Here is a 57,671-nt window from a genome sequence, read left to right on the forward strand (position 1 = left end):
AAAGTTTTACCTGCAAATGTATCACCTTTAAAAGTTTTCTTCACATCCGCAAGTTTTTCTTCAAAGTTAGAAACTGCCTTCTCTGCTTCAGCCTTACGTCCTGTAGCTTCTCCTATGGTTTTTATACGTTCAAGAGAATTCATATCTCCCTCTGGAATAACAAGTACTGGAGCTATTTTGCTGAATTTATCAAAATCTGCCTCATCATATGTAATGATAAGATCTGGTTCTAAATTCATGACATCTTCCGGTTCCCACTTTTCAATTTTTGTAGAAGCTTTAAGAGTATCATAAAAAGGCATACTTTCTTGTTCCCAAGCATTATATCCAACCAAATTTAATCCTAAAGTAATAACATCTCCAACATACCAATTAGCAATAACACGCTTCGGATTAGCAGGAACTTCAATATCCCCTTTCACAGTAGATATAGTACGAACTGTTGCTTCTTCGTTCTCTGCATTTTTAGATGAAGAGCAGCCAGCAAAAATCATAGTAGTCATAAGTATTGCACAAAATAATGACAAGAATTTTTTCATTTTATCCATCTCCCTTATAAATATCTTATATTAATCAAATAGCACTAACCACTGAGTTATATACGAATGTAAGACTAGTCTAACTTTTTAAAGCGTAGCATTTACAAATTCTCCTGTCAACATCTCAAAAAGTCCCTTTTCAGAAGTCATCTTCTATTAAAATAAGAGTAACTTATTGTTTTATAACAACTAAATGAAAACACTTCTCATTATTTCGGATTGCAATTTAAATAAAATGGATTATATTCTTATTGAAAACCTTTCTCAAATGATGCTATAATATTGTTACTTTAAATCAAAAAAGAGAGGGGTAAAAATTTTGTGGTTGAATATAATGATTCTTCTTGGAGTGCTTTAGCAGATAAATATAATTTTGTTAAAAGGTCTTATGGTAATGGACAGATTTATGATTTTCCTCCTCATTGGTCAAATGGATGGATTGCAGAAATAAATGCTGCTAAAGGATTATTTGTTTCAAGTGCTTGGTTTACCCCAAGCGAACAGGTAGTACATACAATAAATTCAAATAAACCTTTTATGATTATCTTTTGTATTGACTGTGGAGAAATAGTTTATTCATATCAAGGAAAAAAGAGACAAGCTCTTCCTCCAATCACTAATTTAATTGTTAACCCTCAAAAACAATTTACTTTTACTTTCTCTAAAGACGTACACTATTGTTTTACCAGTGTTTTAATTTTTGATGACTTTATAAAACCTTTTCTCAAAGATCGCACCCATGCACCTAAAATCAGTGTTCAGGATGCAAAGCATTGGAAAACTCAACATTACAATACTCCTGATATAATGCTTATTTTAGAACAGATTAGATGGGCTGTAAGAAATACAGATATGCCTTCACTTGCTTTTGAGGGGATGACTTTGCATCTTTTATCTGCAATCTCTAGAAACTTTCCTGATATACCTAAAAGAAGAAGCAGCCGCCGCCACTATGTTACTTGGGAAAATGAGCAGAAGATTTATCAAGTTAAAAATAAGATTGATGAAAATATTTTAAATCTTCCAGATACAATTGAACTATGCAGAATAGCTGGAATGAGCGAAAGTAAACTTCGGGAATCTTTTAAAAACCATTATGGAATTCCTCTTTATAAATATATTCGAATAGAAACCATGAAAAGAGCCATGCAGCTCCTATCTGCTGACCATCTAAGTATTCGTGCCATATCGGAACTATGCGGCTACAAAAATCCAGCCAAATTTGCTGCTGCCTTTAAAGATGTCCATGGAATTACTCCTAGTGATTTTAGGAAATCTTTTAACTTATAAAAAAATTAAGATACTTATGGCATATAAGTATCTTAATTTCTTTACTAATTTTCTAGTAATTTATCCATAATATAATCTAACTGTACACTGGATGAGTAAATATCAATATCAAAAAATAGTGTAAAATCAACAGGTATAACATGTCCTTCCTTAACAGCTGGAATTGATTTCCAAACTGAATTATTCTCTAGTTTCCCAACCTCTCCACTAAATATTATATAGTCTCCAGCGTAATCCTTAATTGATTCAAGAGAAATCTCTCTATGTTGATCTTTTCCTATAATTTCATTCTGTATAACATCCAGTGCTTTAAATCCTAATTGACTGTAAATTAGGTCGCCTCCACGTCCCCATTTATCACCATACACCCAAATACCTCCATTTTGGCTGCCTTCAAAAATACTGAATTTCTTATCCATAATTCCTTTGGAAACTAATTGTTTCTTTGCAGCATTTATCTTTTCTTTAAAATCAGATAGCACCTTTGATGCCTCTTCCTTTTTATTAAGAACTTCTCCTAAAAAGGTTATTCTCTCCTCCATGCTAAGGTCGGTGAAAGGAATATAAATTGTAGGGGCAATTTTAGAAAACTCGTCAATCTTTTCTTCACTTATAACAAGAATAAGATCTGGATCATATTGCATTATTTCTTCTGGTTCAAATTTTTCCCATACTGGTAAGCCTTCTACTTCTTTTTCATAAGCACTACCCTCTGCATTATAAGTAGCTACTGGTTTAACTCCTAATGCCAAAATGTCACCCATTCCATAAGTAATAACAATTCTTTTTGGATTAGCAGGAACCTCAACATCTCCTCTTACAGTACTTACAGTACGAACAGCTTCCTCTTTAGTAGTATCCTTATATGAAGAACAACCAGCTAAAATTAAAGTAGTCATAAATACTGTACAAAATAATGACAATAATTTTTTCATTTTATACCTCTCCTTATAAACATCTTATTTTTAAACTAAATAACGCCTGAGCAGCACTATACGAAAATGTAAGACTAGTCTAACTTTTAAAAGCGTAGCATTTACAAATTCTCCTGTCAACATCTCAGAAACCCCTTTTCAGAAGTCATTTTCTCGTAAAATAAGAGTAATTTATTGTTTTATAACAGTTAAATGAAAATACTTCTCATCATTATGGATTATAATTTAAATAAAATAGATTATATTTCGATTGAAAAAATATACCTAGCAGTACATACTTCTATGTTCCTTTTATAGAATATCTAACTACCGATAAATAAAATTAAGCAAGCATTAGGACAACATCTGATAATACTTGCTTTTATTATTATTTCTTTTACTTTGACAGAAAATGTCTATAGTTTTGTGTGAATTTAATAAATAATAAAGGTATTTACTCACGGTTATATGCTGAACAAGTTGCTTCATTGTAGAAATTGTTATAGTAGCTTACAAATTACATTATAAAATATATATTATAGAGATATAAAGCCTCTGATTTTTTTATCAGAGGCTTTATATACTGTTTAAATACTCTATTCTAAAATTCAGAGAAAGGTAAAATTAAGTCTTTAGCTCGTAAACTATAATATTGAAGATTATTTTTAACATAAGTCGTTAATAATTTCAAAGCTGTTTCCTTATCATATCCTTCCACATGATTTGTAACCTTTATTAGTAATCCTTCGAAGAATATTAAAATATTTCTACTTAATTCATCGACATCATCTTTTTTTATATAACCATCATCAACACAATAATTAAGTATAGTGATATCACGGTCTATAACACAATCTTTATCAAGCATAGTAGACAATAAATCAGGCAATTTTTCAAATTCATCTTGAAAGAGTTCATAGTATTGAGTCATTGTATGATGAATACTGGGATGATATTGTTCTAAAAATATAGATTTAAATATTTTAGGTTCATTAAAAGCATGTATGCTAAAACATTTCCAAATTTCGTAGTAATTTCTTAAAGATGAATAAGTTTCAGATACATAATTTGGCAAGTCGTGTATGTAGTTATTATAGTATTTCATGCTAGCGAAAAAGATTATATGGTTTAGATTATTAAAATATTTGTAAGAAGTTGATACGTTGTATCCAGTAAGTTTGGCTACTTTTCTTGCAGTAACATTTTCTATTCCTTCATCATCAATTATTTTTTGTGTGGCATCAATAAATGAAATCATCATTTCTTTTCTTTCACTTGCAGACTTAGTCATATATATTAACTCCTTTGTCCATTTTTCATATATAAAAATTATTATAGCATAGCAATACATTGGTTTGAAGTAGTTAATAAGGAATATAAAAGATAAAAGCATATAGATTCTGAATTTTTAATTAATAAAATTACTAAACAAAAACCTACATCAAGAAAACTTTTATAGATGAAAGTTTAACTATTACAATTTATAATAGTTAATATTTGTTAATTGAATAACTGGAATTTCGTAAACGTGTTTACAAAATATATGGAGGGATATACAATTATTGTACAAATATTAAAAATATTTAGAAAATAGTATAAAGAGGTGTGTTAATGTGAGACTTGAAATAGGAAATTTCAATGTTAGAGACATAATATTTGGAGAAAAGACAGAATTTTCTGACGGTATTTTGATAATAAATAAACAGGAGGCATTAAGTTTTATTAAAGAAGATAAGCACATTACAGATGCAGATTTGTTTATAGTAAAACCAGGAGATAAAGTTAGACTTGTTCCAGTTAAAGAAGCTATAGAACCAAGAATTAAGTTAAATGGAGAACCATTATTCCCAGGATATACTGGTGAACTAACCAAAGCTGGAGAAGGTAGAAGCCATGCACTAAAGGGATGCTCTGTATTAGTAGTTGGTAAGCATTGGGGAGGATTCCAAGATGGACTTATTGATATGAGTGGTGAAGGAGCAAAATATACGTATTATTCACAGCTTAAAAATATAGTATTGGTTGCTGATACTGATGAGGAGTTTGAAAAGAGGGAGCAACAGAAGAAAAACAGAGCCTTAAGGGAAGCAGGTCATAAGTTAGCTGAATTTATAGGAAAGTGTGTTAAAGATTTAGAGGCAGAAGAAGTGGAAATATATGAATTAGATCCAGTATGTAATCGAGATAGTGAAGTAGAAAAACTCCCTAAGATAGTATTTGTAATGCAACCACAATCGCAAATGGAAGAATTAGGATACAACACACTTTTATATGGTTGGGATATGAATAGAATGGTTCCAACTTTTATGCATCCAAATGAAGTTTTAGATGGGGCTGTAGTTTCAGGTAGTTTCATGCCTTGTTCATCAAAATGGAGCACTTATGAATTTCAAAATAATCCTACAATTAAAAGATTGTATAAAGAACATGGAAAAACAATAAACTTCTTAGGAATAATTATGTCAAATCTAAACGTAGCATTAGAGCAAAAAAATCGTTCTGCCCTATTTGTAGCTCAGATTGCAAAATCATTAGGAGCTGATGGAGCTATTGTTGCTGAAGAGGGGTATGGAAATCCAGATGCAGATTTTACAGCTTGTATTGTGGCATTAGAGAATGTCGGAGTAAAAGTAGTTGGGTTAACTAATGAGTGTACAGGAAGAGATGGACAATCTCAACCATTAGTTTCAATGGACGAAAAGGCTGACGCAATAGTTTCTTGTGGAAACGTTTCAGAAATTATAAAGCTTCCTCCTATGGATACTGTAATAGGTGAATTACAAGCTTTAGGAAGAGATGGTTTATCAGGAGGATGGGCAAATGATGAATTATTAGGACCATCAGTAAGGGAAGATGGCTCTATAATAATGGAAAATAATTCTATGTTCTGCGGAGATCAAGTATGCGGATGGTCTCCAAAGACAATGAAAGAGTTTTAAGGAGGGAAAGAAATGAAGAAGGCTATTATATATATAAATCAGTTTTTTGGACAAATAGGTGGAGAAGATAAGGCAGATTTTGAACCCGTAGTAAAAGAAGGGTTGATTGGACCAGCCATGGAATTAAATAAACATTTAGATGCTGAACTAACCCATACTATAATTTGCGGTGATAATTTTATAGGTTCTAATAAGGATGAAGCTGTAAAAAGAATTATTAGTGAGTTAGAAAATATACCCTTTGATATTTTCTTTGCGGGACCTGCTTTTCAGGCTGGAAGATATGGAGTAGCCTGTGGAGAAATATGCAAGGCTGTTAAAGAACACTTTAATGTACCAGTTATAACATCAATGCATGTGGAAAATCCAGGTGTAGAAATGTTTAAGAAGGACATGTACGTCTTTATGGGAGGTCATAGCGCTGCAAAAATGAGAGAAGACATAAAGAATATGGCTAAGTTTGGTAATAAGATATTAAATGGACATGAAAACATTGGAGCAGATGAAGAGGGATATTACTCAAGAGGTATAAGACATCAAGTTTGGAGAGAAGATGGTAAAACTGGAGCAGATAGGGCAGTAGATATGATTATTGCTAAAGTCAACGGAACACCATTTATAACTGAACTTCCTATACCAAAAACAGATAGAGTGCCAGTAGCTCCACCTATAAAAGATTTGAAGGGAGCAACAATTGCTCTTATGACTACTGGTGGTATTGTACCTGTAGACAACCCGGATAGAATTCAATCAGCTTCAGCTACAAGATGGGGAAGATATAACATCTCTGGAGTAGATGATTTATTGACAGGAGTTTATAAAACTATTCATGCAGGATTTGATCCAGCAGCTGCAGATGCTGATCCGGATGTAATTGCTCCAGTTGATGTATTAAGAGAATATGAGAAAGAAGGCAAATTTAAAAAGTTACATGACTATTTTTATGCAACCGTAGGAACAGGGACAACTCAAGCAGAAGCTAAAAGAATGGCTAACGAAATCCTAGTTTATCTTCAAAATGAAGGTATAGACGGAGTTATAATGGTTTCTACGTGAGGAACTTGTACACGTTGCGGTGCAACTATGGTAAAAGCAATTGAAAAAGCTGGTATTCCAATTGTACAAATGGCTAATTTAATACCAGTAGCTAAAACTGCTGGTGCTAATAAAATTGTATCAACTATATCTATACCTTACCCATTAGGGGATCCTTCAACAACGAAAGAAGAACAGTGGAATCTTCGATATCATAGAGTAGGAGTAGCACTAGATGCATTAACAGCCCATACAGAAGAGCCAACAGTATTTAAAGTCAAGTATTAAATTTTAGTTTAAGTAATTTATGATTTTAAATGAAATGGAGGCATATTATAATGGGGAATACAAAGCTAGATATAAAGACTAATAAAATCAAAAGTAGTAATTCAGTATTTTATATATCTCTAATAGCAACTTTTTTAATAGTTATTTGGGGAATCATTGATAAAAGTGGTTTTGAAAATATATCTAATAAAGCACTAGAATTCTTAACTGATAAATTTGGGTGGGCTTATTTAATATCAATGTTCATATTTGTAGTATTTGCATTAATGTTGGCTTTTAGTAAATTTGGTAAAATTAGATTAGGAAGTGATGACTCAAAGCCGGAGTATAGTACTATATCGTGGTTTGCTATGTTATTTGGAGCAGGAATGGGAATAGGTTTAGTATTTTGGGGGATTGCTGAACCAATAGCACATTTTGCATCTCCAATGGGGAATATAGAGCCAGGAAGTGTAGAAGCTGCTAATTTCGCTATAAAATCCTCTTTTATGCATTGGGGATTCCATCCTTGGGCTAACTACAGTATTATTGGTCTTGCTTTAGCTTATTTTCAGTTTAGAAAGAACAAACCTGGCTTAATAAGCAGTATATTTATTCCTCTTTTAGGTGAGGAAAGAGTTGCAGGTCCAATTGGAAAAACTATTGACATATTAGCAGTATTTGCTACAGTAGCAGGAGTAGCTACATCTTTAGGATTAGGAACATTACAAATTAATAGTGGGTTAGGCTATTTGTTTAATATACCAGAAACACAAATGGTTCAATTAATAATAATATCTGTAATTACTGTAATATTTATATGGACAGCTGTTAGTGGTATAGAGAAAGGTATAAGTGCAATCTCTAATATAAATTTAGTATTAGCTTTTGGAATACTTATTTTATCTTTCTTAATTGGTCCTAGCATTAAGATGATTAATGCATTAATAGGTGGAACAGGAGCATATTTGGGAGACTTTGTAAATGGCAGCTTATATATTGAAGCCTTTGGTGATAACAAATGGTTAAAAAGCTGGAGAATTTTCTATTGGGCATGGTGGATAGCTTGGGCACCATTTGTAGGAATTTTTATTGCAAGAATTTCAAAGGGAAGAACAATAAGAGAATTCATAATTGGAGTTATTGCAGCACCTAGTATAGCTTCATTAATATGGTTTTCTATCTTTGGTACACTAGGAATCGACTTAGGAATAACAGGAAAGATAGGGATAGATGCTTTGAAAAATATTGCTGCAGTACCAGAAACAGCATTTTTCAAGATTATATATAATTATCCTCTAGGTGCAGTTATTTCTATAATCACAGTTGTATTACTAGGAACATTTTTTATAACATCAGCAAACTCAGCAACCTTTGTGCTTGGGATGTTAACATCTGAAGGAGACTTGAATCCTTCAAACTTTAAAAAAATACTATGGGGTATAGTTCAGGCTTTATTGGCAACAGTATTACTTTTAGCAGGTGGGTTATCTTCTTTGCAAACAGCCTCTGTTGCAGCGGCATTTCCCTTTATATTTGTAATGTTATTAAGTTGTGTTTCCTTGTGGAAGGCATTGAAATCAGAAGAATTGTAAATGACATTAAAGCCTATTATTCAGAAATAAAAGAGAGAAAAAGTAGAAAAATAAGGCCCATTCTTGACAAATAAATTTGGCAGCAGTAAAATAAACACCATATCAATAGTTGAGCATGTAAACTATTGATATGGTGTTTGTATTTTGATGATATTTAAGCAAATACTCATTCTATACAGAGGATATATTTAAAAATAATTATTGTAGAAGGTGAAAGGTATGGTAAAAAGTAATAAATGGATTATGATAAAAGGAGCTAGAGAGAATAATCTAAAAAATATAGATGTTAAATTTCCTAGGAATAAAGTCACTGTAGTAACGGGAGTTTCTGGTTCCGGAAAATCTTCATTAATGTTTAACATATTTTGTGAAGAAGGAGAAAGAAAATTTATAAGTGCTACTGGAAAAGCTCCAGATAAGGTCAGACGTCCTGATTATGATAATATCTATGGATTAGCACCAATTATAAGTGTTAGCCAGAATAACTATAACAATAATCCTAGATCTACCGTAGGAACATACAGTGAGATATATACTTACTTACGTCTACTATATACAGCTATTGGTGAAATGAAATGCCCTAACTGCCATAAAAATATTGAATTAGCTAAAATGCGCACTCTACCTGTCTCCATAAGTGATGATGATATTTATAATGATCAGATGTATTTATGTCCAGAATGTAGATATCCAATAGAAAATATTACAATGGCTCATTTTTCTTTTAATACTACTGCTGGAGCCTGTGAAAGATGTATGGGTTTAGGTGAAGTTGTTGATCCAATTTATGATAAAGTAGTTGATCATAACCTTTCAATAAAGGAAGGTGGAATTAAAGTTTGGAAAAAAGGTTTTGTTTGGCATTTTGGACCATTACTGGTTAGAGCCGCAAAATATTATAATCTTCCATTGGAAACGGAAGATCTTGATAGACCAATTGGTGAGTTAGATGAAATGGTGAAACATCTTATTTTATTTGGTACAGATGACCCTAAAATTCGAGAATTATGTCCAGGTAAACCTGCCCCTACTAATATGAAAGATGGAAGATATGAAGGGGCTATTAACAGCTTAATGAGAAGGTATGAAGAAGAAGCACAGGAAGATGGAACAACAGAGGATATTTCAATATTTTTCAAATCAATAACTTGTCCAGAATGTAAAGGAACTAGGTTAAAAAAATCTAATTTAGAAGTAATGGTAAACAATACTCCTATACATTATGTTTTTAATAAATCCATTGAAGAACTTGTAAAATGGATAAATAGCTTAAAAGCATCTATTCCTAATGAATATTTAGAAATTGCAAAAATAATCTTATCTGATTTAGAAGAAAGATGTGAAAGTTTATGTAATGTGGGACTAGGTTATTTATCCTTAGATCGTGGATTTTCTAGCTTATCAGGAGGAGAAGCCCAAAGAATGAGACTAGCTTCTTTATTGAATGCTGATTTATCAGGAATGATCTGCGTTTTAGATGAGCCAACTTCTGGATTACATCCTAAAGATACTGATAAGTTAGTTAATTCAATAAAACAATTATGTGAGTTAGGAAATACGGTTATTGTAATTGAACATGATTTAGATGTAATAAAGGAAGCGGACTATATTGTAGATATTGGTCCTGAAGCTGGAAGTGATGGAGGTTATTTAGTATTTGAAGGTACTACTTATGATTTCTTAAAATGTGAAGAGTCTATAACTGCTAAATGGTTAAAGAATGATAAAAAAGAGTTAAAAACACAGTGTAGAGAAGGAGATAAACAATTAATCATTAAAAATGCTACTGCAAATAACCTAAAAAATATTAGTGCTGTTATTCCACTAAATACAATTACTGTTATAGCAGGGGTATCTGGTTCTGGTAAATCTACCTTAATTTTTAATGAGTTACTAAATTCTTTAAATACAGATTTGAAATGTGAAAGTGAAAAACTAGAAGGTACAGAGTATATAAATAGACTTGTAGTTGTAGATCAAAAAGCTATGGGCAAGGTTTCACGTTCTAACGCAGCTACTTATACAAAGGTCTTTGATGATATAAGAGATTTTTTTAAAGAAGAAGCAAAAAAACAGGGAAAAAATATTAGAGCATCAGACTTTTCATTTAATGTGACAGGTGGTAGATGTAGCACTTGTAAAGGTAAGGGAAAAATAAAAATTCAAATGCATTTTATGCCAACTCAATTCATTACCTGTTCTTCTTGTAAAGGTAAAAGATATAATGAAACGATTTTAGGAGTAAAATACAAAGGGTATAATATTGCTGACGTTTTAGAGATGACTGTTAAGGAAGCAAGGAATCTTTTTTATGATATTCCCAAGATAAAAGTAAAACTTGATTGCTTATATAATATTGGATTAGGATATCTAAAGCTTGGACAGCCAGCGGATACTCTGTCAGGTGGAGAAGGTCAAAGAATAAAACTTGCTTCTGAGTTAAATTTAAGTAAAAATAAAAATACATTATATATTCTTGACGAACCTTCAAGAGGATTACATGAAGATGATACAAGAAAATTAATGAATATATTAAATCAGTTAGTTGAAAAAGGTAATAGTGTTATTATGATTGAGCATAATTTAAGTATTATTAGAGAAGCTGACTGGATTATTGAACTTGGACCAGAAGGTGGATATAAAGGTGGGTTTTTAATTTCAACAGGAACACCCCAATCCATAAGAAAAAATTCGAAATCTATTTTAAGAGAATATTTATGAATATTGAACAGCTACGAAAGGAATAATAGATATGACGATTAAAGAAGAGTTTAAAAAAGAATATATTGAGTTTCAGTGCAAGATTGTTTCCCATCACAATAATTTTAATGTAGAGGGAATTTCTTCAGCCCAATATAATATTATTGATTGTTTAGAAAAAGAGGGTCCTAAAACTACCCGTGATTTAGCAGAAATTCTAAATATTACAGTGTCTGCAGTTTCAAAATTAAACAAAAAGTTATTAGAAAAAAATATGATTATCCAAACTCGTAATGAAAATGATCGACGATATTTTTACAATTCCATAACGGATGAGGGACGTTGGTTTTTAAAAAGAGCAGAGAATTCACGCAATGAAATTGTAAAGGGAATTGAAAATAGTTTAACCGATGAAGAACTAAAGCAATTTATACATATATGTAAAAAAATAAATAAATCCTTATAAAAGGGTTATGAATCATTAACATTAAGATATTAGAGAGAAAACTACAGCATAAGATTAGTTTTCTCTCTTTATTTTTAGTATGAAATAGAATAAATATCTAAGTAATATAGATATGAGAACTAAATTTTTAAAATTATCTATCGTTCATCAACTTTTCAACTTCTGATGTGAAATCACTTAACTTTATATCTAAATTCTTACAAATTCTAAAAATAATATTTAGAGTAGGCTTTCTTTTTTCTCTTTCGAGTAAACTTATATAGGTTCTATCAATTTCACATTTATGAGCTAGCTCTTCCTGGGACAATCCGTATTTTAGCCTATTGGTTTTTAATGCTATTGCAATTGCCTCTTCTAATGTCATAAAATTCACCTCTTAGGAATAATTTTCAAAGAAATACTATAAGTAGTCTACTGACTATAGTCTACAAAATGGTATTTTATGCTATGATAGTAGGTGTTGAAAAATTAATGTGATAGTAAATGCAAACAGTTAGGGGAATGGAAGTGAAATGATTATATGATTGAAGAAAGAATGGATAAGCTAAGAGAAAAGCTACATTTATTAATTGAAAGAAAAGCAGATTATGAAGAAATACTGAAGGCAAGTCAGGAATTAGATGAATATATTTCAGAATTTACGGCTAAAAGCATAAGTAGTACAATCACTTCACCTACTTTAACAAAAAAGTAAGTGATAGTAAATAAATTATTTTAATTAATATTAGCTCTAACTTATATGACATCATATAATTGGTTTTATCATAAAACTAATAAAATGATTAAATAATGCCCACAGAATCTATGATTATTCTATGGGCATTATATGATGAAGAGTGTTTTTGAATTTAGATTTTGCGTTATGAATTTTTAAAAGTAACTAAGTAATGTATAATTATTTTAACTTTTATATAAAATTATGATTGGAGGAAATAAGTTGATCAACATTATTAAAGCAGTGAGTTCAGATGTAAACTTTATTGCTGAGGTATGTAGAGATGCGGAAAGGTTGTACTCAAAGATAATACCAAAGTCATTTAATAAACAAGCTGATAGATATAAAAGAAATGGACTGCCACAGGAATATGATATCTATATTATTAGGTATGGAGAAAATAATGTTGGATTCTTAGGGATGGCAGAGTTGAATACGGATACTATTTATTTAGTTGCATTATATTTCTTAACTAAATTTCAGCGAAGAGGTTTAGGAACTATAGTAATGGATAAATTAAGAGAAGATGAGTTTAAAGGGAAACATGTTATTCTTCAAGTGCATAAAGAAGCTATATGGGCCTATGGTTTTTATATTAAAAATGGATTTAAGGTAGTATCAGAGGATTTTAACACAATTAGAAATTATGAAGATGGAATGAGGAAATTTACAATCTCTTCTACAATTTTGATGAGTAACAGTTTTAGATAAAAATGGTAATAAATATTTATAAATATTTTAGGAAAAGACAATTAATGTTTAATTATTAATTGTCTTTTTCTATGTGTTTTCATGTTTAAGTTCATTAAATTTTATTGACATATAATATTATACGGCATATAGTATTATTGAAAGAATATTATACGCTGTATAATATATAAAACTAAATAGTACATGTAAACTATAGTTTATATAGACATCATTGGAGGTGGGAATATGGCGTTTCAATTAGGAGCAACGTTACTTGATGCGTGCGTTTTAGCAGTTCTTACAAGAGGAGATACCTATGGATATGTATTAACTCAACAGGTAAGAGAGATTATGAATATATCTGAATCAACTCTTTATCCAGTACTTAGAAGGCTACAAAAGGATGGATATTTAAAAACTTATGATCAACCCTTTCAGGGAAGAAACAGAAGATACTATGAAATAACAGCATTAGGAAAAGATAAATTTAAAGAATACCTTGAGGAATGGGAAGATTATAAGGGAAGAATCGATAAGGTTTTGTTAGGGGGAATGGGAGATGTATAGAGAGGAATACATGAAGGAACTTAGAAGAAGGTTAAATAGATTACCTGATGAGGAATTATATAATGTGTTAGGATATTACACAGAATATTTTGATGAGGCTGGAACTGATAGGGAAGAAGATGTTATCAAGGAGTTAGGATTACCAGCAAATGTAGCATCACAAATCTTAGCCGACTATGCAATTAAGGATATGGGAATTACTTCTGGAACACCTAAAAAAGGAATTTCAAAGGCTTGGTTTATGATTTTAGCAATTTTTGCAGCGCCAATTGCATTACCACTTGCTATAGCAACATTGGCACTGATATTTGCAATGATCATAACGGTCGTAGCGTTAATATTTACATTTGCTATGGTTACACTTTCACTAATAATTGCTGGATTTGCTACTGGCTTTGCTGGGATATCAGTAATGTTTCAACATACCCCTACAGCCATAATGTTTATAGGAATAGGGATTATAGCTATAGGGTTAGGAATTATATTTGCAATGTTAGTTAGAGCACTAACTACTAAAGGATTTAAAGGCGTAGTTAATGTTGCTAATAATTTATTAAATAGACTGAAAAGTAAGAGGGAGGGGAAGAAATGAGTACAAAGAAAATAACAATAGTTGCATTAGGATTGATTATTTTTGGAACAATTCTCGCTCTAATAGGATTTTCAATGGGAGGAAAGTTTGGAATAGTAAGAGGCGGAAATGGATATCGTATTCAGGATAAAGATGATAAAGTAGTAAAGCAAGAGAACCTAGATAAATTTGATAGTATAGATATAAAGGTAGATTTAGATAATATTGAGATAATTAAAGGTGATAGATATGCTATAGAGTTAGAATATTATAAAGATAGTGATGATATTATATATAAGGTTGAAAATGGAAAGTTAATAGTAAAAGAACCAAGTCGTAACTCCATGATAAATTTTAGATTTAATCTTGGGTTTGTATATACACCAAGTTTTATGAAGGTTTATGTTCCACAGGATGTAAATTTAAATAATTTAGATGTCCACTCAAGCAATTCAGATATAAAAATCAAAGATATAAAAAGTGACACTATATCAGTAAAATGTGATTATGGTGATACGATTTTTGAAGATATGATAGCAAGTGTATTTAATGTGGAAGTTGGAAATGGTAAACTTGCTATGAAAAATATAAAAGCGAAAGAGATAATTACTGAAAACAAATATGGGGAATTGAAAGTTGAAGGCTTAGAGTCAGATATATTTAAAAATATTGTAGTAAATGGAAGTGCAGCTTTTAATAATATAGAAGTAAGTAGTAGCTTTCAAATAGAGAATAAATATGGAGATGTAAATATAAAGAATAGTTCCATTAATAATTTAGAGGCTAAATTAAAAAATGGAGATTTAGATGTAGAAAATACAGAATCAGATAAAGTAGTATTTACTAATAATTATGGTAGCATTAATACTGTAGATTTTAAGAGCAAAGCTCTAGATATACAATGTAATAATTCGGATGTTACTCTAGAGGGGGCATTACTAGGCAATACCACAATAAAATCTCAATATGGAAGTGTAACAGTCAAAACTAATATTGAGGAATTGCTATATAACTATAATGTATCCTGTGAGTATGGAGATGTAATAATAAATGATAGTAAATTTGAAGATAATTTTCAAAAGAATAATAATGGCTTAAATAATATAGATATTAGTTGCAAAAATGGTGACGCTAAGATTGCGTTTAAAGGTTCTAAATAGGTAATCAGTCTACAATCTGCACTCTTTAAATGAGTGTAGGTTGTAGATTTTTATTTGAATAGAGTCTTAGTAAATCAAATTTTCGAAATGAGTTATGAGTAATAATATGTAGCTTATTATAATCACTATATTAAAACGCAGTCTTGTAATCTATGAATTAAGAAATTCTTAAGAATTTTATAAGTCATTACTTAATATTTGTCCTTTATTATAAGAGTATAGAATCTGATATTTCAAATTTGCCGTCAAAAATAAATTTAGATTATTTTAAAATATTTGAAGCTATGAAAATGTTAAATTGCTTTATAATACGCTGTTTCACTTAGTTTTCATAACTTATTTAAAACGATTTTATTTGTATGACGAAAATGAAAGATTAATGTAATAAAGTTGAATATGTTATTTTAACTTTAAATAATATAATGAACTCATAAGATAACAAAAGGAGCTGATTTTAATGAAAAAATTATTTGATGTTGTTAAGGTAATAGTTCTAGTTATATTTGTAGGATATAATGAAGAGAATTTTGCAGTAAATAAATAGTTATTAAATTATTATATTAAAAGGGTGATAGTATGAAAAAATTTATAATTAAATGGATGAAAATTTTCACTATAGCTATCATAGCTTTTGCATCAGTTGTTTTTGGACTAGCATATTATGAATATAATGGACAAGTAAAAAATATAGCAATAGAAGATAAAGTAGAAAAAGTTAGAAGTAATAAGGACTTTGTAGAATTAGATAATGTAAGCAAGGATTTTTTATCAGCTATTGTAGCTGTAGAAGACCATAGATTTTATAACCATGGAGCTATTGATTTTATATCCATAGGAAGAGCTACATTAAGTAATATATTAGCAGGAGAAGTTGTTCAAGGAGGAAGCACCATTACCCAACAACTAGCAAAGAACTTATATTTAAATAATGATAGAACTATAGATAGAAAGATAAAGGAAATGTTTATTTCCTATGATTTGGAAAGAAAGTATTCTAAAGAAGAGATTTTAGAATTATATATAAATGTAATATACTATGGTGATGGAAATACGGGCATAAATCACGCAAGTATAGGATATTTTGAAAAGGATCCTTCGCAATTGACTTTTGATGAGGCTACCATGTTAGCTGGATTCCCCCAGGCACCAAGTATATATGGAGCAAGTAAAAATTATGAACTAGCAAAAGAACGACAGCAACAGGTTATTTTGGCATTACAGAAGTATTGAATAAGATAAATAAGGCACTGCTTTGAAGCAGTGCCTTATTTAAATGGCTTTGTTCTAATATAGTGTTGATAACGAACTATATATTATTACTCACAAACCGTTTCGCAATAATATATAGTTCTAAAATCAACAATTATTTAAAACAAAGCCATTTATATAAATTATAACTATTAATTAAGTATTATTGAATTATGCATATATATATGTATATTATGCATATATATAAATAAAAAGCAAATGTGGTATTCGTCGATAAACGTATATTATATTTGAGGTATTCAATGTAAAAAACTAGAATTGAAGAGGTTTACATAATGAAACTAAGGTAAATATAAAAATATTTATACATAACTATTGCATAAATATGAGAATATAGTGTATAATCATACCTATGTTAAATGTATAAATATAAATATTAGGGGGACTAGTTTATGAAAGCAGGAGTTTTAAAAAAAATATTAGGAATTGTATTAGTGGGAGCATTGTCTTTATCTCTTGTAGCATGTGGAGATAAAAAAGAGGACAAGCAGCTATCAGGGATAGAGAAGATAAAAGAAAGTGGGAAATTAGTAGTTGCAACAAGTGCGGATTATCCACCATACGAATTTCATAAAATGATAGATGGAAAAGATCAAATAATAGGTTTTGATATTGATATAGCAAGAGAAATTGCTAAGGATATGGGAGTAGAACTTGAAATAACGGATATGGATTTTGATGGCTTGTTAATAGCACTTCAAGCTGGAAAAGCAGATATGGTGTTTGCAGGAATGACACCTACTCCAAAGAGACAAGAGAATGCAGCTTTCTCGAAGATTTATTATGCAGCTGAGCACGGTATATTGGTAAATGCAGAAGATAAAGATAAAATTAATTCTATAGAAGATTTAAAAGGTAAGAAACTTGGGGTTCAAAAAGGATCTATTCAAGAAGAAATAGCTAAGAAGCAAATTCAAGGGGCTGAAATTAAAGCACTAGGAAAAGTAACTGACTTAGTTTTAGATTTAAAGAGCGGAAAAGTTGATGCGCTTTTAATTGAGAAACCAGTAGCTGAATTTAATATTAAACAAAATAGCGGGATAGCTCTTACAACAGTAGTTATAAAAGATGAAGAAGGTGGTGCTGCTATTGCCATGAAAAAAGGGGAAGCTGATTTAGTTAAAGAGGTTGATAAGACTATAGATAGATTAATAAGTGAAGGCAAGATAGATGAATTTGTTGTAGAAGCAAATAAACACCTAGAGTAGAGAGAATAAGGAGGAGGACAACTTGGAATTAACTTTTAAATTTTTACCTGAGTACGTAAGTTATTTTATTAATGGTGCAAAAATAACAATATTATTAGCGTTCTTTACAGTACTATTTGGAACCCTACTAGGCATGATGATATGCCTTATGAAGACTGCTAAGTTTAAAGTTTTCGAATCAACAATGATAAGTAAATTGTTAAATATTATTGCCTCAATATATGTAGAATTTGTAAGAGGCACACCTGTTTTAGTTCAAATTTGGATAATATATATTGCATTGCCACAAGTTTTAGGTTTTGATTTATCAGGAATAGGTACAGGTATTGTGGCATTATCTCTTAATTCAGCAGCTTATGTTGCAGAAATAATTAGAGCTGGTATAGATTCTGTAGATAAAGGACAAGCTGAAGCTGCGAGAAGTTTAGGAATGAAACGAGCTTTAGTTATGGTACATATTATAATACCTCAGGCTGTTAAAAATATATTACCTGCCTTAGGAAATGAATTTATCACTATAATAAAAGAATCATCCATTGTGTCAGTAATTGGAGTTGCAGAGCTTATGTATAATACTGGAACAGTTAGAGGTACAACCGCATTAGGATTAGAGCCACTATTAGTAGCAGCAGTAATATACTTTATACTAACATTCACACTAACAAGAATTCTTGGTGTTGTAGAAAGAAGGTTGAAAGCTAGTGATTTACGTTAATAATTTGCATAAGTATTTTGGAGACAATCAGGTATTAAAAGGAGTTAATGAACATATAAAAAAGGGTCAGGTTGTAGTTGTAATTGGTCCCTCAGGCTCGGGTAAAAGTACATTCTTAAGATGTCTAAATAGGTTAGAGGAACCCACAGAAGGAGAAATAATTTTTGAGGGCACTAATATTATGGAAAAAGGAGTAAACATCAATAAGATTAGAGAAAACATGGGAATGGTGTTTCAGCAATTTAATCTTTTTCCTCATAAAACAGTGCTTGATAATATAACTTTAGCTCCTGTGAAGGTAAAAAGTAAATCAAAACAGAGTGCTATTAATAAGGCAATGGAATTACTTGAAAAAGTTGGTCTTCATGAAAAGGCTAATGAATATCCTGCATCATTATCTGGTGGACAAAAACAAAGGGTAGCTATAGCTAGAGCGTTAGCCATGGAACCAGATGTAATGTTATTTGATGAACCCACATCAGCATTAGATCCTGAGATGGTAGGTGAGGTTTTAAATGTAATGAAAAATCTTGCTAATGATGGTATGACCATGGTGGTTGTTACTCATGAAATGGGATTTGCAAAAGAAGTGGGAGATAGAATTCTATTTATGGATGGAGGAAATATTGTGGAGGAGGGAACTCCAGAAGAAATTTTCAACAATCCAAAGAATCCGAGAACTATAGATTTTCTTTCGAAGGTATTATAATTTGAGCTCCATACCAGTACTTAATGGTATGGAGTTTTTTTCAGAATAGATATTAAGTTTACAAGAGGAAAGTGGTAAAATATATTATAAATGTTAATGTAGATTTCAGTGCCTAGAATATTTCATAATACTATAAGTTTGAGGTGATAAATAATGAAAATAAGAATATTACATACTAATGATATACATAGTAGGTTCGAAAATTTCTCTAAAATTGTAAGTAAAATAAAAGAGCTTAGAAATGAAAATACCATTATTTTGGATGGTGGAGACTTTAATGATTTTATGAGGCTGGAGCTTCAAGGTACTAAGGGGGAAGCTGGATGTAGACTTCTAGATCTTGCTAACTATGACGGAATTGTAGTAGGAAATAATGAAGGTTTCCAAGGAGAAGAAATTCTTGAAGTTATGGCGAAGACAAATCTAGTTCCATTTCTTTCTACTAATCTATATAAAAATAATACTAATGAAATTGAAGGATTAAAAAGAAGCATTATATTGGAAAGAGGGGGACTTAGATTCCTTATAGTTGGAGCTACACCACCTTTAAATGAGTTTTTTTCATTGCACAATATGTATGCGTCAAATCCTATAGAAGAAATTAGAAGGGAGATTAAGAATAATAATGGAAAGTATGATATATGTATATTACTAAGTCATTTGGGAATAAAAGAAGATAGAGTTATTGCAGAAACTATAGAAGATATTCATATAATAATAGGTGGACATAGTCATACTCTTATGGAAAAAGTAGAGTTAATAAATAATACTCTAATACATCAATCGGGAAATTATGGGAATCACTTAGGAATTCTTGATATTGATATTGAGAATAAGGCAATAAAGGATTTTCAGGGAGAGAATATAGATATTACAAATATAATAGAAGATGAAGAAATAATAAATCAACTTAAGATAGAGAAGGATATAGCTCTACAAAACTTAAGCAAGCCTCTCTATGAAGTAGATGTTGATATTTGGCATGATGTAATTGAAGAAAATCCTATAACTAATCTTTTAGCAGATGGTTTGAGAGATGCAATTTCTTGCGACTTAAGTATAATTAATAGCGGAATTGTAAATGGAGGAGTGAGAAAGGGAGAAGTCTCTGATAAAAAATTATTAGAAATAAGCCCATCTCCTTTAAATCCTACATATATGGAGATCAGTGGAAAGGATATAAAGGAAGCCCTAAGGATATCTCTTCAGTCAGAAATCTGTCTACAGGATGGAAGAGGTCCAGGGTTTAGAGGTAGATACCTTGGAAGACTTCATGTGTCAGGGGCAATTATAGAACATGATGGAAGAGATATCTTAAGAGTGGCACTTGAAACTGGAGAATTAGAAGATGAGAAAATATATAGGGTTTCAACCTCAGATTATCTACAGAGAGGTACTGGATATCCTAGCTTAGCCAATAATAAAAATGAAAAATATAATCAAGAATATACAAGAGATACTTTAAGAGAATATTTAAATAAAGGTGAATTTGTAAAAAACTGCTTTACAAATAGATGGATAAGGATAAAATAAAATTAATCTTGTAGTAATTATGTGCATTTATTGATAAGGGAGGTAGGTATGGTGAGAAGTGAAAAAGAAAAGATGTTAGCAGGAGAATACTATAATGCAGGTGATAATGTACTAGTGGAAGAACGAGAGAAGGCAAGAGAGTTAACTTATGAATTTAACCACTCACGGCCTAGTGAAATAGAGAAAAGAAAGAAAATTTTAAAACAGCTAATTGTTTCAAAAGGGTCTTTTTATATTGAACCACCCTTTAATTGTGATTATGGATACAATATTGAGGTTGGTGATAACTTTTATGCTAATTTTGGCTGTATTATACTTGATGTTAATAAGGTTCAAATTGGAGATAATGTATTATTAGCACCAAATGTTCAGATATATACAGCGGCACACCCCATAGACCCTGAGGAGAGGGTAACTGGTAAAGAATTTGGACAGCCAATTATCATAGGAAATAATGTTTGGATTGGCGGAGGAACAATTATATGTCCAGGAGTGCGTATAGGAGATAACACAACCATTGGAGCAGGGAGCGTTGTCACTAAAGATATACCTAAAAATGTAATTGCAGCAGGTAATCCTTGTAAAATAATTAGAGAGATTTAATGAATTAAAATATAAAACATATGAAAGTAAAAGTTATGAAAATAGTATGGCAGATAGATAATTACAACCACTATTTAGTATGTATTAAAAATTTTATATAATATCTCTAGATAATAAAAAAAGGGCTTTTACAAGTTCTTTTTTTATTGCTTATTTTGAAATACTGTATATTTTAAAATATTGTAGTTATTGTAAGAAATTCTTAAGAATTTTATTACTTATTATTTAAGATTTTATATTTATCATAGTAATATAAGAGCTTTGAGAATTTTATATATTATGAATAAGGTGGTAATAATGGTGAGGAAGAAGAGGATTAATAAATTCAGATTATTTATTTTTATAATAGTATTAGTTGTGTTTAACATCACATTGATCAGTAAGGTAAGTGAGTATATGTATAAAGATGTTAATGCTAGTACTAATGTACTTATGTTGGTAAATAAAGAAAATAGTGTAAAAAAGGATTATGAACCCCAAGATTTGGTAAAAATAAGTGTGAGGACTACTCCTAATATTACAGAGGAGGAGACTTACATGGCAAAGACAGCAGCTGATGCCTTAAAGAGGATGTTTGCTGAAGCTGAGAATGAAGGCGTACATTTATATGCACTTTCAGGATATAGATCTTATAATACACAAAAGGGGATATATGATAGAAACATTGAAGAAAAGGGCTTTGATCATACCAGTAAGTATGTAGCTCAGCCAGGTCAAAGTGAGCATCAAACAGGACTTGCAATGGATATAACTAATGAAACCTATTCCTTAGATTCTAATGAAACTGCTGAAGGGGCATGGTTAGAAAAGAATTCTTATAAATTTGGATTTATATTAAGATATGATGATGGAAAAGAGGGCATTACCGGATATAATTATGAACCTTGGCATTTTAGGTATGTGGGCAAGAAAGAAGCAAAAAAAATCTTTGAGAGCGATATAACTTTAGAAGAATATTTGGAGAAATAATAGGATTAAAAGATAATAGGAGTTTTAAAATATAGAAAGTAAGATATAGGATGATATAATGGTTTTATGAGGAGTGATGTAAAATGAAATACAATGTATTAGTTGTAGATGATGATAAAGAAATAGTAGATGCCATTGAGATATATCTTATGAATGAAGGATTAAATATATATAAGTCTTACGATGGATTAGAGGCACTAGAGCTCTTAGTAGAAAAAGATATACACTTAATTTTGATGGATATAATGATGCCTAAGATGGATGGAATAAGAGCAACCCTTAAAATAAGAGAAGAAAAAAATATACCTATAATACTGATTTCTGCAAAATCAGAGGATACAGATAAAATTCTAGGACTTAATATGGGAGCAGATGATTACATTACTAAACCTTTTAACCCACTTGAGCTTATAGCTAGAGTTAAATCTCAATTAAGAAGATATATAACTTTAGGAAATTTGAATAATATAAGTAATAATGACAGTGATGAAGTATTAAGGAGTGGGGGATTAGAAATGAACATAAATACTAAAGAAGTATTTATGGATGGAGAAAGTGTAAGGGTTACACCTATAGAGTTTAAAATATTAGAGTTACTTTTAAAAAATCAAGGAAGGGTATTTTCTATGGAAGAAATATATGAAAGAGTATGGAATGAACCGAGTTATAATGTAGATAACACAGTAGCAGTCCATATTAGAAGAATTAGAGAAAAAATAGAAATAAACCCGAAGGATCCCAAATATTTAAAGGTGGTGTGGGGAATTGGATATAAAATCGAAAAATATTAACGAAGAAGTAATTGATGATATAGAAATGAAAAAAGACTATACCAGGATAACTATTGCAAAAATAATAGCCATAATAATTGCAGCTATGTTATTTTCTGTAATTTTTATATCTATTGATGACATTAAGAGTAATAAAATAAACTTTGATAAAAATGGAGTATATTCATCACAATATGTAGGAAGTGACCTTCACAAATTCACAGAGAGAGTAGGATATTTAACAGAATTCTATAAAAATGAGGACTATATAAAAGATAAAAAGAATTTAGCTCAATGGGAGATAAAGCAAAAAAAGGATAGTTTTGAAGAGCAGCTAAATGAAGAATATTCCTCAGAGTCAAATAAAATATCAGCGAATTTCATTGGTACGGAACAGCAACTAGCTGCAGAACAAAGTAAAATTCGTCAAGAATTAGAAAAAAAATATGAGAGATCTGATGAAGAAGTAGCTTCCCTAATTATAGAAGAGAAATTATCTACTTTTAAGAGAGAAGTCACTGCATTAAGTTCTTATCCAAATTTGAAATATATATCTTATGATAAAAAGAATAATATATGGCTTAGTAATTTTAAAACTGGAAATGAGGCCATAGAGGAACTAAAAAATTCAAGTAGATTCTTTGGAGAGTATTCAATTATTGGAGGAGGTACCAATAAAAAATTATTTATAGATGGCGAATATATAAATAGAAATAAAAATGGAAGTATATTTGATTATGTTGCTCCTAATTTTGGATATGGTGAATTAAGTGAATTAGTCATATATATAGGGATTCCAAAAGAATTAAGCGCTGGAGATGAGGTTTATAGCTCTTTTCAAAATTTTAATGAAGCTACGGCAATAGTAAATGGTGAAGTGAAAATTTTTATAGGTTCACTTATAGGGCTAATTATTATGGTATTTATATTAAGGAATTTGAATAAGAAAGTGTGCTATATGAGCAGCTTGTTATTACGATTAAAACATACAAAGATAGAGATTAAAGCCCTTATGTTAATGTCTTCTTGGATAATATATAATGTGTTTTATCATTACAACTATTATGAGGAATATACATTCAATATTAATATTAATAATATAGTTTTATTATCTTTATTAGCCATAGTATGGTATTCAGTTTTTAAAGCATTACTAATGAATTATAAAGATAATACTGTTCTTAAAGATAGTTATACCTTGAAACTTTGGGAATATGTAAAGATAGTTATGGAGAAGGGCTCCTTTGGGAAAACTATATTTATAATCATGGCACTATATGTGATGATTTGCGTTGGAGCGACCTTTGTACTTGCAGGGATATTTGGCAATGGATTTGGAATTGCACTTGCATTTATGTTTGATGTGGTAGCCACTTTAGCAGTTATATATATCTTATTTAAAGAGTTTGCTTATTTAAATAAGATTATTTATGCAGCTAGGATGCTTTCAGAGGGAAAGCTTAATGACAATATAGAAGAACAAGGGCATGGAGCGTTAAAGGGACTTGCGCATAGTATAAATAATTTAAAACAAGGACTAAGAAAATCTATTGAAAATGAAACTAAGAGTGAGAGACTGAAGACGGAACTTATTTCAAATGTATCTCATGACTTAAAAACTCCACTTACTTCAATTATTAACTATGTAGATATATTAAAAAAGCAAAATATAGAGCCAGAGGAAGCTAGAGCATATTTAGAGGTATTAGATAAAAAATCTCAAAGATTAAAGCTATTAATTGAAGATTTATTTGAAGCCTCAAAGGCAGCAAGTGGAGCTATGGAACTTACTTTAACTAAAGTGGAGGTAAATGCTCTATTAAATCAAACGCTAGGTGAAGCAGAAGGTAGAATTAAAGAATCAGCTTTAGATTTTAAGGTTAATATGCCAAGTGAAAAGATATATATTGAAGCTGATGGGAGAAAAATCTGGAGAGTGTTTGAAAATTTAATATCGAATATAATTAAATACTCTTTCCCTAACACTAGAGTATATATAGATGTAAATACCCAAGGAGAAAATGTATATATAACAATGAAAAATATTTCAGCCTATGAATTAAATTTCGATGTAGAGGAAATAACAGAGAGATTTAAAAGAGGGGATGAATCTAGGCATACAGATGGCTCAGGATTAGGGCTTGCTATCTCAAAAAGTATTGTAGAGCTCCATGGTGGAAAATTCAGTATAGAAATAGATGGAGATTTATTTAAGGTAATAGTAGGATTAAGAATATCAAAATAACTAAATTCACTATATAGCAAGTTAGAAAAATAAAATTTAAAAATATAAATAAGATGATATCAAAATAATAGTTCTAGATATTTTAGAACTATTATTTTTTTGACTTTGCATATATAATGTTGAATTTTAAAGGGTAATATAGAAATAGATAGAATAATTAAGTAGTGATATAAAGTTTTGAAAATGTAACGGTGGATTTTTAAAAATAATAACTGACGGTCTATAATAAATACCATTGCATATAAGAAAAGAACTTTATGTTTAAATTAGAATGTAAAAATAATATATTGAATTTAATATTTCATAAGTTTTAAAACATAGATTATATAATTAAAGTAGAGTGTTTGGAGGTATTTTAAATAAATGAATAAGACTAAGTTACAAATATTCAAAGCAGCAATAAAATCATTTTCTATATATGGGTATACAGGAACTACTATGGATCAGATAGCGGAATATGCAGGAGTAGCAAAGGGAACTCTATATTATCATTTCAAGAGTAAGGAAGAGATGTTTAGCTTCATAATAGAAGAAGGTTTAAACTTAATGATAGATGAGGTTACTTCAGAAGTTAAAGCGTATGAAAATCCTCTAGAGAAATTAAGAGTGTTATGTAAATTACAGCTTTCTGTATTATATAGGGATAGAGATTTTATAAAGATTGTATTAAGCCAATTGTGGGGTCAAGAAATTAGACAAATAGAGTTAAGAAACAAAGTAAGATTGTATCTTAAACAGATAGAAGGGTATATAAAAGACGCCATGGATGCTGGATTGGTTAGGAGTGGAAACCCCACTTTCATGTCCTATGCTTTTTTCGGAAGCTTATGCTCAGCAGCAGTTTATGAGGTTATAAATATTGACAAAATCAATTTAGATTCAGTAATAGAAGAATTAATAGAATATAGTATTAGAGGACTTCAAAGTTAAAGTAAACTTCTATATGTTAAATTTTTATGAGCATATAGAAGTTTACTTTTTGCTATTGACATATAATAAATTTCGCAGTATATTTAAAACTGACCAGTCAGTGCAAAAAGGAGTGATATATATGAATTTTCTAAAAATAGCTTGGAAGGATATATCTAGTATATTTAAGAATAGGCTTATTAGAGTGTCAGTTATTGCAATAATAATTGTTCCTTTATTATATAGTTTGCTTTATCTGGCAGCTTTTTGGGATCCTTATTCTAGACTAGATAAATTACCAATTGCTTTTGTAAACTTAGATAAGGGTACAACTAAAGATGGTGATGCAGTAAATTATGGTCAAGACTTAGTTAATAATTTAAAGGATAACAAAGAAGTTCAATGGAATTTTGTTGATCTTAGTGAAGGGAAAGATGGAGTTGAAAATGATAAATATTATTCAGTTTTTATAATTCCAGAAAACTTTTCAACAAATGTTCTTAGTGCTAAAGATGGAAAACCACAGCAAGCAAAAATTATTTATAGTGCCAATGAGAAAAAGAATTTTCTATCTGCTCAAATAGGTCAAAGAGTAGAAGATAAACTAAAGGCAGAAGTTATTGCAAATGTAACTGAAGAATATACAAAGGTAACTTTTGATAGCATTTATGAATTAAAAGATGGTATGGCACAAGCAAGTGATGGGAGTAAAGAGCTTTATGATGGAATTTCAAAATTAAATGAAAAAATTCCAGAAATGACAGATGGAGTCGATAAACTTTATAATGGATCAACTGATTTAAATAATGGACTCAATCAATTGAAAAAAAATACTCCAGCCATGCAAGAAGGAGCAAATAAATTATATGAAGGATCTACAGCTTTAAAAGGTGGATTAGAATATTTAAATAATAATGCATCAACTTTAAGTGAAGGTACTAAGAAGTTACTTGATGGTGCAACTCAATTAAGTCAAGGTGTAAATACTAATGCAGTAGTTAATAATAAGCCAGTTGGATTAACTAATGGATTGAATGCACTATCACAGGGAATGGAGAACGCTAAGAATGGAGTTAATGAACTAGGTAATTCACTTGAAAGTTTAAACAAGGCGGTAAATATAGGAGGGGATGGAAACCCAAGTCTTGTACAGGGTATTACAAAGGTTAATAGCGGTGTAAACTCACTTGGAGGTGCAGTAGGAGCATTTAATAAAGTTGTAAATAATGGTGATATTCCAAAAACAAATGGAATGAGTAATGATCAAATAGTTAATTCTTTAATAAATCAATACAGTAAAGCAACTAATAATGATGAAAAAGTAGCAATTTTATCACAGATGGTATCAACATTAAATGTAGCAGTGAATGTAGATCAAAGTGCTACAGAGCCATCCCTTAAAACTGCTGTAAATTCAATAACAAATAATGTTACTGTAGACTCTCAAAGTAAGCCAAGTCTTGGAACTGCTATTGGAAGTTTAAATGAAGCAGTGAATAATGGTTATAATGGAAATCCTAGCTTGAAATCAGGAATTAATGAAGCTGATATTGCTGCAAAAACATTAGTTCAAGGATCTATCAAGGTAGGACAAGGGGCAGAAGCGTTAACACAGGGAATAGAACAATTAAGCTCTAATATACCAGGACTAACTGGTGGCGTTGGCAAATTAGCTCAAGGAGCTACAGCTTTAAATGGTGGAATTGGTGAATTAAAAGAAAAAATGCCTGAACTAAGTAGTGGAGTTAACGCACTTTCAGATGGTTCTATTGCAATTAATAATGGATTAAAAACATTAAGTGATAAAATGCCAGAATTAAAAGATGGGGCACAAAAACTTGACGATGGTTCAGAAGAACTTGCTACAAAACTAAAAGAAGGTTCAGATAAGCTAAATAATAATGTGATTAATACTAGTAATGATATGGCTGAATTTGTATCCAATCCAATAGAATTAGAGGATACACCAACTAATACTGTAAAGGATTATGGAACAGGATTCACACCATACTTTATACCACTTTCATTATGGGTAGGAGCAATTATGATGTTCTTTGTTATTTCAGCAAGAGTTGAGAATAATATGAATGCAGGTGCTATATCAGTAGTTACTGGTAAGTATCTATCATACAGTTTTATAGGAGTTTTACAAGCAGTCCTTGCAAGTATAGCAGTTTTAGCTTTAGGCTTAAAACCAGAGAATATTCCATTGTATTTTGCATTTAATATATTGATGTCTCTAGCATTTATAGCAATAATGCAATGCTTAATATCAGTATTAGGAGATGCAGGAAGATTGCTAGCCATAGTATTATTAATTCTTCAACTTACATCTTGTGCAGGTACATTCCCACTAGAATTAGTACCTGATTTCTTCAAAGTACTAAATCCATTTATGCCTTTTACTTATTGTGTATCAGGATTAAGAGAAATTATTTCAGGAACAAACAATGCAATAATAGTAAGAGATATTGGAGTGTTATTTATAATTACTGTTGTATTCTTAATAATATCAGTATTGCTTAAAGATAGAGGAGAGAAGCTACAGGATAAAATGGAAGAACGAAAAGAAGTAATGTCAAATTAAGAATTTATAATATTAGAGAATAAAAATAAGAATAAGAAGGGTTGTTTTATTTATACAACCTTTCTTTTTTTATGGCTATATTCTATGGGAATTTTATAAGAAATATAAAATCAAAAAATGATACATATATTTACATAAAAAAAAATAAATGGTATGATTTAATTAACAAATTTATGAGGGGTGATTTTTATGCCAGATAAGGGAAAGAGTAAAGGTGGAACAAAAAAGCCAAAGACAGCTGGTAAGGATACAGGAAAAACTAAGAAAAAATAACCTTTTTATACTAATTAAAAGCAGAGTATATAATCCATATTATTACTTAGATAATATGGATTATATTTATTTTGAAAGCTAATATAAAAATTTGTATATCAAGTAAGGAGATTTTAGAAACCTTATATGCATAATTCTTATATATTTATAAACAGTTCATTTAGTGGTATATTTAGTAGTGAAGTATATTTATAAGAGGAGATTAATTTACAAGTGAATACTAAAGAGTTTTTTATGAAGAAAAAAGTAATATATATATTTGCTACTGTATGCTGTATGCTATGGGGAAGTGCCTTTCCAGCGGTAAAAAGTGGATATGAAATATTTAACATTGCGTCAGATGATATACCTTCTAAATTAGTATTTGCAGGGTATAGATTCTTTTTTGCAGGTATAATAGTACTTTTTATAGCACTATTAAGTAAAAAAGAAGTTTTTAAATTTAATAAAAAACAATTAGGACAAATAGCCTTACTCGGAGTTACGCAAACCAGCTTACAGTACATATTTTTCTATTTAGGATTAGCTTATACCAGTGGTACAAAAGGTTCTATTTTGAGTGGAACAGGAGCTTTTTTTAGCGTTATAATAGCTCATTATATATACATAAATGATAAATTGAATTTTAAGAAGACCTTAGGGTGTATTATAGGTTTTATAGGTGTAATTATTATTAATTTTAATTCACAGTTGTTAGGTTCTTCTTTTACTATAAAAGGTGAAGGAGCGATCATGCTTTCTGCATTAATACTTTCTGCATCAGCTATTTATGGTAAAAAACTTACTCAGTCTATGGATTCAATAGTGGTAACTGGATATCAATTATTCATAGGAGGAGCTATACTTATTAGTCTAGGATATGGGTTTAATGGCTCTATATCAGGGTTTACAATGAAATCCACAAGCTTACTTATATATCTTGCGATGCTTTCTTCAGTTGCATTTTCATTGTGGACAATTCTATTAAAGTATAATAAGGTAGGAACCGTGGCCGTTTTTAATTTCTTAACACCTATATTTGGTTCAATATTATCAGCTATATTTTTACATGAAAACATATGGGAGTTGAAGAATGCTATAGCATTAATATTTGTTTGTATAGGTATATGGCTAGTTAACAGAGAAAGTAATAAGATGAATGATAGATTGAAGCCTTCAAAAGAAGAGATCAAGGTAGATTAAAATTAGTTAAGAAGTTGACAAGAAGTTTCTACATTGATAAAATTACATAAAAAATAAAACAGACAAGCATTGTATTCTGAAGGGAGTTTTTATGAATAATAAAACTAAAATTGTAATAGCATTGGTATTATGTAGCAACCTAGTTACAGGAAATGTGCTAGCAAATGGTATTAGTGATATGAAGAATAAATCCAATGATATTAAACAAGAAATTAATAATGGTAAAAATGAGATAAAAGAATTAGAGAAAAACAAGGAAAATATTCTTAATGATATTCATGAATTAGATAAAAATATCAATGAGGTAGATAGTGAAGTTAAGCAAATAAATTCTAAAATAAGTAATTCAAACAAAAAAATAGAAACTTTACAGGTTAAATCAGAAGAATTAAAGGTTGATTTAGCAAAAAGTGAAAACTTGATGGCAAAAAGGCTTCGTATTATGTATATGAATCAATCTCAAAGTTACATAGAAATATTATTTGGATCAGAAGGACTTTATGATTTCCTTGAAAAAGTAGAAATTATAACAAGTTTGGTTAAATATGATAATGATATTATAAATGAATTTAAAGAAAAACAAGGTGAACTACAGAGCACTATGACTCAAGTTAAAAATGAAAAAAGCAATCTTGAAGATATGATGCAAACTGTTAGCAATAAAATGAATACTTTAAAAGATAAAAAGCAAGAGAAAGATGTACTTATGGCTAAAATTGAAAATGAGATTGATGTACATGAAGCCATATTAGCACAACAACAAAATGAATTTGATGAAATAGTTGTGGCTATTAGGAATATGGAAGCTGAGCAGAGACCATCTAGAGGGGACTCTGACCCTGACTCTAGTGATGGACAAGTATCAAATGGAAATATTTTTTCAATAACAGGGGGAAGAGGATATACTATAACTCAGAGGTTTGAAGGTAGAGTTAATCCTATTACAGGCAAGCAAGAATTTCATGGAGCTCTTGATATAGGGGCACCTTATGGAGCAAGTGTACATTCACTTCAAAATGGAGTTGTAGCTTATGCAGGTTGGATGAATGGATATGGAAATGTAGTGGTTATAGATCATGGAAATATTAGCAGTCTATATGCTCATAACTCTCAGCTTTTAGTTAGCGAGGGGCAGAGTATCAGTGGAGGACAAGAAATTGCAAAGGTTGGATCTACAGGATGGTCAACAGGACCACATATACATTTTGAGGTAATTAATTCTAGTGGCGAGAAAATTGATCCAATTTCATATTACATATATTAAGTGATTAAGGGTGTCTATTTGAAATAGACATCCTTTTCTTTCTTACTATCCGATTATTCTAATATTTTACGGAATAAGTCAAAAATTCTAATACTTTAATTAAGTAAGGGAACTCTATTAATGAGAACCATATAAATATGTAAAAGAATTTATTGAAAAATTACAAATATTATATATAATTAATGTAATATATTTGTAATAATTTATACTTTGGAAATTCATTATGAAATAATAAAGCATTGATGAATTTATAAGAATTTTAGAATGAATTTAATAAAATCCTGAGAAATTAAACACTTAATTGTAAAAATGTGGACTCATATCAAGGGAGAATCTTAAAGAAAAATTAAAAATATTAATAATATGTTAATAAAATAGATAAGGTAGTGAATAATTCAAAAATATAATATAAAATTACAGATATACTGCAGAAAATTTTTAATAATGAAAGTTTAGTTGCAATTTTCAAATTTTATCTGTAACTAAAAGTTTATAAGTAATTTTGTATTAAAGGGGGCGTAATTATGGATTTTCTGGTAAATGGAATTATGGCTATAACTTGGCAGCAAGTAATAATGTGGGTTATAGGAGCAACACTAATATGGCTAGCAATAAAAAAAGGATTTGAGCCAACACTTTTATTACCAATGGGATTTGGTGCCATATTAGTAAACATTCCTTTTTCAGGTGCTGTGACACAAATTATTGGTGGTCATGCAGAGGTAGGAATAATTGATAACTTATTTAATATGGGTATAGCAAATGAGCTATTTCCACTAGTACTATTTATAGGTATTGGAGCTATGATTGATTTTGGACCACTATTAACTAATCCTAAGATGCTTTTATTCGGAGCAGCAGCGCAATTTGGTATATTCTTCACTTTAAGTTTGGCTGCATTGCTAGGATTCTCATTAAAGGATGCAGCATCTATAGGAATTATAGGAGCAGCAGATGGACCAACTTCTATATTCGTAGCTAACTTCTTTAAGAGTAATTACATAGGGGCCATAACGGTAGCAGCATATTCTTATATGGCACTTGTTCCTATTATACAACCAGCAGCTATAAAACTTGTTACAACAAAGAAGGAAAGACAGATAAAAATGACCTACAATCCAACAGCAGTATCTCAAAGTACTAAAGTATTATTTCCAGTAGTTGTTACTGTTATTGCAGGACTTTTTTCACCAACATCTGTAGCACTTGTTGGATTCCTAATGTTTGGTAATTTAATTAGAGAGTGTGGAGTACTGGAGAGACTATCATTAACAGCTCAAAATGAATTAGCTAACTTAGTAACTATACTTCTTGGTATTACTATAGCTTCTAAAATGAAAGCAGTTGATTTCGTAACATGGCAAACTATAATGATTATAGGTCTTGGCCTTGTAGCATTTATTTTTGATACTATTGGTGGAGTACTGTTTGCGAAATTCTTGAACCTTTTCTCAAAGAATAAGATAAATCCAATGGTAGGAGCTGCTGGAATATCTGCATTCCCTATGTCAGCTAGAGTAATTCAAAAAATGGGTCAAGAAGAAGATCCACAAAACTTTTTATTAATGCATGCAGTAGCAGCTAACGTTTCAGGACAAATTGGCTCTGTTATTGCAGGAGGATTAATATTAGCCTTAGTTGGAGGTATGATTTAATGAATATAGATAATTTCATTATAAGTTTAGGTGTAATGGGTAAGGGTATGGCTGGAATTTTTATAGTAATGGCTATAATTTTCCTTTCAATTAAATTATTAAATTCTACATTTAAAGGTGGAAAAAAATAATATATTATAATTTAAATATTTATAATCAATTAAGAAAACAGCTCAAATAGGAGTTAAAAAACTGAATAGATTTTATTAAAACTTATATAAAAAATAATGGAGTGAAAAATCACTCCATTATTTTTTTCTTTATTATCTTATACTTTTTTAGAAATCCTTAAAAATAATGGTTAATATTTAAGGATTTAACTCATTATTATATTTCTGATACCTTGGACAATAGTACTCTATCATCTAAAATATCCTTTGAACAAAGTTTTTCAAAGCAATCTAACAGCTTATTAACTGTAAGATTTTTCTTTTCAGTTCCAGCTACATCTAGAAGTACTTTCCCTTCATGGAGCATGATTAATCTATTTCCATACTTTACAGCATGATTTAAATTATGAGTTACCATTAAAGTTGTTATATTTTTTTCTCTAACTAATTCATCTGTAAGTTCCATTATAATCTCTGAAGTCTTAGGATCTAAAGCAGCTGTATGTTCATCTAATAATAATAGTTCAGGATTACTTATAGTAGACATTAAAAGAGATAGTGACTGACGCTGTCCACCAGATAAGAGACCAACTTTTACATGAAGTTTATCTTCTAAACCTAGATCTAAGGTTTCTAATAAACCTTTAAAAAAATCTTTATTCTTTTTATCTACACCTGGAGTTAGACCAAATTTCCTTCCCTTGTTATAAGCAAGAGAAAGATTTTCTAAAATGGTCATAGAAGGTGAAGTTCCTAAAGTTGGATTTTGAAAAACCCGTCCTATAAATTTTGATCTATTATATTCACTTAAATGAGAGATACTTTTGTTATGTAAAGTAATGTCTCCAAAATCTTCATCTATAGTACCAGCAATTATATTCATAAGAGTTGACTTACCAGCTCCGTTACTACCAATTATAGTTATAAAATCATTGTCATTAACAGTCAGGTTTAAATCATTTATTACAGTGGTTTCATTCACTGTGTTTGGATTAAATACTTTGTTCAAGTTCTGTAGTTTTAACATTTACTTTTACCCCCTTAACTGTTCTTGGTTTTCTCTTTTTAACTATAGCAGGTCCACTAAGAGTCAAAGCAATAACCACAATAATAGCTGTTATTAACTTTAAATCAGATGGTGATATATTTAGTTTTAGCGCTATGCCTGTAGCTAATTTATACAGTATAGAACCAGTAACAGCTAGTGTTGTTGGTGCTGCAAATTTTAATTTTTTAAATACAGTTTCACCAAATATAATAGCAGCAAGTCCAGCAACTACTATACCTATACCCATACCAACATCTGAAAAGCGTTGATATTGAGCCATAACAGCTCCAGATAGTGCAACTAAACCGTTGGCGATCATAAGTCCAAGTATTTTTATCTTACCTATATCTACTCCTAGAGAAGTTATTAGTTGAGGATTATCTCCCGTACTTCTTAATAAAAATCCGCTTTTAGTTTTAAGAAATAAGTCTAATAATACCTTGCAAACCAACACTATTATTGAAATAATAATTATAGGTGGTAGGTTATATGAGAATATTGTAGTTTCATTTAGAAGAGGCAAATTGGCTTTTCCCATAATTCTAAGATTTACTGAATATAATGCAGTCATAACTAAAATACCTGATAATAGATTAGTTATTTTACATTTAACATGAAGTATGCCTGTAAATAAGCCTGCTATCATGCCAAAGACTATACTAAGTAGCGACGCTGCTATGGGGTTAATACCATTAGATATTGCAATAGCAGCCACAGAAGCTCCAAGAGGAAAGCTTCCATCTACAGATAAATCAGGAAAATCCAAAATCTTATAGGTTATAAACACACCAAGTGCCATTATTCCAAAAATTAATCCCTGTTCTAAAACATTAATCCAAAAACTTAACATTAAATTCACGTCCTTTTAAATTTATTATTAGTCAATAACTTTAGCACTATCTAAAAGTTCCTTAGGAATTTCTATACCTAGAGCTTTAGCTGCAGTTTTATTAATAACTATTTCAGTTTCCTTTAAAGTTTCAACTCCCATTTCAGAAGGAGTTTTACCTTTTAAAACTTCAAGTACCATTTCAGCAGTTTGCCTACCTAAATTTTCATAATTAATACCATCTGTAGCCAATGCACCACTAACAACATGGGCTTCTTCAGCACCTATAATAGGTACTTTTAACTCTGTGGCTTTGTTGCTAATTAATGCCATAGAAGAAGCTATTATATTATCTGCTGGTGTATATAGTACATCTATCTTTTTTAGAAGACTTTCCAAAGCTTGAGGAATATCATTAACACTAGTAACACCAACATCGATGACTTCTAATCCAAATTTGGAACATAAATCCTTTAGAAGTTTTACTTGAGCCTCTGAATTGGCTTCACTAGTATTAAATATAACTCCTAGAGTTTTAGCATTAGGAGCTAACTTTTTCAATAAATTTAATTGATTTTCTACTGGTGTCATATCACTGGTGCCAAAGACGTTAGTTTCACTTTTGTCCCAGGATTTTACAAGACCAGCTTCTACAGGGTCAGTGATTGCAGTAATGCCTATCGGAATTTCTTTTGTTGAATTAAAGGCTGCTTGAGCAGTTGGAGTTCCAATAGCTAGAATTGCATCTGTTCTCTTAGTTGAGAAATTTTGCGCAATAATTTGAGCAGTTGAGATGTCTCCTTGAGCATTTTGATAATCTATTTTTAGATTTTCACCTTCTTTAAAACCATTTTCCTCCATTGATTTCAAAAATCCTTCTCTAGCTGAATCTAGAGCGGGATGTTCAGCCATTTGAGTTATACCAATGGAAACACTTTTACTGCTAGAGTTTTCAGCATTTCCACTTTGGGATGAACAACCAGTTAGAACAGCTCCTACTAAAATACTACCTAAGATTAAAGTTTTTAAATTTTTTCTTACCATACTACCATCCTCCTAAAATATATAATAAAAGAGAATTTTTTTCTCTTTTATAGCAAAACAAAAAGCTACGAAATTAAATAATGTTGAGTAAGAGTTTATCTATAAATTCAACATAAATTTAATTTGTAGCTTAAAATATCTTTAATAAAATATACTAGGATACATTTGAAATGTACTAGATATTTTTAATTTATTAAATTATTAATTTAAATAGACAATAAAAGTAAATTAAACTCTACCATACTACTATACTACGAATTATAATTATGTTTTACGAATCAACTACTATACTACTTAGATATCTTACTAGATATCCTAACTACTTAATACTACATGGATATGGATCTATGCCCAAGTCCTATTACTACTTCATTTAAATGGAGTACTCCTATGCTCATAAAGATACACACACTTATATGTTCCTTATATCTAGCAATTCCTATCTTTCCTCCAACATTTAAACCATTGGCCTTTTCTGAAATTTGCATAATTGCTTCTCTTGTTGCTCCTATTACAGCACCATCATGTAGGTGGCAATCTTTAATAATACCAGAGCGCTTAGAGGCAACTAAAGCTCTTTCGATAATTTTTGGAATAGAATTTATAAGATTTCCTCCAATGTCTACTGCTACAGATAAAATTTCTTTATCTGTAAAATCTTTTATTAATTGCTCCTCTTGTTTTCTTGAGGATATTGCCATTTCCACAGAAGCCTTTGCTATATCTACGCTTGACCATTCCATATTCTATTCCTCCTACTAAGACGTAGTGATTATACTATTATTATATTCTAACGAAAAAAATCCTTTTAATCAATACAATTCTACAAATTTCTCTAAGAATTTAAATAATAGAGGAAATGTGTTCTTATTTGTACTTGAAACTGAATCTGAAGATAAGATTTATTTAACTTAGAATAATTTCAGCACAAGGTCAGCGATTATAGGTAAGAATACTGCAGGTAAAAGATTAGAGATTTTAATTTTTGTACATCCCAAAATATTTAATCCTAGTCCTATAATAAGAAGGCTACCACAGCAGGTCATATTACCTATTACAGCTTCTGAAAGTAAGGGACTTAAAAAGGTAGCAAAAATTGTTATTCCTCCTTGATAAATTAACACTGAAATAGCAGATAATGCTACACCTATACCTAAGGTTGATGAGAATATTATAGAGGATATTCCATCTAAAATTGACTTGGATATCAATATGCTGTGATCATTGCGAAGTCCACTGTCTAAGGCACCAACTATAGCCATTGCGCCTACACAAAACAGTAATGTAGCTGTTACAAAGCCCTCAGATATATTACTATTACTATTCTTAAATTTACTTTGTATCTTATCTCCTAAGTTATTTAATCTATGATCAATATCTATAGTTTCACCTATTAATGCACCTGATGCCATACATATGATGACTACTAATAAATTGTTAACTTTAAGAGAACCATCTATTCCAATAAATAAGATACATAAAGCAAGAGCTTGCATAATAGTATTACTAAGATTTTTATTTATACTATTTTTAAAAGATAAGCCTATAATAGTTCCGATAATTATAGCTAAAGAGTTAATTAGTGTTCCTAACATTTTTGCTTCACCTGCAGTGATTGAAAATTAGAATTATTAACACACCAATGAACTTGCTTTAAGTAGTTTTGAACTCCAATTTTATCCTTTTTCTTAAAAAATTCAATTATATTTCTGTGCTCAGCATTAGTGGCATTAAGTACTTCTAACAAATTGTCAATTGAATTGGAAGTATAAGTTTTTCTAATAAGTTTTCTTTTTAGTTGAGTTATTATATTTATCAATTCCAAATTATCACATAAATCTATATATATATCATGAAATTCTACTTGTAGAGTAAGGTAAGTTTCAAAGAGGCATTTTTCAATAGCATTATCCATTGACGCTACTAAAAAGTTCATGTTTTTAATATCTTTATCGCATATGTTGTCTATTGCTAAACTAGCAGCTAGTCCATCTAATGTACCTATAATTTCATATAGTTCACTAGCTTTTTTCTCATCAATATTTCTAACCTTGAATCCTTTTCTTGGAGAATTTTCTAAGTAACCATCTGATGCTAATTGTATAAGAGCTTCTCTTACAGGAGTTCTGCTTATATTTAGCTCATCACAAATCTGTTGTTCATTTAATTTTTCATCAGCACTTAAAGTGCCATTACTTATTTTTTCAGAAATATAATTATATACGTGATCTTTTAAAGACATATATTTATTCATAAAGCCTCCTGTTTGGGTAGTAAATAAAATATAATATTTTCATATATAATATTTTAACAGCTAAACTTATTTTTAACAATTCAAATCATCATAGAATGGTCAAAAATGTTAGATTAATTACAAATAATATATAAATTAGTGATATATAAGATGTTTATATAAAATAAGATAGATCTAATAAAGGTCTATTTAAGCAATAATATGTAATTTTTTATCGATACTACATTGAAACATCGCCTTAATTTAACATAATAGTACATATAGAGTAAAAAGTTTATTATTGACAAGTGTGTATATAGAGTATATACTGTACATATAGAGAATGAACAGTATATACGATATGCTAATGGAATTTTAAAAATAAATATTTTATGTATAAAGGAGAAAAAATTATATGGATAATGTATTAGAAATAAAAAACTTAAGTAAAAAATATAAAAATTTTAAGCTAAATAATATAAATTTAAATTTGCCAGTAGGATTTATAATGGGATTTATAGGGGAAAATGGAGCAGGAAAAACCACAACTATAAAACTTATAATGAATTTGATATCTAAGGATAAAGGAGAAATAAAGGTTTTTGGAAAGGATAATATAAAGTGTGAAAGAGATATAAAAGAAAGAATAGGCTTTGTATATGAGGATTGTTTTTACTATGATCATTTATCAATAAATGATAATGGGAAGATAATTTCTAATTTTTATAAAGATTGGGATTCTTCTACCTTTAATAGTTATTTAAATAAATTTTCTTTAAACAAAAATCAAAAAGTAAAAGAGTTATCTAAGGGTATGAAGATGAAGTATGCCATAGCTATCGCACTAAGTCATAAAGCTAAATTATTAATATTAGATGAACCTACTTCAGGTTTGGATCCAGTTGTCAGGAGGGAAGTATTAGACATACTTCAAAGTATAATACAAGACGAAGAAGTTGGAATTTTAATTTCTACTCATATCACATCAGACTTAGAAAAGATAGCAGATTATATAACTTATATAGATAAGGGGAAAATAATCTTTTCTAAAGGTAAGGATGAAATATTAGATGAATATAAGATAATTAAGGGAGATAAAACATTGTTGACTTTAGAGAATAGAGATTTATTGAAGGGTATAAGGGAGACAACGTATGGGTTTGAGGGACTTACTAATAAGTTGGATGAAGTAAAAAGGGTATTTAGAGGAAATGTTGTAATAGAAACACCTAAATTAGAAGATATCATGTTATTTTATAGTCGATAGGGGGATATAAAAATGGGAAAGATTTTGATGAGAGAATTAAGTTTAAATTTTTCAAATCTAAAAAGCAGACAGCTGTTAGCAATAATAGGTATTTTTGCAATAGTAACTATAACTAATAAAGGAACAAGTTTATTTCCATATTTAATGTTATGCTTGGGAATGTTTTCAATTATATGTACCGAAATGGAATCAAGGGATAAGGTTTATATGAGTATACTAAGCGCACCTTGTACAAGAAAAGAATATGTTACTGGAAAATTTATTAGCTCTACAGTTTGGATTTTAGCTACTGCAACGATATCCGTATTAGTGTGTAAAGGCCTATATATGATAAATTCAAATTATTTTATAGACGTAAATATTGTGGCAGTAAAGTTTTCAGTTATTTATATGATATTTATGATAGGAATATATTACTTACTATATTTTTCGCTAGGAGTTAAATATGCAAAGATAAGTTATTATATTTGTTTTATATTACTATTTGTGGGTTCAATGTCATTCTATAATATAATGGACTATGTAGTAGCTAAAAGAGTAATTAATAGTGGATTGAAGATAGTATATAATAATACACTTATTGGCAATTCAATTTTGCTAGTATTAATTTTAGCTGTAGTAACCTTATTTAGTGTAATATCTACAATATTTTATGAAAAAAAGGATTTGTAAGGGGGAATTACTATGATAGCACTTTTAAAAAAAGATTTTATAACTAGTAGAAAACCATTACTAATCATAAATGTAATTGCTGGATTAATGTTAGGATTAGTAACTAAATATACTAGAGATGCATTGCCAATGACGTATACTGTAGCAACACTTTTGGTCCCAGTAATTGTTAATAGATTTACAGCTACAAGTGAGTTAAGAAAAAACTATGATTTAATTATAAATAGTTTCCCAGTTAAAAGAAGTGAGATAGTTTTAAGTAAATATATATATTATATGATTGCTTATATAATTTCCTCTATAATTATGTTCAGTATAGTTGTTACATTAGGAAGTTTAAGTAAGGAAGAATTGACAACAATCTTCTTAATACAATCCTTAACCTTTATATACTATGTATTAATCATTGGAGCTACTAACTATACCTACTATAAATTAGAGTATTCTGTGGCAGTAAAGTATTCTTCAATAATTATGCTTTCAGTATTTTATTTACCCTATGCTTTAGTATTTGCAGGGAAGAAATTTTTCCCTGAGCTATTTAATAATATAATAAATAGCATAATGAGTGGTTCCATAAATAGGATTACAATAGTTGCATTCCTAGCTGGAGTAATAATATATGCTATATGTATGGTGCTATCTGTTGAGGCTTACAATAAAAGAGATTTATAATAACAAAAGAAGTTTTAAGTTGGAGGGAATATATGAATATAATTATAAATAACTCCTCAGGAGAACCAATTTATTCACAAATAGAGAAACAAATAAAAGATCATATTTTAATGAATAGATTACAACCACATGAACCACTTCCATCTATACGAATGTTAGCTAAAGAACTTAGAATTAGTGTTATAACTACAAAGAGAGCATATGAAGAATTGGAAAGTGAAGGATATATTTATACTTTACCAGGCAAAGGATCCTTTGTATGTGAACAAGATGTAGAATTAGTTAGAGAGACAATAATAAGAAGTGTAGAAGAGCATTTGGGTAATGCTATAGACCAGGGGTCTAAGATTAATCTTTCATTAGAAGAGATGAAAGATATATTAGAAGTGTTATATACAGAAAAATAGATTTAGTGTAAGAGGTGGGGAATATGGAAAATATCTTAGAAATAAAAAATTTGACTAAAAAATATAAAAGTTTTACTTTAGATAATGTATCTTTCAATATAGAGAAAGGATATATTATGGGTTTCATAGGACAAAATGGAGCAGGAAAAACTACCGTTATAAAAGCTATAATGAATTTAGTTAAAAAGACGAGTGGAGAGATTAAGGTATTTGGAAAAGATAATATAGAATTTGAAAAGGAAATAAAAGAAAAAATAGCCTTTGTATATGATGAATGTTTTTGTTATGAACATATGACTTTAGAAGCAAATGCAAATTCATTAAGTAAATTATATAGAAATTGGGATAATGACCTTTTTAATTCTTATTTAAAAAAATTTAGACTAAATAAAAATGAAAAGGTAAATCAATTATCTAAAGGAATGAAAATGAAATTTTCCATCGCGCTGGCTCTAAGCCATAATGCTGAGCTTATTATTATGGATGAGCCTACTTCTGGACTTGATCCAGTAGTTAGGTCGGAAATTTTAGATATATTCTATGATATTATACAAGATGGAAATGTGTCTATTTTGATATCTACACATATAACTACAGATTTAGAGAAAATAGCAGACTATATAACTTATATTAAAAATGGGAAAATAGTGTTTTCAGAATCAAAAGAAGAAGTTTTAGAAAAGTATAAAATAGTAAAAGGTGATAAAAATTTAATTACTAAAGAGAATGAAAAATATTTAAAGGGAATTGTTAATAATGCTTTTGGATTTGAGGGATTAACATCAGATGCATCTAAAGCAAAGGATATATTCGGAAAAGATGTAATCTTAGAAAATGCATCTTTAGAAGATATAATGGTATATATAAGCAAATAGAATAAGGCATTGTTTTAATATGTAGTTCTAAAATCCACACCATATTAAAGCAATGCCTTATTTTATAGTGATTTATAAAGTTATTCACAATAGTTTATAAAAGGGATTTATGATTATTAACAAGTTATCCAAAGAATAAGCATAAGAATTTAGATATCCTATTATATGATATAATGCAGATTTATTATATAGTTAAAAGGAGTGATTGTGGATAATGTTGATAGTCTGCATGTGGGGAATAGTATGAATCTGAATATTTTGTGGATAACTCTGTGGATAAAGCGACCAAATTGTGGATAAATTCAGATTTTTTACACATTGGATGGACAAATAAGTAAAAGTACCACTATGGTTGAAAAGTTTAAAAGTAGTGGTACTTTTTCATATAGCTATATATACATATAATATCAATATAGAGCAAAGTAGGTATTTAAATATAGATAAAAAAATTATTTAGGAGTGATAACATGAAGGTGGCAGTAATAATGGGAGGATTATCCTCAGAAAGAGAAGTGTCATTAAATTCAGGAAGAGAAATAGTTGAAAATTTAAATAGAGATAAATATGAAGTGATTCCTGTAATTATGGATTCAAAAGTTGATATTATAGATAAAATAAAGGATATAGATTTTGCATTTATAGCTCTTCATGGTAAATTTGGAGAAGATGGTACAATTCAAGCACTACTTGAAAGCTTTAATATTCCATATTCAGGCTGTGGTGTTTTAACTAGTGCACTATGTATGAATAAGAATATAACAAAAAAACTATTACTAGTGGAAGACATACCTACAGCACCATGGATAATTGTTAAAAATGTAGAACACATTGATTATAAAAAAATTAGAGATATAGGATACCCTGTTTTTGTGAAACCAAATAGTGGAGGGTCCAGTGTAGCTACATTCTTGGTTAAAAATGAAGAATCATTATGTGAAAGAGTTAGAGAAGTATTAAGATATGATGAAGAGGTAATGATTGAAAAGTATATACAAGGTGATGAATATACATCTTTCATATTAAATGGAGAAGTTTATCCAACGGTAGCGATTAAGGCAACTAAGGGAGAGTTCTTTGACTATACAGAGAAATATAGTGCAGAGGGAGCAAGAGAAGAAGCTATAATTTTACCTGAAGAACTACAGGAAAAAATAAATCATATATCTAAAATATGTTGGAATATATTTAATTGTAGGGTATATGTTAGATTAGATATAATAGTAAAAGATGGAGTACCGTATGTGCTTGAAATAAATACCTTACCAGGTATGACAAAGACTAGCCTTATACCCAAAAGTGCAAAGGCTGCTGGTATAGAATATGATGAATTGCTAGATAAGATAATAGAGTATTCATTAATAGAGAGGTGATATAATTTTTGATTTTTTCTAATTTAGAGTTTAAGGAAAAACAGACCATATATATTCAAATAAAAAATCATATAGAAGATATGATATTAAAAGGAATGCTCTCAAGAGGAAGTAAACTACCATCTACAAGAGAATTAAGTAAGTTACTAAAGGTAAGTAGAAATTCAGTCATAATGGCATATGAGGAATTAGAAGCGGAAGGTGTTTTATATACCCTTAAGGGCAAAGGCACCTTTGTTAGTGAAAATGATGTGTGTGAACTATCTAAGTGGAGTATTGATTGGAATAATAAGATTAATAAGTACGCTAAAATGGCTGAAGATTTAGATATTAATAAAAATGAGATACAGTGGGAAAAAGGTATGATATCCTTTAAAAGTATAGCTCCAGAAGGAGATTTATTTGATATAGATGAATTCAAGAAGGCATTTTTAAATAGGATATCATTAGAAGGACATAAGCTTTTAAACTATGGGTATGCTCAAGGATATAAGCCATTAATTGAATATTTGTTGAGTTATATGGAAAATAAAGGAGTGTCAACAAAGAATAAAGATATAATAATTACTAACGGCTTTACAGAAGGCTTGGATATGATATTGTCATCTCTTACAGTAGAAGGAGACAATATCATATGTGAAAATCCAACTCATAATACAGCTATTAAGCTCATGAAAATTCATGGGCTTAATGTCATAGGTGTGGAGATTAATAACCAAGGTATAGATATAGATATATTAGAAAATAAGATTAATAGTAGTAAACCTAAGTGTGCTTATCTAATTCCATCCTATCATAATCCCACTGGCACAGTTATGCAGCCAGAGAAAAGATACAAAATATATAATATTTTGAAAAAAGCGGGGGTTCCAATTATAGAAGATGGTTTTAATGAAGAATTATTATATACTGGTTCCCATGTATCACCATTGGCTGCTCTAGAAGGAGATGGAAATGGAGTTATTTATATTGGGAGTTTTTCTAAGATACTATTTCCAGGAATAAGACTTGGATGGATATTAGCAGATAAGAGACTTGTAAATATCTTAGAAAGTGTAAAAAGATGTAGAACTATACATTCATCAGTTATAGATCAGGCTATATTTTATGAATATCTTCAAAGTGGAGCTTTTGAAAAATACATGAAAAAGGTGAGAAAATTCTATAAGGAAAAATATGAATTTATCTTAAAATGTATAAAGAAATACCTTCCTACCAAGGAGATTTGGGGAGAAGGAGGGCTTCATATTTTTATAAAATTAGATGGTTTAAATGCTAGAGAGGTATTGGAAGAGTGCTATGCTAGAGGGGTGATTTTTACTCCAGGAGATATATTTTATATTGATGATAGTGGATCAGAAACCTTAAGATTAGGAATATCAAGGGTTGCCTATGAAGATATTGAAATAGGAATAAAAATAATAGGGGAAGTAGTTAGGGACATGACAATATAATTACATATTGATACGCTACATTATAGATGATATAATTAAGCTCATAATTATATATGGTAAAAGGGAATGACCGCTCGAAGGAGATTATAAAGTCAACATACTGGTTTCACAACCTGGCTTTATATTGACCATTTAGTGTCAAGGCGAGGCTTTTAACACAGAGGATTGCTATAATCTTTTGTGTTAAAAGTCTTCTTTTATATGTAAAAAAAGTAATCACCCCTGGGGTCGTTACATATATTTACAATCATTGAGATGGAGGAGGAATAAAAATGACATTATTATCATTATTACTAGTAGCCTTTGGTTTATCTATGGATGCTTTCGCAGTATCTGTTACCAATGGTATATCAATGAAGGAATTTAATTTAAAGAATGCTCTTAAAATTGCACTATTTATGGGAGGATTTCAGGGAATAATGCCGATTATAGGTTGGGTAGCGGGTATAGGTTTTAAAGACTATATAACTAAATATGATCATTGGATTGCATTGATACTTTTAAGTATAATTGGTGTAAAGATGATCTATGAATCTATAAAAGAAAAAAATGAACTAGAAAATTCATCGGAGTCAGAAGAAAAAAATGAATTATTTATTGCTTGTGGTTGTGAGGAAGGAGAAACTGATTGCAGTGAGGAGAAACAATGCTTAAGTACTAAAGTACTACTTTTACTTGCCATTGCTACAAGCATTGATGCATTAGCGGTAGGTATAAGCTTTGCTTTTCTCCAAATCAATATTTTAACCGCAGCATTAACAATAGGAATAATAACCTTTGTGCTATCTTTTATTGGTGTGAAGTTAGGTAAGAAGTGTGGTAATATGTTACAAAGTAAAGCTGAAATTGCTGGAGGAATTATACTTATATTAATAGGCATTAAAATATTTTTAGAACATACAGGGATTTTATAAAACAGCTTAGGCTGTTTTTTTCTTTACTAGCGTTGACTAAAACAAGAAATAATAATAAAATATATTTAGTATACTAAATATTAGCATGCTAAATATATTTTATTAGAGGGGGTGAAGTTATATGAAATATTCTTTAGAATTTGAGATCGCTTTAATTATAAAAGATATTAATTCAAAGATAAATCAACGCATAACAGATGAATTGAAGGCTACAGGACTTACGGCGCCACAAATAACAGCGATAAAATTAATAGCACATAATAAAAAGATGATGGTATCGCAGCTCAGTGAGGAAATGAGTTTAACTAATGCAACAGTATCTGGTATTTTAGATAGATTAGAAAAACTAGATATAATTGAACGTGTAAGAAGTGATAAGGATAAAAGGGTTGTGTATGTAAGATTTTCTAAAGAAGGTTCAAAGACAGCAGAAAATATAAAAGATGTTATGAGCAGTAGCTTCAAGCATATTTTTAATAATGTAAGCAAAAATGATTTAGAAGAAATAAGAAACAAATTAAAAGACTTATCAAAACTTGTAGAAGAAGGATTGGAGAAATAATTAAATAAAAGGAGGATTTACAATGAATATATTATTAATAAACGCTATTTTGTTTATAAGCTTAGCACTTATATTTTATACTATAGGAGTATGGGCAGAGAAAAAACAGGGAGTTTTAAAAATATGGCATCTAGTAGTATTTTGGTTAGGATTTATTTGTGATACCACAGGAACTACTATTATGAGCAAAATTGCAGGTACTGGATTCACTATGAATTTACACGGTATTACAGGATTATTAGCAATACTTTTAATGCTTTTCCATGCAATATGGGCAACTATGGTTTTAGTAAAGAATAAAGAAGAGTCTAAGAAGAATTTTCATAAATTTAGTATATTAGTATGGTTAATATGGCTAATACCATATTTTTCAGGAATGATAGTAGGCATGAGATTAGGGATGTAAATTAGTTAATTTTTAAGACAGAGTAAATTATTAACTAAATTCACTCTGTTTTTTATTTTAGGTTATAATGATATAATTTTATAGATAACATTTTAAACTAAGTTATAAGAGGGAGGTGTAAGAATGAAGGCAAGAATAGATTTAACAGAAGGTTCAATAAGTGATAAGCTAGTTAAATTAGCTATTCCAATAATGGCAACTTCATTTATTCAGATGGCATATAATTTAACTGATATGCTGTTGATAGGAAGAGTTGGAACTAATGCAGTTGCAGCAATCGGAACAGCAGGTTCATTTATCAATTTATCTATGTCTTTTGCAATGATATCTAAGATTGGAGCTGAGGTTAGGGTAGCTCAAAATTTAGGTAAAAAAGATGAAGATGGAGCAAGGAAATACATAGTAAGTGCATTACAAATAAATTTAATGTTGTCTATACTATATGGATTAATTGTATTTTTACTATCTAAACAATTAATAGGATTTTTTAAACTAAATGATGCAACAATTATACATATGTCTGAAACATATCTAAGGGTCATGGCAATTTCCATGCCTATAAGTTGTGTCATACCAGTTTTTACAGCCATATTTAATGGATCAGGAAATAGTAGAACACCATTTATTATAAATACTATAGGATTAGCTACTAATATAATACTTGATTTAGTACTTATTAACGGCTTTGGTCCAATTCCTAAATTAGGAGTTTTAGGAGCGGCTTTAGGAACTATGCTAGCCCAGGCTGTAGTAGTTGGATTTTTTGTAACTATAATATTAAAAAGTAGAGAAAAATATTTGAAATTTAGTATATTTACTAAGCCTAATATTGAATATATTAAAAATATATTCAAGCTAGGGCTTCCAGCAGGATGTCAGCATGGATTGTTTGCAGTATATTCTATACTTCTAAGTAGAATAATAGCATCCTTTGGGCCAACACCTATAGCAGTTCAAAAGGTAGGAATTCAAATAGAAGCTATATCTTGGATGACAGCAGGAGGGTTCTCTACGGCTCTAGGATCATTTGTGGGACAAAACTATGGAGCAAAGAAATTTGAGAGAATTAAAAAAGGATATAAGGCTACTATTACAATAGCTATAATAGTAGGAGCTTTAACTTCACTGTTATTGATATTTGGAGGGGAAGCTATATTCTCAGTATTCACGCCAGGAGATACAGGAGCTATTGCCTTAGGAAAAGATTATTTAATAATATTGGGATATTCACAATTATTTATGTGTATAGAAATAACTACGGCAGGGGTATTTAATGGGCTTGGGAGAACATATATACCAGCTACAGTTAGTGTGATTTTAACTGGTATGAGAGTGCCAGCAGCTATGTTATTATCTTCTTCTAATATGTTAGGTGTTGATGGCGTATGGTGGAGCATAAGCATGAGTAGTGTATTAAAGGGAATAGTTTTAGTAAGTATATTCTTTGTACTCGTTAAAAAAGGAATTTTATTTAAGAGGGATTTAGAACTGTGTGAATCAGTATAAATATTAGGCTGTATTTTAATATATTATTGATAATGAATTGCAATCTTTAGAAATAGCTTGGTAGTAATAATATGAAGTTTAAATCAATTCTATTTAAAACACAGCCTAATATTAAAATATAATGTTATTGTTCATAACCGAGTTCTTTAGCTATATTAAAAAATTTAGAAGCTTCTACCATATTACCTTTACTTTCATGAAACTTTCCTATTAAAAAATAAGTCCTACCATAGCTTGGATCAATAGAGAGGATTTTTTTTAGCAGGGAATAAGCTTCATCTAATTTTCCTGCATTTAGAAGAGCTTCACTTTCTTTAAGTTGAGTTTCTGTAGAATTTTCTGAGTTAAGAGAATCAAAAACTTCAGACAATACAGAATTAACCTTTTCTATAGTAAAAGGTTTTTGAAGATAGGCTATAGCTCCAAGCTTTGTACAATCAACAGCATTTTTCACAGTAGCAAAAGCTGTCATAATTATTACGGGTGTATTTATAGATGCATCTCTAATACCTTTTAACACTTTAGTTCCACTAATTTCTGGCATTTTTATATCTAGAAAAATTAAATCAAAGGATTCTGAAAGGACAATCTTTAAGGCATCTTCACCATTGCTTGCAGTTACCACATCAAAATTATTTAATTCTAAACAAGTAGTAAGTAAATTTCTTATATTTTTAGTATCATCTACTACAAGAGCTTTCTTCATAGTCATGTTTCCTCCTAATTTTTAATATTTATTACATGTTCTTTGATAAAGGAATAGTAAAGGTAAATGTGCTTCCAACATTTAAGGTGCTAGTACACCAAATTTCACCACCTAAAGCGCCTACAATTTCTTTTGCAATAGCAAGACCTAATCCTGTTCCTCTTATTTCTGAATCCTGGCCTTTTACTTGTATAAATTTATCGAAAATCTTTTCAGTGTATTCTTTAGGAATACCAATTCCAGTATCACTAACACTAATACATGCCATATCCTCCTGAATTAATGTTGATATTTTGATAAAATCACCACTGCGTGTAAATTTTAGAGCATTAGATATTAAATTATTAATAATCCAAGGAGTTTTTTCTATATCAATATTTACATAAGGTAAAGAAGTGTTTTCTATATAATTGATTATTACTCCATTATCTTTAGCTTGATCTACAAATAGGTTTATAGAGTTATTTATTAAATCATTTAATGGATATGGAGTTATATTGAATATAGCATTTTTAGATTCTACTTTAGATAGAGCTAGCAGGTTATTTACAAGAGTGTTTAGTTGTTCTCCATCTTCTTCTATGGTATTGATAATTTTTGCTTGTTTATGATTTAGAACACCTATTTTTTCGCTTTTCATAAGGCTAGTTCCCATAAGAATAGAGGTTAAAGGAGTTTTAAACTCATGAGATATAGTAGATATTAAATCTCCTTTCATATTTTCTAGCTGCTTTAAACTAGTTACATTTTGAAAAAGTACTATGATTCCATTAATATTAGTTTCAAAATCTTTAATTATAGAGACTATTATATTAAAATAATAGTCTTCACCTTTCAAATCTAAATAGAAAATTTTTTCTTTTGGGATGTCTGAAATTTCATGGGAAGCGTTATATATAAAATCAAAAATAGATCCATTTTTTATGTATTCTAGAAAATATTTTCCTAGTGCCTCAGGTTCCTTAATTTCAAATAAATCTTCACAAGCTTTATTTATTAAGATAATCTTATGGTCACTGTCTAATACAATTAAAGGGTCACTAATACTTTTGACGATGGCAACAGATTTATTTTTTTCGCTAAAAAGCTTTCCCATAGTGCTTGTTTCAAAATCTTTAAGTCTTGTAGTCATGCTATTAAATTCTCTTGTTAGATCTCCTATTTCATCTTGGGAGATGATAGGAGCTTGTTGAGAAAGACTTCCCTCTGTGACAGCTTTTATGTTTTCCATTAGTGAATAAATAGGTCTTAAGGTTTTGTTAGCGGAATATTTTGATACGATATATCCTCCAGCAACAGCTATTGATGAAAGGATAAAAATTATTATAGAATATCTTTTTGCATCAGTTGAAACATTATCTTCACTATCTAGCATAGCAACCTCATTTATATCCCATATTTTTTTTAGTTCTACAGATAAATCATTAAATATGGGTAGGATATCTGAATTAAAATAACTTGTTGCTTCATCCATACCACTGTTAGAAAAAGTATTTTGAAGTAGGGAAAATTTTACCAAAAGAGTTTTATGAGTTTTTTCTATATTGTCAACATGGCGAGCTTCAAAGTTTTCCGATACACTTTGTTTTTCAAGTTCAAGCCATTGATTAAATTCAAGTCCATATTTAAAGAAGTTATTTATACCTTCTTCTTTATCAGAATATAGGTAAAGAATGATTGAATTTTTCTGTCCATCTAAATTTTCTAACATGTTAGCAACGGCTTTTATACTATTGTAGTTATTATCCATAAATCCATCTATGGATTCGCTTACGGTGTATATACTTACTATAGAAGCTATTCCTATTATAGCTATAGTATATACTAATAGTTCATATATAATAGCAATCTTTGATTTGATTGTTTTGAACATGGTTATCACCTTAATTCTAAAATTTAACACTAGTATAAGAGTAAGTTGTAATAAAGTCAATTATTATATGAGTTAAAAATTATAGGAATATGAAACTTTTAATAATAAACCTATGGGAAACATAAAGAAAAAACGAAAAAATATAAGAATTATGGATGATATATATGTATATATGAATTTAAAACTACTGATAATATTTAAATGTGAATTATTAGAAGTTTGATATAATTCCATAATAATAATAAAATATTTAATATAGGAAAAATAAAGAATAATAAAGTAATATAATTTATAGAATAAAAATTTAATAAAATCTGTAAGGATTATAGTTAGCAATTTACAATAGAACTAAAAGATATAAAATCAATTAATTTACGTAAGCTCAATCCCGGGACCCCCAATATCCTAGGGAGCTTAAAATAAAAGAGCCTAGAGATGAAGCAGCAGTATCTCTAGGTTTTAATTTGTTTATTGAGGAAGTTTTAAATTTAATGGAATAGGTATATTTGTTATGTTTTAAGGATTTTATAGAGTTATAGTATTTTTTCTATTTTAACAGTATAGCTACCATCAGGAGAATCTATGGTTACTTCTTCTCCTAATTTTTGTTTATATATGGATTTGCCTAGTGGACATTCTATACTAATCTTATTTTCTATAGGGTCAGCGTCTATGGTTGTTACCATAGTAAAGGTAGCAATCTCATTTTCTTCAATAAACTGAAGGGTAACTTGTTTACCAATACCAACTTCATCATCTTTAATCACATCAGTTATCAGAACAGCAGTCCTAATCATTCGATCAAGATAACCCATTCTCCTGTTATTATCGGCTCTATCTTTTTTAGCCGCCTTATATTCGAAATTTTCACTCAGGTCACCGTGGGCTCTAGCTTCCTTTAAGTCCTCATTTATGTTCTTTCTAACCACGGTTTTTCTGTATTCTAATTCGTCTCTTAACTTATTTAAAGCTTCTTCAGTTAGGTAATTGTACATAGCTATCCTACTCCTTACATAAATTCTATATAGTTATTATAGATAATAACTTAAAGTTTTAAAATAGCTATTTGTATTATATTGAAAAATATAAATAATATAGGAGTTATATATATTATGATAATAGCATTGAAAAAATAGAAAGTGAACTAAGGTGCAGGTATCTTACTTATTCATGGTTGTAAAGTAGAAATTCTAAAATTGATGAACTTGTGAGAAACCTGCATATTTATGTGAAATTTATTACATTATTAGTTATATATATTTATTAATCAGTTATAAATTTCGCCAATGGGCTCAAAGGATATATTAAACCCTTTAATTCATTATATGGGATAAGAATTCTAAATAATCCATAAGAGTAAGGTGTATACTCATAAATTTGATAATATAGAACTAATCCTTGAGGAGTTAAATAGAATCTTTGGTTTTCTGTTATTCCTTTATATTCATTAGTGAAAGGGACTTTGTTTTCTTTAGCTTTCTGTATGGCTATATTGCTTAGAATTTCATTATAATTTACTTTAGGATTGAATAATTCATCAAAGTCATAAGGATCACCAGCATCCGTATTAAAGGTTATGGAGTCAAATACAGTATTTCCATGAGCTCCACCAGTATAAGTATAAAGTGAAAATACTATGCTCAGTAAACCTTTTTCATCAAGAGGAATTTGATAGGAACCTATTATCTCTTTAAAATCTATCTTTTCAGGTAGCATAACGTGGGTTAAAAAAAGGGAATTCAGAGTTCCTATGATATCTTCATTCATAGTGCTTTGAACTATTTCATTAGATAAACCTTCAATAAATGGATAATCAATTTTAAAAGTATTTGGAGCTAGTCGCTGATTTTTTATATTATCAGAGAGAGAAGCTGCGGCTCTACTATAGTCTCTACCAAAGCATTCGAAAAATGCAATTCTACGTAAAGCTACTGCGAAATATACCCAAGTGAAACCATTCCATCTAAATCCAGCAGCTGATCTTCTATCTACGTTAATAAGCCAAGCCCAGAAAGAACGACCATTATCAAGCCATATATATACAAACCTAAATAAACACGGTCTTATTGAGCCAGGTGAAACCAGGGGCGAAGGACCACCAAAAGCTTTTTTAGGTGTTATATTTGGTGGAGGACCAGGAGGACGACCAGGACCACCAGGTCCAGGACCGCCAGGCCCTCCAGGACCACCTGGCCCGCCGGGACCTCCAGGGGCTCCAGGTCCGCCAGGGGGCCCGCCGAATGGTGGTGGAAAATTGCCAAATGGTGGTGAAATGAATCTTTCATTGCTAGGTTCATTATGACTTTTAAAGGATTCAAATAAGAAGTCCTCATTAGTTTCTGCTAGTTCATTATAATTAGGGTTACGTATGAACATTACATAGCGCTCCTTAATATTATTACAATATTATAGTATACAGCTAAAGCTATAAGGTGAATTATTTACTCATATGTTTTTAAAATATAAAAAAAAACTGCGAACGGGTGATTCGCAGTTTAAGAATAGTATTAAAATTTTGTAATGTTTAGGGTTTAAGCAATAAAACTGGCTTTTAAAACATAGAGGAAATTGTATAGCATAAAACACATTCAAGATGTATAAATGCTACACCTATAGAAATAAAAACCATATTTTAAAAATATTATACAGTATATTAAAATGATTGTAAAGATATGTTTTCTAAATATGATGTATAATTAAAAGTAAAATGCATATAATAATGTCATACCAATAAAATCATTATTTGTTTTGTTTTAAGTTTTATTTAATAGTAGAACAGAGGAGAAATAGCTTATGAAAAATGAAAATAAATCACGACACATAGCTACAAGTCCAAAAGCAAAACAGGAAATAAGAAAATTTAAAGAAGAATTTTCTGAGGATTTACCATGGAATGAAGATAAGAGGAAGTTCCAAAAGTAATCCTACTATAATAATGATTTTATTGTTAGATATAGTTTGTGGGTCATACCTATTTCTAGGTATGACCTTTAACTTTATAACTAATAGAATATTGAGTATAATTATAGTAAATAATAATTTAAAATTAATATAACATCTGCAACGAAATATAATAATTAGATGTTAAGATAGAAAGGATAATAAAATGGTTAAATTAAATAATTCTTGGGATGAATTTTTAAAGGAAGAATTTGAAAAGGACTATTATCTTCAATTAAGACAGTTTTTGATAAATGAGTATAGTAGTAAAATAATATATCCTAATATGAATAATATTTTTGAGGCACTAAAGCTGACACCATATGAAGAGGTAAAGGTTGTAATACTAGGTCAAGATCCGTATCATGGTCCAAATCAAGCCCATGGACTAGCATTTTCAGTACAACCTACTGTAAAGACTCCTCCATCACTTTTAAATATGTATAAAGAATTAAAAGATGATTTAGATTGCTTTATTCCTAATAATGGATATTTAGTTCCATGGTCAAATAAAGGGGTTCTTCTTCTTAATACTGTTTTAACAGTTAGACAGGGAGAGGCGAATTCACATAAAAATAAAGGATGGGAAATATTTACCGATAAAGTAATAGAATTGTTAAATGAAAGAAAAGACCCTGTTATATTTTTATTATGGGGAAACAATGCTAAAGATAAAACCAGGTTAATAACAAATAAACATCACTACATACTAAATACAGTACATCCGAGTCCGCTATCAGCAAGTAGAGGATTTTTTGGATGTAAGCACTTTTCTAAAACAAACGAAATATTAAAATCCTTAGGCAAAAGTGAAATTGATTGGCAAATATCAAATATTTAAAATACAAGCAAAAACAAAAGAAGTTCACTCGATTATTAATAAAGTGAACTTCTTTTGTAAGTAAATTAGAATTTACATGTTAAATCATCTGAAAAAATAGATAAGTAAACTGACTAGTTATTTTTTTGAAGATGTCTAATATGCTTTTCCCCAGTAAACTAATGATTTTGCTTCTTTTCCACAACATATACAGGTTGAAGATAGATTTTCTTGTTCAAAAGGCATGCATCTAGAGCTAACTCCAGCTATTTCTTTTAGCTTCTCTTCACAAGCTCTATCTTCACACCACATAGCTTTAATAAATCCAGGTTTATTATTAGCTATATCCATGAAGTTCTCTAAAGTTACTGCTGAGTAAGTCATTTCATTAGTATGATTTCTAGCTTTTTCTAAAAGTCCTATTTGAATTGACTTAAGAGTTTCAGCAATTTTGCTTTCTAATTCATCAAGGGAAATTATAATTTTTTCTCTACTATCTCTTCTAACTAAAACTGCTTGGTTATTTTCAATGTCTTTTGGTCCAATTTCAACTCTTAGTGGAATACCCTTCATTTCATATTCACTAAATTTCCAGCCAGGCATTTTATCGCTGATATCTATTTTAACTCTAGCAACTTTTGATACTCTATCTCTAAGTTCTGTAGCCTTTTCAATAACTCCCTCTTTGTGCTGAGCTATTGGAATTATAACAACTTGAGTTGGTGCTATTTTTGGAGGAAGTACAAGACCACTATCATCTCCATGAACCATTATTAGAGCTCCAATTAAACGAGTTGTAACTCCCCAAGAAGTTTCGTGAACATATTGAAGCTGGCCATTTTTATCTGTGTATCTTATATTAAAGGCTTTAGCAAACCCATCTCCAAAGTTATGAGAAGTTCCATTTTGTAATGCCTTACCATCATGCATTAAGCTTTCTATAGTATAGGTAGCTTTAGCACCAGCAAATTTCTCTTTATCAGTTTTTCTTCCCTTGATAACAGGAATAGCTAAGGTATTCTCGCAGAAATCTGCATATAGATTTAATATATCAATAGTCTCTTTTTCAGATTCTTCAGGAGTAGCATGAACAGTGTGACCCTCTTGCCACAAAAATTCTGTGGTTCTTAGGAAAGGTCTTGTTGTTTTTTCCCATCTTACAACAGAACACCATTGGTTATAAAGCTTTGGTAAGTCATTATATGATTGAACTATCTTAGCATAATGGTCACAGAATAAGGTTTCAGAAGTGGGTCTAACACATAATCTTTCAGCTAGCTCTTCAGAACCACCATGAGTAACCCAAGCAACCTCAGGAGCGAATCCTTCAACATGATCTTTTTCTCTTTGAAGTAGACTTTCAGGTATAAACATAGGCATATAAACATTTTCATGTCCAGTAGCCTTTAATCTTTCGTCAAGGGTTTTTTGGATATTTTCCCAAATTGCATAGCCATATGGTCTGATTATCATACATCCTTTAACACTTGAATAATCTACAAGTTCAGCTTTTTTTACTATATCTGTATACCATTTAGCAAAATCTTCATCCATAGATGTTATTGCTTCAACAAATTTTTTTCCTTTAGCCATAATACAATCCCTCTTTTTCTAAAAATTAATTTTAAATAATTATTTCATTTATATACTGTCATAAAGTTAAAGTGCTGTCAAACTCTAAATAAATTATTCCGTAATTTATTTAAAGTTCATCTTTAGTTATAAATTTTACTGATTCTCCTAATCCTTTATCAAAATATTTTTTAAATATTTTAAGTGATAATATATAGGTTATGACCATAGAACAGATAATTGTATATACTAAATTCAGCCATACTGTTGATTTGAAAGGATTTAATATAAAGGATAGCGCAACTAGATAGGTGTGAAATATATATACTGGAAAGGTATGCTGTCCTATTTTGGAAAAGATATTTTTCTTTGATGTCATTAAATTTATTAAGAACACAATAAAAGCACAAGATAAGATATACAAGGAGAATCTATACAATACTCCAAAGGGTTTAGTAATATTAAAGCTATCATAAGCAGCATTTCCATATAGAAATTGAACAGGAAATAGATTTATATTAGCTAAGGAAATAGAAATTATTAGTAATAGGATAATTCCCATTATAGAAAAAAACTTAGATATTTTTCTTATTTTTCTTATATGATTTTCTGTAGTATAGTATCCTAGTAGAAAAAAAGGTAAAAATACTAAAGTTCGAGATATAGATAAATAGGCATTAAATTCCCTAAGTAGTCCTATTCCTAAGCCTATAAATATGCTAAGTATAATAACATGTTTAACTTTTATTAGATCTTTTAGAAATAGTCTCCAAAAAAACATGCTTAAAAGATACCAAAGAGCCCAACCAGGAGATAACACAGATATAGATAGGGACTTAGTTGCAATAGATGCTACTATATACCATAAAGTATTAAAAATCATATAGGGAACTAAAAAAGTTTTGAAGGCATAATTCCTGCATTTTTCAACATCCTTTGAAAAATATCCTGATATAAAAACGAAAAATGGCATATGAAATAGGTATATAAAAATATATATAGTTTTAAAAACAATACTATTATTTAAAAACAATTCTATAGAATGCCCT

General features: G+C 29.7%; 55 protein-coding genes (2 of these 55 running past the window's edge). 39 read left to right on the plus strand and 16 right to left on the minus strand.

Going from position 1 to position 57,671, the window contains the following annotated elements; translation table 11 throughout:
* Positions 1-539: the 5' portion of an ABC transporter substrate-binding protein gene (locus tag ACI48Q_RS00655; RefSeq protein ID WP_474917113.1), read on the minus strand. Its footprint begins 394 nt before the window's first position; only the first 539 of its 933 coding nucleotides appear in the window; its start codon is at positions 537-539; the stop codon falls past the left edge of the window.
* A 321-nt stretch (positions 540-860) separates the two neighbouring features.
* Here ACI48Q_RS00655 and ACI48Q_RS00660 point away from each other — a divergent pair, with 321 nt between their 5' ends.
* Positions 861-1,829 carry an AraC family transcriptional regulator gene (locus ACI48Q_RS00660; protein WP_474917114.1) on the plus strand — a complete coding sequence of 323 codons (969 nt, stop codon included), beginning with the start codon at positions 861-863 and terminating at the stop codon, positions 1,827-1,829.
* A gap of 44 nt (positions 1,830-1,873) precedes the next feature.
* Here ACI48Q_RS00660 and ACI48Q_RS00665 read toward each other — a convergent pair whose 3' ends face one another.
* Entirely contained in the window at positions 1,874-2,764 is an 891-nt protein-coding gene (locus tag ACI48Q_RS00665) for an ABC transporter substrate-binding protein (protein WP_474917115.1), read from the minus strand.
* A 580-nt stretch (positions 2,765-3,344) separates the two neighbouring features.
* The gene (locus ACI48Q_RS00670) at positions 3,345-4,034 is read right to left on the minus strand and encodes a hypothetical protein (protein ID WP_474917116.1); all 690 of its coding nucleotides are present in this window, start codon (positions 4,032-4,034) and stop codon (positions 3,345-3,347) included.
* Positions 4,035-4,356: 322 nt separating this feature from the next.
* Here ACI48Q_RS00670 and ACI48Q_RS00675 point away from each other — a divergent pair, with 322 nt between their 5' ends.
* From ACI48Q_RS00675 to ACI48Q_RS00695, 5 genes are all read left to right on the plus strand, one after another.
* Entirely contained in the window at positions 4,357-5,682 is a 1,326-nt protein-coding gene (locus ACI48Q_RS00675; protein WP_474917117.1) for a glycine/sarcosine/betaine reductase component B subunit, read from the plus strand.
* Positions 5,683-5,694: 12 nt separating this feature from the next.
* On the plus strand, positions 5,695-7,005 hold the full coding sequence (grdH, locus tag ACI48Q_RS00680) for a betaine reductase selenoprotein B (RefSeq protein WP_474917118.1): 1,311 nt from the start codon (positions 5,695-5,697) through the stop codon (positions 7,003-7,005).
* A 50-nt stretch (positions 7,006-7,055) separates the two neighbouring features.
* Positions 7,056-8,579 (plus strand): glycine betaine uptake BCCT transporter, encoded by a 1,524-nt coding sequence (locus tag ACI48Q_RS00685; RefSeq protein ID WP_474917119.1) that lies wholly within the window; start codon positions 7,056-7,058, stop codon positions 8,577-8,579.
* Between the two features lie 219 nt (positions 8,580-8,798).
* The gene (uvrA, locus tag ACI48Q_RS00690) at positions 8,799-11,300 is read left to right on the plus strand and encodes an excinuclease ABC subunit UvrA (protein WP_474917120.1); all 2,502 of its coding nucleotides are present in this window, start codon (positions 8,799-8,801) and stop codon (positions 11,298-11,300) included.
* Positions 11,301-11,331: 31 nt separating this feature from the next.
* Entirely contained in the window at positions 11,332-11,745 is a 414-nt protein-coding gene (locus ACI48Q_RS00695) for a MarR family winged helix-turn-helix transcriptional regulator (RefSeq protein WP_474917121.1), read from the plus strand.
* Positions 11,746-11,878: 133 nt separating this feature from the next.
* Here ACI48Q_RS00695 and ACI48Q_RS00700 read toward each other — a convergent pair whose 3' ends face one another.
* Entirely contained in the window at positions 11,879-12,109 is a 231-nt protein-coding gene (locus ACI48Q_RS00700; protein ID WP_474917122.1) for a helix-turn-helix domain-containing protein, read from the minus strand.
* Positions 12,110-12,265: 156 nt separating this feature from the next.
* On the opposite strand from ACI48Q_RS00700, the gene ACI48Q_RS00705 reads away from it, so the two are divergent.
* From ACI48Q_RS00705 to ACI48Q_RS00800, 20 genes are all read left to right on the plus strand, one after another.
* Positions 12,266-12,439: an aspartyl-phosphate phosphatase Spo0E family protein gene (locus ACI48Q_RS00705; protein WP_474917123.1), complete on the plus strand. Its 174-nt coding sequence runs from the start codon at positions 12,266-12,268 to the stop codon at positions 12,437-12,439.
* 243 nt (positions 12,440-12,682) lie between these two features.
* Complete coding sequence (locus tag ACI48Q_RS00710) at positions 12,683-13,171, plus strand: GNAT family N-acetyltransferase (protein WP_474917124.1); 489 nt, start codon at positions 12,683-12,685, stop codon at positions 13,169-13,171.
* Positions 13,172-13,396: 225 nt separating this feature from the next.
* On the plus strand, positions 13,397-13,717 hold the full coding sequence (locus ACI48Q_RS00715) for a PadR family transcriptional regulator (RefSeq protein ID WP_474917125.1): 321 nt from the start codon (positions 13,397-13,399) through the stop codon (positions 13,715-13,717).
* Positions 13,710-14,309, plus strand: coding sequence for a DUF1700 domain-containing protein (locus ACI48Q_RS00720; RefSeq protein WP_474917126.1), 600 nt, complete (start codon positions 13,710-13,712; stop codon positions 14,307-14,309). The genes ACI48Q_RS00715 and ACI48Q_RS00720 overlap by 8 nt, the downstream gene beginning before the upstream one ends.
* Positions 14,306-15,448, plus strand: coding sequence for a DUF4097 family beta strand repeat-containing protein (locus ACI48Q_RS00725; RefSeq protein WP_474917127.1), 1,143 nt, complete (start codon positions 14,306-14,308; stop codon positions 15,446-15,448). Before ACI48Q_RS00720 ends, ACI48Q_RS00725 begins: the two co-directional genes overlap by 4 nt.
* A 576-nt stretch (positions 15,449-16,024) precedes the next feature.
* Positions 16,025-16,678, plus strand: a complete 654-nt coding sequence (locus ACI48Q_RS00730; RefSeq protein ID WP_474917128.1) for a transglycosylase domain-containing protein — start codon at positions 16,025-16,027, stop codon at positions 16,676-16,678.
* A gap of 431 nt (positions 16,679-17,109) precedes the next feature.
* Positions 17,110-17,925, plus strand: a complete 816-nt coding sequence (locus tag ACI48Q_RS00735) for an ABC transporter substrate-binding protein (RefSeq protein WP_474917129.1) — start codon at positions 17,110-17,112, stop codon at positions 17,923-17,925.
* A gap of 22 nt (positions 17,926-17,947) precedes the next feature.
* A complete protein-coding gene (locus ACI48Q_RS00740; RefSeq protein WP_474917130.1) occupies positions 17,948-18,640 on the plus strand; it encodes an amino acid ABC transporter permease in 693 nt (230 codons plus the stop codon).
* Positions 18,627-19,349, plus strand: a complete 723-nt coding sequence (locus tag ACI48Q_RS00745) for an amino acid ABC transporter ATP-binding protein (protein ID WP_474917131.1) — start codon at positions 18,627-18,629, stop codon at positions 19,347-19,349. The genes ACI48Q_RS00740 and ACI48Q_RS00745 overlap by 14 nt, the downstream gene beginning before the upstream one ends.
* A gap of 153 nt (positions 19,350-19,502) precedes the next feature.
* A complete protein-coding gene (locus ACI48Q_RS00750; protein WP_474917132.1) occupies positions 19,503-20,882 on the plus strand; it encodes a bifunctional metallophosphatase/5'-nucleotidase in 1,380 nt (459 codons plus the stop codon).
* Positions 20,883-20,930: 48 nt separating this feature from the next.
* Positions 20,931-21,485, plus strand: a complete 555-nt coding sequence (locus ACI48Q_RS00755; protein WP_474917133.1) for a sugar O-acetyltransferase — start codon at positions 20,931-20,933, stop codon at positions 21,483-21,485.
* 297 nt (positions 21,486-21,782) lie between these two features.
* A complete protein-coding gene (locus ACI48Q_RS00760) occupies positions 21,783-22,454 on the plus strand; it encodes a M15 family metallopeptidase (RefSeq protein ID WP_474917134.1) in 672 nt (223 codons plus the stop codon).
* Between the two features lie 83 nt (positions 22,455-22,537).
* Positions 22,538-23,245, plus strand: a complete 708-nt coding sequence (locus ACI48Q_RS00765) for a response regulator transcription factor (protein ID WP_474917135.1) — start codon at positions 22,538-22,540, stop codon at positions 23,243-23,245.
* Complete coding sequence (locus ACI48Q_RS00770) at positions 23,220-25,469, plus strand: sensor histidine kinase (RefSeq protein WP_474917136.1); 2,250 nt, start codon at positions 23,220-23,222, stop codon at positions 25,467-25,469. Before ACI48Q_RS00765 ends, ACI48Q_RS00770 begins: the two co-directional genes overlap by 26 nt.
* 363 nt (positions 25,470-25,832) lie before the next feature.
* Positions 25,833-26,399, plus strand: a complete 567-nt coding sequence (locus ACI48Q_RS00775) for a TetR/AcrR family transcriptional regulator (protein ID WP_474917137.1) — start codon at positions 25,833-25,835, stop codon at positions 26,397-26,399.
* Between the two features lie 121 nt (positions 26,400-26,520).
* Entirely contained in the window at positions 26,521-28,965 is a 2,445-nt protein-coding gene (locus ACI48Q_RS00780) for a YhgE/Pip family protein (RefSeq protein WP_474917138.1), read from the plus strand.
* Between the two features lie 507 nt (positions 28,966-29,472).
* On the plus strand, positions 29,473-30,420 hold the full coding sequence (locus tag ACI48Q_RS00785; protein WP_474917139.1) for a DMT family transporter: 948 nt from the start codon (positions 29,473-29,475) through the stop codon (positions 30,418-30,420).
* Between the two features lie 91 nt (positions 30,421-30,511).
* Complete coding sequence (locus tag ACI48Q_RS00790; protein WP_474917140.1) at positions 30,512-31,684, plus strand: murein hydrolase activator EnvC family protein; 1,173 nt, start codon at positions 30,512-30,514, stop codon at positions 31,682-31,684.
* 524 nt (positions 31,685-32,208) lie between these two features.
* Positions 32,209-33,339: a sodium ion-translocating decarboxylase subunit beta gene (locus ACI48Q_RS00795; RefSeq protein ID WP_474917141.1), complete on the plus strand. Its 1,131-nt coding sequence runs from the start codon at positions 32,209-32,211 to the stop codon at positions 33,337-33,339.
* Positions 33,339-33,470, plus strand: a complete 132-nt coding sequence (locus tag ACI48Q_RS00800; protein WP_474917142.1) for an OadG-related small transporter subunit — start codon at positions 33,339-33,341, stop codon at positions 33,468-33,470. The genes ACI48Q_RS00795 and ACI48Q_RS00800 overlap by 1 nt, the downstream gene beginning before the upstream one ends.
* Before the next feature lie 196 nt (positions 33,471-33,666).
* Here the strand turns inward: ACI48Q_RS00800 and ACI48Q_RS00805 are convergent, their stop codons facing one another.
* The 6 genes from ACI48Q_RS00805 to ACI48Q_RS00830 form a co-directional block, all read right to left on the minus strand.
* Complete coding sequence (locus ACI48Q_RS00805) at positions 33,667-34,476, minus strand: ABC transporter ATP-binding protein (protein ID WP_474917143.1); 810 nt, start codon at positions 34,474-34,476, stop codon at positions 33,667-33,669.
* Positions 34,442-35,347, minus strand: a complete 906-nt coding sequence (locus ACI48Q_RS00810) for an ABC transporter permease (RefSeq protein WP_474917144.1) — start codon at positions 35,345-35,347, stop codon at positions 34,442-34,444. The genes ACI48Q_RS00805 and ACI48Q_RS00810 overlap by 35 nt, the downstream gene beginning before the upstream one ends.
* 27 nt (positions 35,348-35,374) lie before the next feature.
* Positions 35,375-36,370 carry an ABC transporter substrate-binding protein gene (locus tag ACI48Q_RS00815; RefSeq protein WP_474917145.1) on the minus strand — a complete coding sequence of 332 codons (996 nt, stop codon included), beginning with the start codon at positions 36,368-36,370 and terminating at the stop codon, positions 35,375-35,377.
* Between the two features lie 329 nt (positions 36,371-36,699).
* Entirely contained in the window at positions 36,700-37,113 is a 414-nt protein-coding gene (locus ACI48Q_RS00820; RefSeq protein ID WP_474917146.1) for a HutP family protein, read from the minus strand.
* A gap of 168 nt (positions 37,114-37,281) precedes the next feature.
* On the minus strand, positions 37,282-37,965 hold the full coding sequence (locus ACI48Q_RS00825; protein ID WP_474917147.1) for a DUF554 domain-containing protein: 684 nt from the start codon (positions 37,963-37,965) through the stop codon (positions 37,282-37,284).
* On the minus strand, positions 37,959-38,624 hold the full coding sequence (locus tag ACI48Q_RS00830; RefSeq protein WP_474917148.1) for a GntR family transcriptional regulator: 666 nt from the start codon (positions 38,622-38,624) through the stop codon (positions 37,959-37,961). Before ACI48Q_RS00830 ends, ACI48Q_RS00825 begins: the two co-directional genes overlap by 7 nt.
* A 394-nt stretch (positions 38,625-39,018) precedes the next feature.
* Here ACI48Q_RS00830 and ACI48Q_RS00835 point away from each other — a divergent pair, with 394 nt between their 5' ends.
* The 11 genes from ACI48Q_RS00835 to ACI48Q_RS00885 all read left to right on the plus strand — a co-directional run bounded on the left by ACI48Q_RS00835 (position 39,019) and on the right by ACI48Q_RS00885 (position 48,711).
* Positions 39,019-39,870: an ABC transporter ATP-binding protein gene (locus tag ACI48Q_RS00835; protein WP_474917149.1), complete on the plus strand. Its 852-nt coding sequence runs from the start codon at positions 39,019-39,021 to the stop codon at positions 39,868-39,870.
* A 12-nt stretch (positions 39,871-39,882) separates the two neighbouring features.
* Positions 39,883-40,542 carry an ABC-2 transporter permease gene (locus tag ACI48Q_RS00840; protein WP_474917150.1) on the plus strand — a complete coding sequence of 220 codons (660 nt, stop codon included), beginning with the start codon at positions 39,883-39,885 and terminating at the stop codon, positions 40,540-40,542.
* 12 nt (positions 40,543-40,554) lie between these two features.
* Complete coding sequence (locus ACI48Q_RS00845; protein ID WP_474917151.1) at positions 40,555-41,217, plus strand: ABC-2 transporter permease; 663 nt, start codon at positions 40,555-40,557, stop codon at positions 41,215-41,217.
* Between the two features lie 32 nt (positions 41,218-41,249).
* Positions 41,250-41,624, plus strand: a complete 375-nt coding sequence (locus ACI48Q_RS00850; protein ID WP_474917152.1) for a GntR family transcriptional regulator — start codon at positions 41,250-41,252, stop codon at positions 41,622-41,624.
* Positions 41,625-41,647: 23 nt separating this feature from the next.
* Entirely contained in the window at positions 41,648-42,499 is an 852-nt protein-coding gene (locus ACI48Q_RS00855) for an ABC transporter ATP-binding protein (RefSeq protein WP_474917153.1), read from the plus strand.
* A 467-nt stretch (positions 42,500-42,966) separates the two neighbouring features.
* Complete coding sequence (locus ACI48Q_RS00860) at positions 42,967-43,869, plus strand: D-alanine--D-alanine ligase (protein ID WP_474917154.1); 903 nt, start codon at positions 42,967-42,969, stop codon at positions 43,867-43,869.
* Between the two features lie 11 nt (positions 43,870-43,880).
* Positions 43,881-45,323, plus strand: coding sequence for a MocR-like pyridoxine biosynthesis transcription factor PdxR (pdxR, locus tag ACI48Q_RS00865; protein WP_474918309.1), 1,443 nt, complete (start codon positions 43,881-43,883; stop codon positions 45,321-45,323).
* A gap of 272 nt (positions 45,324-45,595) precedes the next feature.
* Positions 45,596-46,237 carry a manganese efflux pump MntP gene (locus ACI48Q_RS00870; protein WP_474917155.1) on the plus strand — a complete coding sequence of 214 codons (642 nt, stop codon included), beginning with the start codon at positions 45,596-45,598 and terminating at the stop codon, positions 46,235-46,237.
* A 121-nt stretch (positions 46,238-46,358) separates the two neighbouring features.
* Complete coding sequence (locus tag ACI48Q_RS00875) at positions 46,359-46,799, plus strand: MarR family winged helix-turn-helix transcriptional regulator (protein ID WP_474917156.1); 441 nt, start codon at positions 46,359-46,361, stop codon at positions 46,797-46,799.
* 22 nt (positions 46,800-46,821) lie between these two features.
* Complete coding sequence (locus ACI48Q_RS00880) at positions 46,822-47,205, plus strand: HsmA family protein (protein WP_474917157.1); 384 nt, start codon at positions 46,822-46,824, stop codon at positions 47,203-47,205.
* Positions 47,206-47,328: 123 nt separating this feature from the next.
* The gene (locus ACI48Q_RS00885) at positions 47,329-48,711 is read left to right on the plus strand and encodes an MATE family efflux transporter (RefSeq protein ID WP_474917158.1); all 1,383 of its coding nucleotides are present in this window, start codon (positions 47,329-47,331) and stop codon (positions 48,709-48,711) included.
* Between the two features lie 124 nt (positions 48,712-48,835).
* On the opposite strand, the gene ACI48Q_RS00890 is transcribed toward ACI48Q_RS00885, so the two are convergent.
* From ACI48Q_RS00890 to ACI48Q_RS00905, 4 genes are all read right to left on the minus strand, one after another.
* Entirely contained in the window at positions 48,836-49,423 is a 588-nt protein-coding gene (locus ACI48Q_RS00890) for a tetratricopeptide repeat protein (RefSeq protein WP_474917159.1), read from the minus strand.
* Positions 49,424-49,448: 25 nt separating this feature from the next.
* Positions 49,449-51,290, minus strand: a complete 1,842-nt coding sequence (locus ACI48Q_RS00895; protein ID WP_474917160.1) for a HAMP domain-containing sensor histidine kinase — start codon at positions 51,288-51,290, stop codon at positions 49,449-49,451.
* A 533-nt stretch (positions 51,291-51,823) separates the two neighbouring features.
* The gene (gene greA / locus ACI48Q_RS00900; RefSeq protein WP_474917161.1) at positions 51,824-52,285 is read right to left on the minus strand and encodes a transcription elongation factor GreA; all 462 of its coding nucleotides are present in this window, start codon (positions 52,283-52,285) and stop codon (positions 51,824-51,826) included.
* Between the two features lie 268 nt (positions 52,286-52,553).
* Positions 52,554-53,666, minus strand: a complete 1,113-nt coding sequence (locus ACI48Q_RS00905; protein ID WP_474917162.1) for a DUF3298 and DUF4163 domain-containing protein — start codon at positions 53,664-53,666, stop codon at positions 52,554-52,556.
* A gap of 417 nt (positions 53,667-54,083) precedes the next feature.
* On the opposite strand from ACI48Q_RS00905, the gene ACI48Q_RS00910 reads away from it, so the two are divergent.
* The gene (locus ACI48Q_RS00910) at positions 54,084-54,212 is read left to right on the plus strand and encodes a hypothetical protein (protein WP_474917163.1); all 129 of its coding nucleotides are present in this window, start codon (positions 54,084-54,086) and stop codon (positions 54,210-54,212) included.
* Between the two features lie 184 nt (positions 54,213-54,396).
* Entirely contained in the window at positions 54,397-55,071 is a 675-nt protein-coding gene (locus tag ACI48Q_RS00915; protein WP_474917164.1) for a uracil-DNA glycosylase, read from the plus strand.
* Positions 55,072-55,206: 135 nt separating this feature from the next.
* Here the strand turns inward: ACI48Q_RS00915 and proS are convergent, their stop codons facing one another.
* Together proS and ACI48Q_RS00925 are read right to left on the minus strand one after the other, a co-directional pair.
* The gene (proS, locus tag ACI48Q_RS00920) at positions 55,207-56,643 is read right to left on the minus strand and encodes a proline--tRNA ligase (RefSeq protein WP_474917165.1); all 1,437 of its coding nucleotides are present in this window, start codon (positions 56,641-56,643) and stop codon (positions 55,207-55,209) included.
* A gap of 109 nt (positions 56,644-56,752) precedes the next feature.
* On the minus strand, positions 56,753-57,671 hold the 3' portion of the coding sequence (locus ACI48Q_RS00925) for an acyltransferase family protein (protein WP_474917166.1). It continues 71 nt past the right edge of the window; the window shows 919 of its 990 coding nt (coding positions 72-990); its start codon lies off the right edge, out of view; the stop codon is at positions 56,753-56,755.

The sequence above is a fragment of the Clostridium sp. LXY-7 genome, from assembly GCF_056172015.1.

Coding starts and splice junctions, on each gene's coding strand:
- ACI48Q_RS00700 (WP_474917122.1), bottom strand. CDS start 12,109: ATGACATTAGAAGAGGCAATTGCAATAGCATTAAAAACCAATAGGCTA.
- ACI48Q_RS00855 (WP_474917153.1), top strand. CDS start 41,648: ATGGAAAATATCTTAGAAATAAAAAATTTGACTAAAAAATATAAAAGT.
- ACI48Q_RS00840 (WP_474917150.1), top strand. CDS start 39,883: ATGGGAAAGATTTTGATGAGAGAATTAAGTTTAAATTTTTCAAATCTA.
- ACI48Q_RS00730 (WP_474917128.1), top strand. CDS start 16,025: ATGAAAAAATTTATAATTAAATGGATGAAAATTTTCACTATAGCTATC.
- ACI48Q_RS00785 (WP_474917139.1), top strand. CDS start 29,473: ATGAAGAAAAAAGTAATATATATATTTGCTACTGTATGCTGTATGCTA.
- ACI48Q_RS00790 (WP_474917140.1), top strand. CDS start 30,512: ATGAATAATAAAACTAAAATTGTAATAGCATTGGTATTATGTAGCAAC.
- ACI48Q_RS00750 (WP_474917132.1), top strand. CDS start 19,503: ATGAAAATAAGAATATTACATACTAATGATATACATAGTAGGTTCGAA.
- ACI48Q_RS00780 (WP_474917138.1), top strand. CDS start 26,521: ATGAATTTTCTAAAAATAGCTTGGAAGGATATATCTAGTATATTTAAG.
- ACI48Q_RS00845 (WP_474917151.1), top strand. CDS start 40,555: ATGATAGCACTTTTAAAAAAAGATTTTATAACTAGTAGAAAACCATTA.
- ACI48Q_RS00830 (WP_474917148.1), bottom strand. CDS start 38,624: ATGAATAAATATATGTCTTTAAAAGATCACGTATATAATTATATTTCT.
- ACI48Q_RS00850 (WP_474917152.1), top strand. CDS start 41,250: ATGAATATAATTATAAATAACTCCTCAGGAGAACCAATTTATTCACAA.
- ACI48Q_RS00825 (WP_474917147.1), bottom strand. CDS start 37,965: ATGTTAGGAACACTAATTAACTCTTTAGCTATAATTATCGGAACTATT.
- ACI48Q_RS00755 (WP_474917133.1), top strand. CDS start 20,931: ATGGTGAGAAGTGAAAAAGAAAAGATGTTAGCAGGAGAATACTATAAT.
- ACI48Q_RS00860 (WP_474917154.1), top strand. CDS start 42,967: ATGAAGGTGGCAGTAATAATGGGAGGATTATCCTCAGAAAGAGAAGTG.
- ACI48Q_RS00685 (WP_474917119.1), top strand. CDS start 7,056: ATGGGGAATACAAAGCTAGATATAAAGACTAATAAAATCAAAAGTAGT.
- ACI48Q_RS00885 (WP_474917158.1), top strand. CDS start 47,329: ATGAAGGCAAGAATAGATTTAACAGAAGGTTCAATAAGTGATAAGCTA.
- ACI48Q_RS00765 (WP_474917135.1), top strand. CDS start 22,538: ATGAAATACAATGTATTAGTTGTAGATGATGATAAAGAAATAGTAGAT.
- ACI48Q_RS00880 (WP_474917157.1), top strand. CDS start 46,822: ATGAATATATTATTAATAAACGCTATTTTGTTTATAAGCTTAGCACTT.
- ACI48Q_RS00670 (WP_474917116.1), bottom strand. CDS start 4,034: ATGACTAAGTCTGCAAGTGAAAGAAAAGAAATGATGATTTCATTTATT.
- ACI48Q_RS00835 (WP_474917149.1), top strand. CDS start 39,019: ATGGATAATGTATTAGAAATAAAAAACTTAAGTAAAAAATATAAAAAT.
- ACI48Q_RS00695 (WP_474917121.1), top strand. CDS start 11,332: ATGACGATTAAAGAAGAGTTTAAAAAAGAATATATTGAGTTTCAGTGC.
- uvrA (WP_474917120.1), top strand. CDS start 8,799: ATGGTAAAAAGTAATAAATGGATTATGATAAAAGGAGCTAGAGAGAAT.
- ACI48Q_RS00915 (WP_474917164.1), top strand. CDS start 54,397: ATGGTTAAATTAAATAATTCTTGGGATGAATTTTTAAAGGAAGAATTT.
- ACI48Q_RS00800 (WP_474917142.1), top strand. CDS start 33,339: ATGAATATAGATAATTTCATTATAAGTTTAGGTGTAATGGGTAAGGGT.
- ACI48Q_RS00870 (WP_474917155.1), top strand. CDS start 45,596: ATGACATTATTATCATTATTACTAGTAGCCTTTGGTTTATCTATGGAT.
- ACI48Q_RS00890 (WP_474917159.1), bottom strand. CDS start 49,423: ATGACTATGAAGAAAGCTCTTGTAGTAGATGATACTAAAAATATAAGA.
- ACI48Q_RS00795 (WP_474917141.1), top strand. CDS start 32,209: ATGGATTTTCTGGTAAATGGAATTATGGCTATAACTTGGCAGCAAGTA.
- ACI48Q_RS00705 (WP_474917123.1), top strand. CDS start 12,266: ATGATTGAAGAAAGAATGGATAAGCTAAGAGAAAAGCTACATTTATTA.
- ACI48Q_RS00875 (WP_474917156.1), top strand. CDS start 46,359: ATGAAATATTCTTTAGAATTTGAGATCGCTTTAATTATAAAAGATATT.
- ACI48Q_RS00820 (WP_474917146.1), bottom strand. CDS start 37,113: ATGGAATGGTCAAGCGTAGATATAGCAAAGGCTTCTGTGGAAATGGCA.
- ACI48Q_RS00775 (WP_474917137.1), top strand. CDS start 25,833: ATGAATAAGACTAAGTTACAAATATTCAAAGCAGCAATAAAATCATTT.
- ACI48Q_RS00910 (WP_474917163.1), top strand. CDS start 54,084: ATGAAAAATGAAAATAAATCACGACACATAGCTACAAGTCCAAAAGCA.
- ACI48Q_RS00895 (WP_474917160.1), bottom strand. CDS start 51,290: ATGTTCAAAACAATCAAATCAAAGATTGCTATTATATATGAACTATTA.
- ACI48Q_RS00665 (WP_474917115.1), bottom strand. CDS start 2,764: ATGAAAAAATTATTGTCATTATTTTGTACAGTATTTATGACTACTTTA.
- ACI48Q_RS00720 (WP_474917126.1), top strand. CDS start 13,710: ATGTATAGAGAGGAATACATGAAGGAACTTAGAAGAAGGTTAAATAGA.
- proS (WP_474917165.1), bottom strand. CDS start 56,643: ATGGCTAAAGGAAAAAAATTTGTTGAAGCAATAACATCTATGGATGAA.
- ACI48Q_RS00735 (WP_474917129.1), top strand. CDS start 17,110: ATGAAAGCAGGAGTTTTAAAAAAAATATTAGGAATTGTATTAGTGGGA.
- ACI48Q_RS00905 (WP_474917162.1), bottom strand. CDS start 53,666: ATGTTCATACGTAACCCTAATTATAATGAACTAGCAGAAACTAATGAG.
- ACI48Q_RS00810 (WP_474917144.1), bottom strand. CDS start 35,347: ATGTTAAGTTTTTGGATTAATGTTTTAGAACAGGGATTAATTTTTGGA.
- ACI48Q_RS00725 (WP_474917127.1), top strand. CDS start 14,306: ATGAGTACAAAGAAAATAACAATAGTTGCATTAGGATTGATTATTTTT.
- ACI48Q_RS00815 (WP_474917145.1), bottom strand. CDS start 36,370: ATGGTAAGAAAAAATTTAAAAACTTTAATCTTAGGTAGTATTTTAGTA.
- greA (WP_474917161.1), bottom strand. CDS start 52,285: ATGTACAATTACCTAACTGAAGAAGCTTTAAATAAGTTAAGAGACGAA.
- ACI48Q_RS00760 (WP_474917134.1), top strand. CDS start 21,783: ATGGTGAGGAAGAAGAGGATTAATAAATTCAGATTATTTATTTTTATA.
- ACI48Q_RS00805 (WP_474917143.1), bottom strand. CDS start 34,476: ATGTTAAAACTACAGAACTTGAACAAAGTATTTAATCCAAACACAGTG.
- ACI48Q_RS00715 (WP_474917125.1), top strand. CDS start 13,397: ATGGCGTTTCAATTAGGAGCAACGTTACTTGATGCGTGCGTTTTAGCA.